General features: G+C 68.1%; 42 protein-coding genes and 8 pseudogenes. 28 read left to right on the forward strand and 22 right to left on the reverse strand.

Features of this window, described 5'->3' with window-relative positions; genetic code table 11:
* Nucleotides 1–332 precede the first annotated feature (332 nt).
* The gene (locus ACFWFI_RS10515; RefSeq protein WP_387387747.1) at nt 333–839 is read left to right on the forward strand and encodes a DinB family protein; all 507 of its coding nucleotides are present in this window, start codon (nt 333–335) and stop codon (nt 837–839) included.
* Between the two features lie 157 nt (nt 840–996).
* On the opposite strand, the gene ACFWFI_RS10520 is transcribed toward ACFWFI_RS10515, so the two are convergent.
* The 3 genes and pseudogenes from ACFWFI_RS10520 to ACFWFI_RS10530 all read right to left on the reverse strand — a co-directional run bounded on the left by ACFWFI_RS10520 (nt 997) and on the right by ACFWFI_RS10530 (nt 2,289).
* Nucleotides 997–1,368 carry a transposase gene (locus ACFWFI_RS10520; RefSeq protein WP_387387802.1) on the reverse strand — a complete coding sequence of 124 codons (372 nt, stop codon included), beginning with the start codon at nt 1,366–1,368 and terminating at the stop codon, nt 997–999.
* 6 nt (nt 1,369–1,374) lie between these two features.
* A pseudogene (locus ACFWFI_RS10525) lies at nt 1,375–1,478 on the reverse strand (IS5/IS1182 family transposase); the annotation flags it as partial.
* 205 nt (nt 1,479–1,683) lie between these two features.
* Nucleotides 1,684–2,289: a DinB family protein gene (locus ACFWFI_RS10530; RefSeq protein ID WP_387387748.1), complete on the reverse strand. Its 606-nt coding sequence runs from the start codon at nt 2,287–2,289 to the stop codon at nt 1,684–1,686.
* Nucleotides 2,290–2,294: 5 nt separating this feature from the next.
* Here ACFWFI_RS10530 and ACFWFI_RS10535 point away from each other — a divergent pair, with 5 nt between their 5' ends.
* Entirely contained in the window at nt 2,295–2,423 is a 129-nt protein-coding gene (locus ACFWFI_RS10535; RefSeq protein WP_387387749.1) for a hypothetical protein, read from the forward strand.
* Between the two features lie 672 nt (nt 2,424–3,095).
* On the forward strand, nt 3,096–3,689 hold the full coding sequence (locus ACFWFI_RS10540) for a hypothetical protein (RefSeq protein WP_387387751.1): 594 nt from the start codon (nt 3,096–3,098) through the stop codon (nt 3,687–3,689).
* 503 nt (nt 3,690–4,192) lie between these two features.
* Here the strand turns inward: ACFWFI_RS10540 and ACFWFI_RS10545 are convergent.
* From ACFWFI_RS10545 to ACFWFI_RS10565, 5 genes are all read right to left on the reverse strand, one after another.
* On the reverse strand, nt 4,193–4,405 hold the full coding sequence (locus tag ACFWFI_RS10545) for a helix-turn-helix domain-containing protein (RefSeq protein WP_387387803.1): 213 nt from the start codon (nt 4,403–4,405) through the stop codon (nt 4,193–4,195).
* A gap of 100 nt (nt 4,406–4,505) precedes the next feature.
* Nucleotides 4,506–4,664, reverse strand: a complete 159-nt coding sequence (locus ACFWFI_RS10550) for a hypothetical protein (RefSeq protein WP_387387752.1) — start codon at nt 4,662–4,664, stop codon at nt 4,506–4,508.
* A gap of 176 nt (nt 4,665–4,840) precedes the next feature.
* Nucleotides 4,841–5,875 carry a hypothetical protein gene (locus tag ACFWFI_RS10555; protein ID WP_387387753.1) on the reverse strand — a complete coding sequence of 345 codons (1,035 nt, stop codon included), beginning with the start codon at nt 5,873–5,875 and terminating at the stop codon, nt 4,841–4,843.
* A gap of 1,159 nt (nt 5,876–7,034) precedes the next feature.
* Nucleotides 7,035–7,433: a hypothetical protein gene (locus ACFWFI_RS10560; RefSeq protein ID WP_387387755.1), complete on the reverse strand. Its 399-nt coding sequence runs from the start codon at nt 7,431–7,433 to the stop codon at nt 7,035–7,037.
* Nucleotides 7,434–7,707: 274 nt separating this feature from the next.
* Nucleotides 7,708–8,178, reverse strand: coding sequence for a hypothetical protein (locus ACFWFI_RS10565; protein WP_387387756.1), 471 nt, complete (start codon nt 8,176–8,178; stop codon nt 7,708–7,710).
* A gap of 200 nt (nt 8,179–8,378) precedes the next feature.
* Here ACFWFI_RS10565 and ACFWFI_RS10570 point away from each other — a divergent pair, with 200 nt between their 5' ends.
* Together ACFWFI_RS10570 and ACFWFI_RS10575 are read left to right on the forward strand one after the other, a co-directional pair.
* The gene (locus ACFWFI_RS10570) at nt 8,379–8,969 is read left to right on the forward strand and encodes a hypothetical protein (protein ID WP_387387758.1); all 591 of its coding nucleotides are present in this window, start codon (nt 8,379–8,381) and stop codon (nt 8,967–8,969) included.
* Between the two features lie 78 nt (nt 8,970–9,047).
* Nucleotides 9,048–9,850 (forward strand): IS5 family transposase gene (locus ACFWFI_RS10575; RefSeq protein ID WP_387387759.1). Its coding sequence is split into 2 segments (ribosomal slippage): nt 9,048–9,405 and nt 9,405–9,850, totalling 804 coding nucleotides; the frame shifts between segments, so codons are not numbered across the junction.
* A gap of 13 nt (nt 9,851–9,863) precedes the next feature.
* Here the strand turns inward: ACFWFI_RS10575 and ACFWFI_RS10580 are convergent.
* On the reverse strand, nt 9,864–10,274 hold the full coding sequence (locus ACFWFI_RS10580; RefSeq protein WP_387387760.1) for an Imm10 family immunity protein: 411 nt from the start codon (nt 10,272–10,274) through the stop codon (nt 9,864–9,866).
* 385 nt (nt 10,275–10,659) lie between these two features.
* Nucleotides 10,660–10,884, reverse strand: coding sequence for a hypothetical protein (locus tag ACFWFI_RS10585; protein WP_387387761.1), 225 nt, complete (start codon nt 10,882–10,884; stop codon nt 10,660–10,662).
* A 260-nt stretch (nt 10,885–11,144) separates the two neighbouring features.
* Between ACFWFI_RS10585 and ACFWFI_RS10590 the strand changes: the two genes are divergently transcribed.
* Together ACFWFI_RS10590 and ACFWFI_RS10595 are read left to right on the forward strand one after the other, a co-directional pair.
* Nucleotides 11,145–12,212 (forward strand): hypothetical protein, encoded by a 1,068-nt coding sequence (locus tag ACFWFI_RS10590; RefSeq protein ID WP_387387762.1) that lies wholly within the window; start codon nt 11,145–11,147, stop codon nt 12,210–12,212.
* A 19-nt stretch (nt 12,213–12,231) separates the two neighbouring features.
* Nucleotides 12,232–12,372: pseudogene (locus ACFWFI_RS10595) on the forward strand (IS5/IS1182 family transposase); the annotation flags it as partial.
* Nucleotides 12,373–12,572: 200 nt separating this feature from the next.
* Here ACFWFI_RS10595 and ACFWFI_RS10600 read toward each other — a convergent pair.
* Both ACFWFI_RS10600 and ACFWFI_RS10605 read right to left on the reverse strand, forming a co-directional pair.
* Nucleotides 12,573–13,094, reverse strand: a complete 522-nt coding sequence (locus tag ACFWFI_RS10600) for a hypothetical protein (RefSeq protein ID WP_387387764.1) — start codon at nt 13,092–13,094, stop codon at nt 12,573–12,575.
* Between the two features lie 589 nt (nt 13,095–13,683).
* Nucleotides 13,684–15,054 (reverse strand): MFS transporter, encoded by a 1,371-nt coding sequence (locus ACFWFI_RS10605; RefSeq protein WP_387387765.1) that lies wholly within the window; start codon nt 15,052–15,054, stop codon nt 13,684–13,686.
* A 121-nt stretch (nt 15,055–15,175) separates the two neighbouring features.
* Between ACFWFI_RS10605 and ACFWFI_RS10610 the strand changes: the two are divergent.
* Nucleotides 15,176–15,407: pseudogene (locus ACFWFI_RS10610) on the forward strand (pyridoxamine 5'-phosphate oxidase family protein); the annotation flags it as partial.
* A 1,048-nt stretch (nt 15,408–16,455) separates the two neighbouring features.
* A complete protein-coding gene (locus tag ACFWFI_RS10615; protein WP_387387767.1) occupies nt 16,456–16,713 on the forward strand; it encodes a hypothetical protein in 258 nt (85 codons plus the stop codon).
* A gap of 16 nt (nt 16,714–16,729) precedes the next feature.
* On the opposite strand, the gene ACFWFI_RS10620 is transcribed toward ACFWFI_RS10615, so the two are convergent.
* Nucleotides 16,730–17,200, reverse strand: coding sequence for an ATP/GTP-binding protein (locus tag ACFWFI_RS10620; RefSeq protein WP_387387768.1), 471 nt, complete (start codon nt 17,198–17,200; stop codon nt 16,730–16,732).
* 480 nt (nt 17,201–17,680) lie between these two features.
* On the opposite strand from ACFWFI_RS10620, the gene ACFWFI_RS10625 reads away from it, so the two are divergent.
* The 3 genes and pseudogenes from ACFWFI_RS10625 to ACFWFI_RS10635 all read left to right on the forward strand — a co-directional run bounded on the left by ACFWFI_RS10625 (nt 17,681) and on the right by ACFWFI_RS10635 (nt 18,685).
* The gene (locus ACFWFI_RS10625) at nt 17,681–17,890 is read left to right on the forward strand and encodes a hypothetical protein (RefSeq protein ID WP_387387770.1); all 210 of its coding nucleotides are present in this window, start codon (nt 17,681–17,683) and stop codon (nt 17,888–17,890) included.
* 14 nt (nt 17,891–17,904) lie between these two features.
* Nucleotides 17,905–18,144 (forward strand): annotated as a pseudogene (locus ACFWFI_RS10630) (hypothetical protein); the annotation flags it as partial.
* Between the two features lie 94 nt (nt 18,145–18,238).
* Nucleotides 18,239–18,685 (forward strand): hypothetical protein, encoded by a 447-nt coding sequence (locus ACFWFI_RS10635; RefSeq protein WP_387387771.1) that lies wholly within the window; start codon nt 18,239–18,241, stop codon nt 18,683–18,685.
* Nucleotides 18,686–19,261: 576 nt separating this feature from the next.
* On the opposite strand, the gene ACFWFI_RS10640 is transcribed toward ACFWFI_RS10635, so the two are convergent.
* Complete coding sequence (locus tag ACFWFI_RS10640; protein ID WP_387387773.1) at nt 19,262–19,798, reverse strand: YcxB family protein; 537 nt, start codon at nt 19,796–19,798, stop codon at nt 19,262–19,264.
* Between the two features lie 220 nt (nt 19,799–20,018).
* Nucleotides 20,019–20,648 carry a TetR/AcrR family transcriptional regulator gene (locus ACFWFI_RS10645; RefSeq protein ID WP_387387774.1) on the reverse strand — a complete coding sequence of 210 codons (630 nt, stop codon included), beginning with the start codon at nt 20,646–20,648 and terminating at the stop codon, nt 20,019–20,021.
* Between the two features lie 194 nt (nt 20,649–20,842).
* Between ACFWFI_RS10645 and ACFWFI_RS10650 the strand changes: the two genes are divergently transcribed.
* Entirely contained in the window at nt 20,843–21,805 is a 963-nt protein-coding gene (locus ACFWFI_RS10650) for a zinc-dependent alcohol dehydrogenase family protein (protein ID WP_387387804.1), read from the forward strand.
* A 58-nt stretch (nt 21,806–21,863) separates the two neighbouring features.
* A pseudogene (locus ACFWFI_RS10655) lies at nt 21,864–22,067 on the forward strand (IS5/IS1182 family transposase); the annotation flags it as partial.
* Between the two features lie 20 nt (nt 22,068–22,087).
* Here ACFWFI_RS10655 and ACFWFI_RS10660 read toward each other — a convergent pair.
* Nucleotides 22,088–23,641: an alpha/beta hydrolase gene (locus ACFWFI_RS10660; protein ID WP_387387776.1), complete on the reverse strand. Its 1,554-nt coding sequence runs from the start codon at nt 23,639–23,641 to the stop codon at nt 22,088–22,090.
* Nucleotides 23,642–23,878: 237 nt separating this feature from the next.
* Here ACFWFI_RS10660 and ACFWFI_RS10665 point away from each other — a divergent pair, with 237 nt between their 5' ends.
* The 6 genes and pseudogenes from ACFWFI_RS10665 to ACFWFI_RS10690 all read left to right on the forward strand — a co-directional run.
* Complete coding sequence (locus tag ACFWFI_RS10665; protein ID WP_387387778.1) at nt 23,879–24,181, forward strand: helicase associated domain-containing protein; 303 nt, start codon at nt 23,879–23,881, stop codon at nt 24,179–24,181.
* Between the two features lie 139 nt (nt 24,182–24,320).
* The gene (locus tag ACFWFI_RS10670; RefSeq protein ID WP_387387779.1) at nt 24,321–24,800 is read left to right on the forward strand and encodes a hypothetical protein; all 480 of its coding nucleotides are present in this window, start codon (nt 24,321–24,323) and stop codon (nt 24,798–24,800) included.
* Nucleotides 24,801–25,184: 384 nt separating this feature from the next.
* On the forward strand, nt 25,185–25,346 hold the full coding sequence (locus ACFWFI_RS10675; RefSeq protein WP_387387781.1) for a hypothetical protein: 162 nt from the start codon (nt 25,185–25,187) through the stop codon (nt 25,344–25,346).
* A gap of 135 nt (nt 25,347–25,481) precedes the next feature.
* Nucleotides 25,482–25,781, forward strand: a complete 300-nt coding sequence (locus ACFWFI_RS10680) for a hypothetical protein (RefSeq protein ID WP_387387783.1) — start codon at nt 25,482–25,484, stop codon at nt 25,779–25,781.
* Nucleotides 25,782–25,975: 194 nt separating this feature from the next.
* Nucleotides 25,976–27,550, forward strand: a complete 1,575-nt coding sequence (locus ACFWFI_RS10685; RefSeq protein ID WP_387387785.1) for a hypothetical protein — start codon at nt 25,976–25,978, stop codon at nt 27,548–27,550.
* A gap of 150 nt (nt 27,551–27,700) precedes the next feature.
* Nucleotides 27,701–27,998 (forward strand): annotated as a pseudogene (locus ACFWFI_RS10690) (hypothetical protein); the annotation flags it as partial.
* Between the two features lie 152 nt (nt 27,999–28,150).
* On the opposite strand, the gene ACFWFI_RS10695 reads toward ACFWFI_RS10690, so the two are convergent.
* A complete protein-coding gene (locus tag ACFWFI_RS10695) occupies nt 28,151–29,707 on the reverse strand; it encodes an RICIN domain-containing protein (protein WP_387387787.1) in 1,557 nt (518 codons plus the stop codon).
* Between the two features lie 489 nt (nt 29,708–30,196).
* Here ACFWFI_RS10695 and ACFWFI_RS10700 point away from each other — a divergent pair, with 489 nt between their 5' ends.
* From ACFWFI_RS10700 to ACFWFI_RS10710, 3 genes and pseudogenes are all read left to right on the forward strand, one after another.
* Nucleotides 30,197–30,700 (forward strand): GNAT family N-acetyltransferase, encoded by a 504-nt coding sequence (locus ACFWFI_RS10700; protein ID WP_387387789.1) that lies wholly within the window; start codon nt 30,197–30,199, stop codon nt 30,698–30,700.
* A 270-nt stretch (nt 30,701–30,970) separates the two neighbouring features.
* A pseudogene (locus ACFWFI_RS10705) lies at nt 30,971–31,144 on the forward strand (transposase); the annotation flags it as partial.
* A 139-nt stretch (nt 31,145–31,283) separates the two neighbouring features.
* Complete coding sequence (locus tag ACFWFI_RS10710) at nt 31,284–31,520, forward strand: transposase (protein WP_387387790.1); 237 nt, start codon at nt 31,284–31,286, stop codon at nt 31,518–31,520.
* Between the two features lie 453 nt (nt 31,521–31,973).
* Here ACFWFI_RS10710 and ACFWFI_RS10715 read toward each other — a convergent pair whose 3' ends face one another.
* Entirely contained in the window at nt 31,974–33,092 is a 1,119-nt protein-coding gene (locus ACFWFI_RS10715) for a fatty acid desaturase family protein (protein ID WP_387387792.1), read from the reverse strand.
* Between the two features lie 7 nt (nt 33,093–33,099).
* On the reverse strand, nt 33,100–34,110 hold the full coding sequence (locus ACFWFI_RS10720) for a ferredoxin reductase (RefSeq protein ID WP_387387806.1): 1,011 nt from the start codon (nt 34,108–34,110) through the stop codon (nt 33,100–33,102).
* A 132-nt stretch (nt 34,111–34,242) separates the two neighbouring features.
* Between ACFWFI_RS10720 and ACFWFI_RS10725 the strand changes: the two genes are divergently transcribed.
* Together ACFWFI_RS10725 and ACFWFI_RS10730 are read left to right on the forward strand one after the other, a co-directional pair.
* Nucleotides 34,243–35,382 carry a helix-turn-helix domain-containing protein gene (locus tag ACFWFI_RS10725; protein ID WP_387387794.1) on the forward strand — a complete coding sequence of 380 codons (1,140 nt, stop codon included), beginning with the start codon at nt 34,243–34,245 and terminating at the stop codon, nt 35,380–35,382.
* A 273-nt stretch (nt 35,383–35,655) separates the two neighbouring features.
* Nucleotides 35,656–35,994 carry a thioredoxin family protein gene (locus ACFWFI_RS10730; RefSeq protein ID WP_387387796.1) on the forward strand — a complete coding sequence of 113 codons (339 nt, stop codon included), beginning with the start codon at nt 35,656–35,658 and terminating at the stop codon, nt 35,992–35,994.
* A gap of 727 nt (nt 35,995–36,721) precedes the next feature.
* Here the strand turns inward: ACFWFI_RS10730 and ACFWFI_RS10735 are convergent.
* Nucleotides 36,722–37,570, reverse strand: coding sequence for an SDR family oxidoreductase (locus ACFWFI_RS10735; protein WP_387387797.1), 849 nt, complete (start codon nt 37,568–37,570; stop codon nt 36,722–36,724).
* A 554-nt stretch (nt 37,571–38,124) separates the two neighbouring features.
* Nucleotides 38,125–38,505, reverse strand: coding sequence for a MerR family transcriptional regulator (locus tag ACFWFI_RS10740; RefSeq protein ID WP_387387798.1), 381 nt, complete (start codon nt 38,503–38,505; stop codon nt 38,125–38,127).
* Between the two features lie 192 nt (nt 38,506–38,697).
* Here ACFWFI_RS10740 and ACFWFI_RS10745 point away from each other — a divergent pair.
* Together ACFWFI_RS10745 and ACFWFI_RS10750 are read left to right on the forward strand one after the other, a co-directional pair.
* Nucleotides 38,698–39,584 (forward strand): annotated as a pseudogene (locus ACFWFI_RS10745) (amidohydrolase family protein).
* A gap of 15 nt (nt 39,585–39,599) precedes the next feature.
* Complete coding sequence (locus ACFWFI_RS10750; RefSeq protein WP_387387799.1) at nt 39,600–40,538, forward strand: alpha/beta hydrolase family protein; 939 nt, start codon at nt 39,600–39,602, stop codon at nt 40,536–40,538.
* 213 nt (nt 40,539–40,751) lie between these two features.
* Here ACFWFI_RS10750 and ACFWFI_RS10755 read toward each other — a convergent pair whose 3' ends face one another.
* Nucleotides 40,752–41,339: a TetR/AcrR family transcriptional regulator gene (locus ACFWFI_RS10755; RefSeq protein WP_387387800.1), complete on the reverse strand. Its 588-nt coding sequence runs from the start codon at nt 41,337–41,339 to the stop codon at nt 40,752–40,754.
* A gap of 111 nt (nt 41,340–41,450) precedes the next feature.
* On the opposite strand from ACFWFI_RS10755, the gene ACFWFI_RS10760 reads away from it, so the two are divergent.
* A complete protein-coding gene (locus ACFWFI_RS10760) occupies nt 41,451–42,461 on the forward strand; it encodes an NADP-dependent oxidoreductase (protein ID WP_387387807.1) in 1,011 nt (336 codons plus the stop codon).
* Nucleotides 42,462–42,856 lie beyond the last annotated feature (395 nt).

Here is a 42,856-nt window from a genome sequence, read left to right on the forward strand (position 1 = left end):
GCACGACGACAGTTACGGCACCTCGCCGCGTTGTCGGGTCGCCCGAATGCGCCCAGTATGAGGACGCCCCTCCGCCTTGCGATGCACCGCATCTGTCGCCGCGCGCTATTCCACCGGGCATTACGAGACAGCCCTTAAAGCGTGTTGCAGAAGAAGATTCAGGGGTCGATTCCGGCCATGATCTGCGCTCGCGAGCGATTCGCTATGCCCTGCTTTTCGCTGCCTATCGCCCCCAGTTCGTTCTTGCGGCTGGGCTCCTACGTGATCCTTGCGAGCGTTCTGCAACACGCTTTAGGATGCGTTTCGAAAGTGGATCAAGCTAGTGTGCCCCGATGACAGAGACGCAACGACGCCGCGACGTAGGCCCACCTGGCAGCGACTCCGACGAGAAGTCGACATTACTCACGTTCTTGAACTACGTCCGTGAAGCAGTGGTTGCGAAGGCGCAGGGCCTTGATGACAGGCAGGGGCGAACGCCCGGGGTGTCCTCTGGCACCAGCGTTTTCGGCCTGGTCAAACACCTGACGGCGGCGGAGCTTTACTGGTTTGCCTGGGCCTTCGAGGGTGCCGATGTCGAGCATCCGGATTTCAGCATGGATCTCTCCGAGGGTGACACCGTGGACAGCCTTCTCGCTGCCTACCTCGGTGCCATTGAACGGTCCGACGAAATCATCAAGCGTTGTGGCAACTTGAACCATCCGTGTGCTCGGGCGGCAGGCAAAGCGGGCACTGTGCGACCGATGCGGTGGGTGCTGGTGCACATGATCGAAGAGACGGCCCGCCATGCAGGCCACGCCGACATCCTTCGTGAGCAGGCTGACGGTTCCATCGGTAGGTAACGCACTTTTGCGCTCGATCCCAGGTGCTCCACGAATGGCAGGCGCATGCGGACTACAGCCACTCATTGATGGCCACGATGAGGACAGTTGCCTCACTGCGGACCGCGAGTCTGTCGAATCTCGTCGCGACGACACGGTGCCATATTGAGAGGGTGTCTCACGTGGCAAGTGTCGCGAGCTTCGTGTAGCAGGTCAGGGCGGCGGCCAGGCCGAGGAAGGCGAGGAAGTGCGAGCCCTTTCGTTCGTATAGGACGGTGAGGCGCCGGTAGCCGAAGAGCCAGGCGATCGACCGTTCGATCTTCCAGTGGTGCCTGACGAGGCGTTCGCCGGACTCGATGCCGGACTGCGCGATGCGCGCGACGAGCCCGCGCTCGCGTAGCCAGGCCAGGTGTTCGACGGATAAGTACGCCTTGTCCGCGCGGAGTTTGACGGGCTGCGCCGCCGTGGTCCCCGGCGGCACCGGACGGCGGGTATGCCGCGGATGAGCGGCTTGAGGGCGAGGCTGTCGTACATGTTCGCGCCCGGACACGGCGACGGCGAGCGGGATGCCCTGGGCATCGGACAGCACGTGCAGCTTGCTACCCTTTTTTGCCGCGATCGACCGGGTTCGGCCCGGTCAGCGATCCTCCCTTTGGCGCGAACGGAGGCCGCGTCGACGATCGCCGAGGTCCAGTCCACCTCGCCGCGGGCCCCGAGTTCGTCCAGCACCGCCCGGTGCAGCCGACGCCGCAGTCCGGACTCGGTCCATACCGTGAAGCGGCGATGCGCGGTGACGGGCGACGTGCCGAACGGCGGCGGCAGATGCCGCCAGGCACAGCCGCCGGTCAGCGCGTGCACCACTGCATCACGTCACGTGAGACGCCCTCTGAGCCTTGACTGGTGCAGCCGACCTAGCAGCCTGCTCGATCTTCGCGCAGTAGGCTGCACGGGCTTCCTCGTCGATCTGCTTCTCGTGTTCGGCGCGCAACCCGGTCCGGCCGTCGAGGCCCTCGCGCAGGATATCGGCGTGCCCGGCATGCCGGATGGACTCGCCGAGGACATGGACCAAGATGTCGAACAGGTTCGTGTCGGCATAAGGCTCCGGCCACCACGGCACGTGGCCGGGGGCGTCGAGGGAAAGCTCATTGATCGTCGCGTCCGAGTGTTCCCACGTGCGCCGGTAGAACCCGATGATCTGATCGCGGGTCTCGCCCTCGATCGCCCACAGATCGCTGCCGTTGGAGTCCTGCCACCGGGGCAGCGGTTCCGGGGAAGGGCGGTCGAAGACCTCGCCGAAGTACCTGGCCTCGACGGTGGCCACATGTTTGACCAGGCCGAGGAGGTTGGTCCCAGTCGCTGTCAAAGGTCGGCGGGCGTCGTATTCGGACAAGCCGTCGAGTTTCCAGAGCAGCGCCTTGCGGTCCCGCCGCAGTCTCCCGTACAGGTTGTCTTTCGCGAATTCATCGATCATGCGGCATGAGCCTGCCATGGGCTGCTCGTGGTCTCAAGATCCCGTACGTGGTCCGCAACGACTGGCAGGGCCGATGCGTGGCCAGTGCCGCCGCCCTGACCTGCTACAAGAAGCTCGCGAAACTTGCCACGTGAGACAACCTCCAAGTTTGCGTCATTTCCCTTACCTCTGCCGGGCGCCCGGCATCGAACACGAGAGCCCATTTCCTGGTGCGACAGCGTTCATCAGCCACGGCCGTCCAGACCATAGGGCCGGCGCTCACCCAGCGGCACGGCGCCACCCGCAATACCCCCGTCGGGGCGACGGACATGGTATGCGGGTTGAGGCCGGCTGCTGGTTGACCGCAACACGAAACGGCGAGGTCAGACCAGGACCAGGACGGGGGGACGTGGTTCAGGAGCGATCAAGCAGCCGTGTCATCCAGCACAGCTGGCCATACGCTGCGGCCGGCAGCAGGGCAACGGATCGCACTCCAATGCCCAATCGCGGATACCTTGCAGGCTTCTGCAGGCCACGAACCTTCTTATCTCCCCAGTCAACTTTTCCCTCAAGACGGCACGACCTGCCCCGCAGAAACGAATACCACGTCGGACAGCGAGTTTCAGGGCAAGGCCATCAAGTCGAAAGTGGTTCCCGCGAGGTTCCGGTCGCGTACGAGCCGTCCTGAGAAGCGGAGTTGTCCTCGCTCAGGGCCATCGCAAGGTGCCTTCGGCGGGTAGTGAGTCACCACTGGGAAGTTGCCCGCATGGATGTGTGAGTAGCATCGGGGGATCATCCCACTCATATTTCCGAAAGATGAGGGCCTCATGTCCGAAGTCACTGCAACCTCCACAGTCACCGCCGGTTACGCGCAGAGGGTTACCGAAGACCTCGCGGCCACCAGGACCGAGCAGGAGCGGGTGCGTGCCGAACTGGCCCGGCTGGAGGGCGAGCTCCGCCAGCTCCAGGAGGGCGAGCAGGTCCTGGTGAAGATGCAGGTCGTGCTGGGCGGCCCCGATAAGCCGGCCGCGGAAAGCGGCAAGGGCAAGAAGAAGGCTTCGGTCCCTGCGGCGCGCCGTGGGAAGAGCGCGACAGCGCAGCAGAAGGCGCCGGGCAAGGCCAAGTCTTCGAAGAAGGCCGATGCCAAGGCTCCTGCGGTGAAGGCCACGACGGCCAAGAGTGCGGTCGAAGAGACCTGGGCTGCGCTGGCCGGCAGTTACCTGGCCGGGCAGAGCGAGCCGAAGTCCGCCGCCGAGGTTTCCGCCGCACTGACCGAAGCCCACCCCCAGCGCAAGGTGCAGGCGACGGTCGTGCGCAACGCCCTGGAGCAGGGGGTTGCCCGCGGCCTCCTGGAGCGCTCCAAGCAGGGCCGCTCCGTGTACTACACTCCTGCCGCCACTGAGCCTGCTGCTGCTCAGTAGGGACGGCCGCGGAGCTCCAGCCTCAGGGGTGCTCGACGACGAAGTGGCGAATGCAGGCATGCTGACCTGGCCGGCGCTCCTTGCGCTCGGCCTGCATACAGCAGCGCAGGAGGCGCCCGCGCAGTCAGCGAAGCAAGTTCGGCTCAGGGTGGCGACTGCTGCTCGCGCCGCTCGGGCGGGCGGCCCACAGGGTCGTTCGCTTCCCATCAGCGGGTGGACAGTCGTTTGCGACACCCACGACTGCTGAGACCAGCTCCTGGTGATCAGCTCGGCCCAGCCGTAGCTGAGGGGCGATGCCGGTGAAAGGGCTGCCACGGACGAAAGCGGACGCGCGGCGGAGGGCGAGATCTCCGACTTCGTCGTATCGGGTCAGGCCCTGCGGGCGAAGCCGGCGCTTGACGGCCGACTGGGGATGGCGCCGAGACTCAGGAACCTCGCCAACCGTAGGGGTTGCTTCCTTGACCACGGCATTGCGCCCGCTCGTACTCCTCGGGCGTCACCGCTCACCCCTCGGGCGTCAGCCGGACCCGTGTGGGTCGGCGGGCGGCCCGGGTGATCGGCGCCTCTTCGCCGGCGGCGCGGCGGGCCGGGAGGTTCTGGGCCGATGTGGCGATCAGTTCGGTGGGCGTGCAGTCGAGGATGTCGCAGAGGGTGGCCAGCACGGCGCTCCGGGTGCCTGAGACCAGACGGTGGACCTGGGAGGAGGACAGTGTGATGTCGCTTCGGTCAGGTGCGCTATGAGCTCGGCGACGGTGAACATGCCGCGGGCGGCCATCAGCTCACGCAGGCGCCACCCGTAGCTGATCTGGCGTGGCATCAGGACGACCTTCCTGACCGCAGACAGGCCTCGATGGTGGCGTCCAGGACACGATGCAGGGAGCGTGTGCGGAAGTCGGACGGGACGCACCTGTAGATCGCGGTGGTGGAGGCGTGATCGTGGCCGACCTGCTGCTGGATCATCTTGAGTTTGACCATCCTCTGAGCCATTGAACTGGGCCATTGCGTGGAAGACGGTGTACTCGACGAGCGGAGCACGGTGATCGTCGGCGCCCAGCGCCCCACTTGATCGCTATCGTGATGAGACGGCTGCAACCGGTGGTGACACGGTGGTTCGCTTGGACGGTTGAACCTCACGGGCGCCGGCCAGCCCCTCATGATGGCTCCGCCGATCGAAGTGACGGCCGTTGCTCTTGCTGGTGTTGATCCCCGTCTCGCAGGACTTGGTATCGGCTGAGTTTGTCGTTGTCGTTGAGGTGCTCAGCTGCCGCTATCGCCGAGTCGAGTACCCCGCCCAGCCACTTCTGCGGAGCATCTCGTAGATGCCGGTCGCCCTCGTCCAGCAGCAACCGACCTTGGTGCTCGTCTGGCGCAACTGGAACGAGTTGGAAGTACTCCTTGACGAATGCCTGCCACATGCCCATCCACGGCCAGTCCGGGACTCCCGAGAGCACCTGCCCGGCTGCCTGCAGGGATCGCCATGCGCCTGTGAAGTCGCCGGCCTGCCGTTCCAATCTGACCAGACTCAGCAGCTTGCCGGCCTTGAGGCTCGACTCCGGTGGACTGTCGCAGAGCGCGATGGCCTCCTTCTGTACCGCCACTGCCTCGGTGAGGTAGCCGAGTTGGGCCAAGTGGAACTGCAGTGTGTTGAGCGAGTTGTCGGTTCGAGGCTCGCTGGCGGCCCACTCGGTCATGAACAGGCGGGATGCCTCGCGTTCGCCGAGGCGCGCTGCGTGGTGGGCCCATGTGTTCAGACTCTCGTCGGCCGGGTCGGCCGGGAACCGTTCGCGTTGCTGATCCAGCCACTCCTCAACGGCGACATCGGTGTGGCGGTCCGCGGTGATGTCGCCCAGGATGCGGTCACGGTCAGGGTGGGCGCTGGCTCGTACCAGCTCGGCGGTAGCTGCGGCACCTCCGGTGAGCAAGTGGTAGAGGTGGTAGCCGAGAGCCGCGTCGAAGCTGATGTTCTTCGCGGTCCAGTGCAGCCAAAGGTCCTCCGCCTGCCGGTGCTCGGCGACCAGGAAGCCGGCCAGCGTCAGGTCTGGGCCCAGTCCCCAGGGGACGGCCTCCTGGTAGAAGGTGGTCTGCTGTTGGAGGAGGAAGCGCAGGAGCGGTAGGTCCTGTGGGCGGCGGTCGTATTGCAATGCCCACAGAACCGCGAAGCGGGCGGCTCTGTTGCGGTCGGTCACGGGACCTGCGTCGGTGTCCTGAACGCCGCAGTAGGCGAGGTCCGCCCACGTCCCCGGGTTCCGCCGGGCTTGTTCGAGAGCGGTTCTGGGTCCCCGCAGTAGTCGGTCCTGCTCGTCGGCGGTCGTCATCGTCGTCCCCTCGCTTGATTGGTTGTGATTCTCTCGGCTCGTTGTTCGGCAAGTGCGCTGACCAGTTGGTCGCGAAAGCGGCGGTTCTCCTCCGTTCGTTGCCGGAGGCGGGTGTTCGCTGCCTCGCATCGCCGTAGCAGGGAGGCGTCGGAGGTCCGCTGGCGTGCCGGAATCGGGACGCGGGTGCTCGGCGGCGTGCTGCCCGCAGGCGCTCGGCTTCAGCTCGCAGGTCTGGCTGGGCGTAGAGCCAGGATCGGTAGGTCTATGGGGGGCTCGTGTCCTGGCCGTCGAAGAGGCCGCGCAGCGAGCCTTCGGTGTAGCGGGACAGCGCGATTGCGGCGCCCTCTCCCCAGTCGGTGAGCCTTGCGGCCGGCCACCTTGCCGTCCTCCGGGGAGGCCAGGGCGTCCATGAGCCCGTTGAGCGAGGTGGCCTTGGGGTGATTCAGCGCGTGCTGAAGAGCGTGCGTCGCCTGGGAGGTGAGCGCGCTGGGCTCTACCGCGACGATGAACGAGCGGACCAACTGCTCACTCACCTCCGGCGGGAAGAGCTCGCTGCACGGGTTGAGCGTGAACGAGCCGGCCTCGATAACCCGGCCTCCCAGGGACCGGACGAGCGGGGCCCACTCTCCAGCGCTGTCCTCCCCGGAGCTGTCGATGACCCGTACGAGGGAGCCAGCCTGGGGCACCACCACCCATCAGCCGGGCACTACGGCCTCCACCTGGCCGTGACGCCCGCCCCAACACACCGTGACATCGGCCGAGGCTCCACCGGTCGAACAGCTCCTTGGGTGGCGTGGCCGGAGTGGGGCACCGCCCCCTTGAACGATGGCGTTGAGGTGTTCGCTCTGCCGAAGCGGCTGACCCGAGCACTGGCCAACGCGAGCTCCGCCGAACTCGAAGAACTCGCAAGCCGCTGGACCACGCGCCTCCGATCCGAGGACGGAGACGACATGACCGACGATGACCTGCTGGCAGTCCTGCAAGGTGTTGCCCGGCCCGCGGCGTCTTCGGTGAACAACGGTGGCGGCCTCTACAGCTGGAGCTCCTGACCATCCTCCTGCGAGGGACGCTCGCGTTTGAGGCCGCTGCATGCCAAGAGCTCGGTCCCGGTGGAGTCGAAGTACAAGGTGAAGAACCAAGACCGGTCTGCTGCGATGATGTTGCCGGTACGCAATTGCTCGTCGCGGTGCCGAGCGCGGAGGATCTCAACGGTCTCGTCGAGGCCGAGGGTCGCCAGACCGATCTTCAACGACCGCTTCAGCCTCGTCGCAGCGATGCCGACGACCATCCACTGTGGCGGCTGTCCGTCGTAGAGCACGACCTCGCCTCCCGCGGCGATGGCGTCGCGTGCTGCCTTGCAGGCACTGGTTTGCTCTTTGAGCATCACGGCGATGTCGGGCGGACTTGGGCTCTCGTCCTCGGCGGCCATGTGGCGACTGTAGAGACCGAACGCAGGTGTTGCTACAGGATTCGGCGTGACCTACGCAGGGCTCTGGGACAGAGGCGGTCGTGACAGGTAGAGCTCCAGACCGGCAACATAGTGATCAATCGGTCAACCAAACCCTGGCTGCAACACAGCTTCGACGCCAGGGACGTCAGTCCACTCGCGCAGCCACTCCCCCGCGACCGCGGCGTCCGTGGTCGCGGGCACAGCGTCCACGATGGCGCCAGCCGCCGGTCGTCGAACAGCGTCTCCAGGACCCTCACGGCAGCGCGCGAACGGCTCGTCCAACAGCTCCTGGGCCGTCGCTCCGGAGGACGACGTGGGAGGGCGCTTCCATCGCTGTACAGCTCGACGACCCACTCCATGAGTTCCGCCAGCACGCGGTCGGGGAGGCGCAGGGCGTACGTGGCGCGGCCCCGCCCTTGACCGTCGCCGCGAACTCCTCGGCCGCCTCACGGTCAGTGAAGGTCTCGAGAACCTTGCCGGCATGGAGCACCTGGAGCTTGGTCAGCAGCTCCGCCGACTCCGAAAGCATCAGGCGGCGCATACACCTTCCGCAGCGCCTGCGGGTCGAGCTCCTCGAGGTTGTCGACGCCGATCGCTCGCTGTGCAGGCCGACATGGGCGTCCATGAAATCGTCGCCCATCACCCCCGCCAAAAACGACAATTCGGTGCTGTTGACGTCGGCGACATGCGGCTCGGTGTTGAGGGCGAAAGCCTTCGTTGCCATGCGGTGGCCCCTGATGATCCAGCAGACCCGCCCGGCCCAAACCCAGCGGCGTACCGCGAAGGGTAGACCAGCGCCCGCCGATGACCTCTCGACGAGCGTGCCAGCAACTTCACGAATCCTCGGCCATCCCCACACCGGACCCGGTATGCATAGACGGGCATCGACCGGTCGAGCATTCGGGGGGACAATTGGCCTGGGCCATGAGCCACGACTATGCGGCGATCATGACCAGCGTGAACGCTGGCGTGCTCCTGGTAGCCACCATCCAGTACGGGGCCGTGCTTCGAAAATACATCGACCAACTGATGGCCGACACCCAAGAGCGATATGGGCGCATCGGTCAGATGATCGAGGCGCGACGAAACGGAAGCGAGCCCTCGACGGCCGATCTAATCGCAGCCAAGCCCCCAGCGGAACCCCAGATCTTTCCGTGGCGACACCGGATGCTGCCGCGCCGATATTGGCCCTACACGCTGGCCACACTTGCATATTTCGTCCTGTGCTGGATGCTTCTGTCCTCGATGATGCGCATCTTCAGGTGGGCCGGGACGGCCGACGCAGGACCGGAACCGGGCCTAGCCAGGTGGTCGTTCTTCGTCACGGGCGGTTCCCTCGCGGCTCTGCTGTTCGAAGCCGTCTTTCTGGTCGCTGCATCAGGGTTCCGACGGGGCGGCATCGAGCATCGTCGTTTCGAAGCCTCGTACAGCACCCAGGAGATCAGCGAGATGGACGACTTGATCGAGGCCGCGGCACCCACGCCCTCGATCGACGCCCCCGCCGCGCAGCCATAGCCATCACTTCCCCTCACGAACGGGTTCGATCAGCTAAGACGTCGTTTCTTATGGCGGTTGTCGGTTGTTGAGCGGTGTATGACGGATCTGGTTGAGCGGCTGGTGCCGGATGAGTTGTGGGTGCTGTTTCGGCGGGTGGTGCCTGTGACGGAGGCGACTCGCCCGCAGGGCGGAGGCCGGCGTCGGGCGGGTGACCGTGAGGCCCTGGCCGCAATCGTGTTCGTGACGACGTCGGGCTGCACGTGGAGGCAGTTGCCTCCGGTGTTCGGTCCGTGCTGGCAGACGGTGTACCGGCGTTTCGCCCAGTGGAGCCGGGACCGGGTCTGGGCCCGGCTCCACCGTGTCGTTCTTGATGGACTCGGTGCCCGAGGCGAACTGGACTGGTCGCGCTGCGCGATCGATTCCGTCAGCCTCCGGGCCACAAAAGGGGGCCACTGACAGGACCGAATCCGACCGACCGTGGCAAGTTGGGATCGAAGATTCACTTGATCACGGACCGGAACGGACTGCCGCTGTCTCTGGGGATCTCCGGCGCGAACACCCACGACAGCCAAGGGCTGGAACCCCTCGTCCGCGGCATCCCCCCCATCCGTTCACGCCGCGGACCACGACGCAGACGACCGGCCAAGCTTCACGGTGACAAGGGTTACGACTACGACCACCCGCGGCGATGGCTACGCTCTCGCGGCATCACGCCTCGAATCGCCCGCAGAGGCATTGAGTCCTCACAGCGCCTCGGTCGACACCGCTGGGTGGTCGAGCGCACGGTGTCCTGGCTGGCCGGCTGCCGCCGCCTTCATCGCCCTTATGAGCGCAAGCCGGAGCACTTCCTTGCGTTCGTCGGTATCGCTGCCGTCCTCCTCGGCTACCGGCGACTTTGATGCAGACGCGAACCTACAGATCCACGCGCTGGGGCCGGGCTTCTTCTCGCCCGAACGCCAGCACTTGAACGAGCACGTCGCGCATCCGCTCGATGTCCTCGTCCGGCACATCGAGCTCTGCTTCGATCTTCGTGTCCTCCAGCCCCAGATCGTCCAGCGAAGCAGGGTCCAGCGACACTGTGAGCAGCCCGTTCGACAAGGTCACCTCCCGGACACAGCCGTAGGCCGTCCCTTGGTCCTGCGTCACGAGGCAGTGGCTGTCGAGCCCCAGAGTCACGTTCTGACGGGACGGCTCGCCGATATTGCTCATGAAGAGCAGGAAGAAGCCATCGCCAGCCTCATCTTCGGCGACGCCCGCTTGCATCACGTCGTTGTCGCGTTCGACCCCTGCTGCTACTACACGAGCGGTGAATCTGTATGTCATAGCTGGGTTCTAGCAGGTGCTCCAAGCCAGCCAGCAGGCAGGACCCACGCCATAAGAAACGACGTCTAAGGGCTGTCCCGTAATGCCCGGTGGATCAGCGCGCGGCGTCAGATGCGGTGCATCGCAAGGCGGAGGGGCGTCCTCATACTGGCGTATTCGGGCGAGCCGACAACGCGGCGAGGGTGCCGTAGCTGTCGTCGTGCGCCCGCCGGGGGATTACGGGACAGCCCTTAAAGCGTGTTGCAGAAGAAGATCAGGGGTCGATTCCGGCCATGATCTGCGCTCGCGAGCGATTCGCTATGCCCTGCTTTTTGCTGCCGCTCGCCCTGGTTCGTTCTTGCGGCTGGGCTCCTGCGTGATCTTTGCGAGCATTCTGCAACACGCTTTAGGCAGGAGGCAATACTGACGACATGGCACACGCCAACCGGCGAGACCGCCGCCCCGCCTCGAGCACAGCCCGGCCCATGCCGGCAGGGCCGGGGCCGAGCACCGACCCGGGCTCCCCCGCCTGGGAGACCTCGAGCGACTCGTCCTCGGCGACGAGCTGCGACACCTCGACCAGCTCGGGCTCGTCGAGCTGCTCCAGCGACCAGCCACGAGACGGGGCCAAGGGTGCAGTCGGCCGGGCCAACACTGTGATCGGCAACAACGGCCCCAGCAACGCCCACGGTCATCTCAAAGGTCCCCGACAGGCCTCTTCTGCAAACCGGGCCCTCAACAGACCCTGAGCGATACAGCATGGACGGCGACTTCCACCCACTGCTCTAGGTTTATGCCCTTCTCGTGCGCTCTGTACGATGCCATCACTCAACAGACGGCCTGAGTGACCTCGCGGAACCGTCAGCCCTGCTTCAGAAAAGAACACCGACCATGCAACACCCGCCCGCCCCTCCGGCCCTGCCGCCCGCTCACCCCCCGGTGCCGCGCGGCCCTCGGTGGTGGCTAACCACCCCGGCCCGCGTCGGCTTCGTACTCGCCGTGCCCCTGTTCGGGCTGATCAATGCGTTCCTCGGGTTCTTGGTGCTGGTCCTCGCGATCGTCCTGATCTGGAAGGGCACTCCCTGGCAGAAGAGCATGAAGGTGGCCGCGACTATTGCGGCCATGGCGCTGCTCGGCGCGGTTGTCCCGGACCCGGAGACCACTACGCAGGCGGACGGGAAGGCGACGGCGAAGGAACGTACCGCAGTCCTCCCGACCACGCCGACGCCCTCGCCCGCTGCGGACGAAGGGGAGTCAACGCCCAAGCCCCTGCCGAAGGCCGCTGACTACCGGAGTCTGCGGCTGGACGAGGCGCGGGACAATGCTGAGGCCGCCGGGTTCGGTGTGGGCGACCACAACGCGTCAGATGACGACAAGAGCATCTGGATGCGGTCCAACTGGACCGTCTGTTTCCAGGAAACGGGCTGGACCCGGTCCGACACCAAGACGATCGACTTCGGCGCGGTGCAGACCGGCGCGCCGTGCCCTGAGACGGACGGCGGAGCCATTCCGTGGCCGACGATGCCGGATCTGGTCTGGAAGACCTGGAAAACCGCACACGAGGAGGTCGTCAGCCTCAAGATCGTCAAGGACGACCACGTGCGGGCGGACACTGCGTACGTCAATGACACACTGCCCGACGAGGGCGAGTACGACGACTGGCGCGTCTGCGTGAGCGACCCGGCCGAGGGTGGGGAGATCACCCTCGGCATGTGGGTGACCCTGGAATTGACTGTCCCTGGGAACGGTTGCCCGAAGCTGAATAGGGAGGACGATGACCGTGCAGGACTTCCGGACCGGGACGACGACGGCGACCCTGACTACCGCGACCCGTTCCCCGGCGACCGAAATCGCAACAGCACCTTCCCGAACGGCATGCCGGACAGCTCGGACGGATCCGGAGGTTCCTCCGGTGGCAGCGGAGGAAACTGGAACTGCCCACGCACCCGTTGGTGCTGACGGAGAAGCCGCAGTCGTCCTGGAAGCTCCACTCACCGGGCTGACACCCGGCGTCTTCGGCAAGTTGGTGACCGCACTGCGACGCGAGGAGGCCGACGCGCCGCCCTGGCAGCTCTCGCTGGAGGATCGGGGGCGGCTCGCCGTGGCCTGCTGGCCGACGGTGGTCAGCTTCTGAGTGCTGCGCACCGGGCGCGGCCTTCACCGTCGCGGGGTAGCAGGCCTGGCGCACGGAGTCTGCGGGTCCTGTCCGGCGTCGCGAGGCCTGACTCGAGGTCTCCCGCCCTGCGCACGCGCTGGACCGCCGGTGACGGCCGTGGGCACGCGGCGAAGCGAGGAAGTGAAAATGCACAGGGGCGGCGGCTACCGTCCTGGGGGCAGCGGAACGGGCTGCTTGGCGTGTTCGTGCACGGCGATGATGAGCGCGGTCTGAGCAGCGGCGGAGCGGTTGTGGTCGCCGTCGTCCAGGGCGGCCAAGGCGTCGGCTGCTGCCTCACGTACCCGGTGCGGCACTTCTTCCTCGGCGGCGATCTTGTAGGCGTCGGTGCGGCGCGCGGCGCGTTCCTCGGGGGTGACGCCGTGGGGGCCGGTCCGGGGGAAGACGGCGGCTTCGTAGTTGGAGACGATCAGCAGGACGTATTGGGCGATGCCCTCGGCGTAGCCGTGCGCCATCACTGCTGTCCTGGCACGCGCGTGGGCGGCCATTGCGCGCCGCCGTACGAGGAAGGCTCCGATGGTGCTTCCGGCCCCCATGCTGACCCCCAGGATCAGGGCAGCGAGCGGGCCTTCGATGATGAGGCCCACCAGCGCGCTTGCCGCGGTGGCCAGGCAGGCTATGCCGCTGGTGACCAATAGGAGGGCGCGGGCGGGCGTCATTGGGCTCATGCGACGCAGTCTGCCAGGGCCCGGCGGTCAGCCGATGGCCTCCTCCCGCTGCTGGCGTTCGCGAGCGGCACTCATCACTTCGAGCGGTTTCGCAGCGGACAGCGTCCTGCGAAGTGCGTCGAGGGGCCTACCCGACTCACCAAGAGCACCTGGGCACTACTGAAGGGTGCTGCGCAGACGTGATCGAGGGGGGGCTGGAGTGGTGATGCTGATGCCGCTTTCGCGCGTGGTGGCGCCCTGCGGTTGCAGGTGGGTACGAGTGGCGGGCGGTTGGACGCTCTGCTCTGCCCGGCCGGCGGGTGAGGGCCATTCAGAACAGCAGGGCGAGCCGGGCTCCGTGGTGAGTTTCCCGGACCGGCAAAGCTCCGGAACCCGGACCCAGCGTTGCCGCGGGTACCGGCCCACAGCAACAGACATCCACTCGCATTGATACTGGTTCACCACGCCTTGCGCCGGTTCCGACTGAGGAGCCTGGTCGGGCGGGCGCACGATGCTCTCGTCAACGTCACTCGCGCCTGCCCGTGTGACGGCCTCGCTCCACGACACTTTCGTGACCCTCCCGCGACTCTCACCTGTCGTCGGCGGTACTTCAGCCAGTGGTGTGGTGGGTCTCCTTCGGCGGGATGCAGGAGAGCGCGAGGGCGGCGGCTGCCAGATAGGCGAGCGCGCCGATGACCATGCTGGTTCGCAGCCCCGCTGCGAAGTCACCGGTCGCTGCGAGCAGTGAGCCGCCCAGTGCGACGCCTGCGGCGCTGCCTACTTGGCGGTTGGTGTTGAACAGGGCGGAGGCGGTGCCGGAGAAGCCCTCGGGTGCGGCTGTCATGACGGTGGTGGTCGAGCCGGTGAGGGCGAAGGAAGTGCCGAATCCGGCTGCCATCATCGGTGCGACGAGCAGCGGGTAGCCCGTGTCCGTCCCGGCGGCTGCCCAGCCGGCCAGGCCCGCAGCTGCCAGCAGTATGCCGGAGACCACCAGCGGGCGGTGTCCGGTGCGTCGTGCGAGGCGCCCGGACAGGACCGAGGCGAACATCGTCATGGCGACTGCGGGGAAGAGGGCGAGCCCGGTGTGCAGTGCGCTCAGGCCGCGGTGCTGCTGGAAGTACAGGCTGGCGGTGAAGATCATGCCGTAGAAGGCGAAGTTGAACAGCAGGCCGATCACCGCCGAGCCGCTCAGCGTACGCGAGCGCAGCAGTCGCAGCGGCAGTACGGGAGTGCGGGCCAGGTGCTCGCGCAGGACGAATAGGGCGGCGGCCAGCACGCACAGGCCGGCCCCGGCGAGGATCAGCGGGTCTGTCCAGCCGCGTCGTCCGGCCTCGTTCAGGACGGCGGTCAGCAGAGCCACCGTGGCGAAGATCGTGCCTTGGGCCGGCCAGTCCAGGGAGCGGCCGGTGTCCCGGGGCGAGGGGGCTACGTTGCGCAGGGTCAGCAGCAGGCAGGCGCATCCGATGGGCAGGTTGATGAAGAACACCCATCGCCAGCCGACGGTGGTGACGAGGAGTCCGCCGAGGAGGGGGCCGGCGGAGGCGGCGATGCCGGCCATCGAGCCCCAGAGTCCGAAGGCGCGGGAGCGCTCGGCGGGCGAGGGGTAGGCCTGCTGGAGGAGGGCGAGTGAGCCGGGCACGATCAGTGCTGCGCCGGCTCCCTCCAGCAGCCGCGCGGCGACCAGGGTCCCGGTGTGCTGGGCCAGCCCGCAGCCGGCCGAGGCCGCAGTGAACACCACGACCCCGGTGCAGAAGATCCGGCGGTTGCCCAGCCGGTCCCCGAGCGCGCCGCCGGTGAGCAGCAGGCCGGCGAAGGCCAGCGTGTAGCCGTCGGTGATCCACTGGATTCCGGTGAGCGAGGCCGACAACTCCCGGCCCACGACGGGAACGGCGACGTTGATGATGGTCACGTCCAGGATGACCATGAAGTAGCCCGCGCAGACCGCGAGCAGCGGCACCACGGACCGGGGCTTTGCCACCACCAATCCCACCTTCGCAAGAGAGAGTCACGACACCCCGTTCCGGGGAGCCCCGGCGCCCGTAGTCCTGGTTGCAGCAGGACGGTCGGCGACGCTGTGACTCACGGGAAAGGCCTACGAGAGGATCGGCGGCAGGCTGCGGACGTTCATCGAGAGCCGGCCGGTCTTGTTCACCGCCACGGCCCCGCTCGCCGCCGACGGGTGCGTGAACCTGTCGCCCAAGGGCCGGGCGGACACTCCGGGGGTACTGGACGAGTCAACCCTGGCCTATCCGGACTTCGGCGGCAGCCACGCCGAGACCATCGCCCACCTGCGCGAGAACGGCCGGATCACGCTGATGTGGTGCGCGTTTGGCGCGCGCTCGAGTGCGATGTGGACGTCCGCGTGGGTCCGTCCTGTCGCCCTCCGTCGAGCCGAGGAGTGGCCCACTTTCACCGGGTCGACACGGGGACGAGCGGCGGCGGTTGCCGTCTGGCTCCGTGGGGTGCGGGAGTGGTCACCGTGGTGGCAGGGGAAGGGGTGCCGGGGATCCCTGGACACGAGTGCTTCGCCCGGAGTTCTGGTTTATCGCATTTCGTCTTTTCGGGTGCAGGAAAATCGAATCACTTCATTCGACCTTGCGAGATCAGGCATCAATTGGAGCTTGCACCATGCTCTGGGTTCCGTCGGGGTCGACGTGGTGCTCTCAGGCTGTAGTGGCCGAGGCCGGTCGGATGGGTGGGCGAGAGGTGCTCGCTGATGGTCATACCTGCAGGTTGTTAGGCCTGTCGGCGACGGCCCGCCGAGCTGCACGGTGACAGGGGCTACGACTACGACCACCTGCGCAGGTGGCTGCGCGCCCGGAAGCCTGGCCTTCGCCGGGATCGCCGCCGCCCTGATCTGTTACCGCCGACTGGACCGGCCGACCCGTTCACAGGGCGCCGAGAAAGCCCGGATCAACCCCATCGAACTGTCGGCATGAGTCCCGGGCGACGCCGAGCAGCTCCCTCATGGGCACGGCGCGACGACTGGTCGCTGAGAGATCTTGGCGTGCCTCGGCAGACCACAACGGCGGAAAAAGGGAAAACAACAAGAGTTTCCAGTAGCCGAGGAGCGCCGCGGATTCGTCGTGGTGCGTATCCGCATCCACCGCTGACCTGCCGTGGTGAGTGACCGACCTGAAGTCTCACCATGACCGACGGTCTCCACTCACCATGGCAGGTCCGGGGGTGGCGGATCAGTTGCTGTTGACGACCTGGACCTCGCGGACATCGATGCTGAACAGCGTTCGCAGGGTCCCGGTGGACTTCCTGTCGCCGTCGAGGGCGGGGCAGTTCTGGTGGAGGCAGGACACTTGAGCACCCCGGGAGATGACACACGGGACGCCCTCGGGTTGGATGGTCCCACCACATCGCAGGGGGCGTCATGGTGCTGGGTATCTTCGTCGGCTTGGCACTTCTTGCCATGCTCGCTGTTGGCATTACGTGGGCGGTGATCGGCATCCACGCCCTGCTCCTGGGCAGGATGCCTGGTCGGCGGCTTCCGCGGTACGTCCGTCAGCCCCGGCTCTGGGGGGCTGGTGCCCTGCTCATGCTGGCCAGTTGGTACGCCCGCTCGCCCTCGCTCCTGGTCATCGGTATCGGCCTCATCGCGCTGGGGCACGTCGCGAAGCCCACCCGGTAGTCCGCCGAAGCCCCGGTCAGTCGTTGACGACCTGGACCTCGCGGACGTCGGCGGTGAACTCCGTGGCGCGGGTCTCGATGAACGTCCCGCCGTCGTTGAGGGCGGGCGCGGTCCAGGCGACGGTCCAGTGCGCGATCGCGGTGCCCCTGTACCGGCCGGCTGCTCGTAAGAGGGGCCGCTCGTAGAGGTGCCCGCAGTCCGGGGAGGGGGTGCCGCCCCGCGACTTGGTGAACGGCGTGCCGGGGCCGTGGCAGGTGACCGTGATGCCGTCGCCCATCGCCCACCGCACCTGGGTGACCTCGGCCGTAGCGGTCACAATGACGGCCCAAGCCGTGGCCGACGCCGACATCGGACCGAAGGTCGTCGGGGACGAGGTCGCCCACATCCACATCCACATCGGCGTGCCGACCACGTACGTGCCGGCCATCCGGGGACTGGCGACCTCCGGACCGTCCAGGCGCATCGAGGCCACCGCCCGCCGCGTCACGGCCTCCGGGTCAATGGCCGGCGCGGTCGGGCCATCCTGCCCGGCCGGGACGAAAACGACGCCGCCACGGTCGCTGCCGCACTGACCCTTGTCAGACCCCGCCGTCGTCCGGGTCGTGGCCCCTTCCACGCCTGATGCCCAGCCTGGGGCGGCGGATCGACCAAGTCGTACGAGCACGTGTCGATCGACTTGCTGCTACCGGTCGAGGCCGGATCCGCTCGGGCCGGCTCCCCGCCCGAGAAACCCGACGAGCCGGAGGACTCCGGCGGATCACGGAGCCGTACGTAGCCGCAAAGTTATGCACCGAACTCTGCCCGAGCACGCCCGGTGTCTCCTCGGAGATGAGTACCGCTCCACGCCGGACTGCCAGCTCGAGCACCGTGAGCATTACTTCGTCGAGGAACTGAGAGTGCCGGCCACTTTGCTTTCGGGGCCCGTCCTCCAGGTGCCGGAGCCTGCTGGGCGTCGCACGCTGGAGAGATGAGCGCGCCGATAGTCATTCACCGCCCCTCCTCCACGGGCGGGCGCCGGGTCACCATCCGTGGGCAGATCGCCGGACTCGCCTACGAGGACCAGGACGTCATCGAGTTCCTGCGGCGGGCCGGGCTCCCGGATGCGGATCAGCTGCTGGACCGGCCGGAGTGGGTGGAGTGGCGGGGCGGGCGGGCGCACCGGTACGCGGCTGCATGAGTGTGGCGGGGGGGCGCCCCAAGGACTCGACCGGATTCGGCGTACCGCCCCGCAGGTGGGTCGTCGAGCGGAGTCTGGCCTGGATCATGCACGCCCGCCGTCACGCGGGTGACTACGAACGACTCGTCCAGCACTCCGAGACGCTCATCACCTGGGCCATCATCACACTCATGACCAGGCGGCTTACCCGCAAGTCAGCCCGTCTCACCGAGCCGCCGACGACCCGACCGGGCCAGCTGGCGCGAGCCGCCTGATCTGCAGGAACAGGAAACGACCCTTGGAGGTCAGCAGCAGGTGATCGTCGTTTCCGGCTTGTGGCGCAGTGCCATTCATTGGGACCATCTCCGCATGTTCGAGTTGCTCCCCGAAGTCGGTCTCCGGCTCCCTGGCTGTGCCGGCACCCTCCGCTTCGGCATGGACGAGCGCACCGCCCAGTGGGCCGTCGCCACCGTCGCGGACGTTCGCGACGGTTGGGTCTGTGGCGCCCGCTGGGCCTTCAGCGCGCAGTACCGGGGCCTGACGCTCGACGCATACGGCGACACCACGGACCGCCGCGGCTGGCACCAGGACACCCCTGGCCTGGCCGGCATCAGCCTCACCCGCGACCCCTTCACGCTCACTGGGCCGTCCGCCTGCCCAGTCGACCTCCGCGGCATCAACCTCTTCGGCTACCCGGCCGCCGAGGTTTCGGATGCCCTCGGTGACAGCCTGCCCCCGATGCTCCGGCTCAGCGGCGACGGTCTCTACCTCACCGCCGTGTCGGTCCACACGGAACCCGTACCTGTCGAGAGCTGATCACGACGGCGAGCCGGATCGACGAGACCGCCGGCGGTCGCGCGGCGTTGCGCCCCCACCAGCGAAAATGCAAGCGGTCGGACTTCAGGGGTGCAACACCCTGCGCAGCATCGGATGCAGCCCCGAGCGCGACGTCCCTTGCCACGGAACTTCCGGGCTCTCTTCCAGGTCTGAGGCAGCGTCGCTTCTGCCCGGTCGCGGCGCCGGCGCCGCATGGAGCGTTCCGCCGTCGACCGCGCCGCGCTCCACGCGGCGGGCGATCGAGGACCAGGCGTGGCCGCAACTCGGCCCCTCCCCAGCGCCGCCGACCGCCCGTGCGCCAGGTGTCTGAGCCCGGGGCGAGAGGCTGGTGTCCGGCACCGGCGACGAAACTCCCGCCCCAGGCGCCTGGCAGTCGCGAGGACACCTCGCGGATTCCGTAGTGAGTGGCCGTACTCCCTGCCGAACGGCCTGAGGGCTGGGTAGCGTCCCCGGCCGCGGGAGCTTCACCATCGCTGCCGGACCTCGCTGTCCGCCTTGCTCACCACTGCCGTGGCCTCCGAAAGAAGTCTGCAACCCGGATCCGGCCGGGAGAGGTCAACGGCCCTGTGTCCGTCGGTTCTTTGAGCGGCGGAGCATGGCCTGCGGCAGAAGGTGCATCAGGTCCGTCTCGCTGGTCGTGGTGAGCAGCCGCTTGGGCACGATGAGCAGGCCGGGCTTCCAGCCGAGACGGCCGGTCAAGACGTAGACCCGCTCCGTCTCGTAGTAGCGGGACATGCTTCGCCACGGCACCCGCATGAGTTCCTCGGAGCCGCGGGAGAGGACGAAGCCGGCCTCGTTGACAGTGGCCTGCTTCTCCCCCGTGGCCTGGTCGGCACGGAACATGCGGCCGGCGAGCAGCAAAGGCAGCGACAGGCCGAGCGCTCCGTAGACAAAGGCGAGAATCAGCAGACCGGCGTTGACCGAGCCGCTGTGAGCAACGGGCTTCAGGCTCAGTGCCGCCATCAAAACGGCCGCCACGACGATGAGCCACCGCAGGTATCGGAACAACCCGGTCGCTGCGAGGGCCTCGTCGAACTCCTCCCGCGTCAGGATTCCCCTGTAGGTGATGGTTGTCTGCCGTATGTCGTCCACGGGCGCGGAGCCTACAGGCCGCGACCACGCCCGCACGGGCCCGGTGGCGACCACACCCGGCACCTCGCACCGGGACGGGTAAGCAGAAAGCCAGCACAGTGTTGCCCGCGTTCCCCGCGACCGCACCCATACACTCACCACAACCACCACCACCCCTGGATGATCTATTCCAAGGGATTCAGTGGTCCGCGCGTCGAGCGTGGACACCGCTCGCCCACGGTCAGACGCTGTCCGGTGCTGCGGATGCCAGGCGTGCCGCTGGTGGTAGTGGTGCGTGCTGAGGGCAGGCTGCGAACGCCTGGATCGCCAACCCTGCGAAGCGTCGGGAGGCCATGACCTGGGTGTCGGTCGATCTCGTGTGGATCCCCTTGTTGGCCATGAGGATGAGAACGAGGTCGTCCAGGACGAAATCGGACCGCAGGCGCCCTGCGTCCTTGGCCCGCTGGGCCAGTCCGGCGACCGTTTTCACCGTGTACTCACGGCCCGCGACATCCGGCGCCCCCGGGAAGGTCGACATGAAGGCTTCGCTGAAACCCCGATCCCGCGCGTGCAGCTCACAGATCTGCTCGATCACGAGGCAGAGGCCACGCCATGGATCGGGATCGGCGCACCCGTCGTCGACGATGGTGCGACACGCACGCAACTGGTCCGCGAAGGCTTCGGTGGCCAGCACCTGCTTGGTCGGGAAGTGACGGTACAAGGTGGCAGGTCCGACCCCCGCACGCCGCGCGATCTCCCGCATCGGCACGTCCAGGCCATCGGCGGAGAACAGTGCTCGGGCCGCGTCGAGGATGCGCTCGCGGTTGTCCAGCGCGTCGGAACGCAGGGTGTGAGGCAAACGGTCGATCATGCTCTCACTTTACCTAAACGGACGAGGGCGTCCGTTAGCGTTCAAGACGTAGCAGCTCACCGAGATCATCGGGGCGCACAGCACCGGGACCGAACCCCTGCCGCGCCGTGAACCCCCTCCCGTCGCCGGCGGCGATCGGCGGCGGGTACTGAACACGACCGCACTTGATCGGTCCAAGAACATGGGAGACGACACTGAAGGCAATCGCGATCCAGACGTACGGAGGTCCTGAAGGTCTGGCTGTTGTCGACCTGCCGGTGCCAGTACCTGCTGCCGGACAGGTGGTGATCGCCACCGAGGCCGTGGGCGTCGGCGGAGTCGACACCGTGATCCGAAGCGGGGCCCTGGCCGCGTACGGCTTCAAGGAGGGCCACATCCCGGGCAGCGAGGTGGCGGGCACCGTGACCGCGGTCGGTGACGGCGTCGACGCCTCGTGGATCGGCGGGCGGGTGTGGGCCTTCACCGGCACCGGCGGAGGCTACGTCGAACAGGCCCTCGCGCCGGTCGAGGAGATCGTTCCCCTGCCCGTGAACCTGTCAGCAGTCGATGCGGTGACACTCGGCAGTTCCGGCGTGGTGGCCCACTTCGGGCTCCGCCACGCCCACTTCGCGCCCGAGGAGACGGTCCTTGTGCGTGGTGCGGCCGGCAGCATCGGGATCATGGCCGTGCAACTCGCCGCTCGCGGCGGCGCCGTTGCGGTGGGGGTCACCACCTCTTCGGCCGAGCGAGGCGAGCAGCTGCGGCGTCTCGGCGCGACCCACGTGCTGGACCGCTCCGGCGAAGGAGGGGAACAAGCTCCTGCAGGCTATGACGTCATCATCGACGTGGTGGCCGGCAAGGACATGCCGTCGTTCTTCGACCGGCTCAACCCGAACGGCCGCATGGTGGCCGTGGGCGCTGTCGCAGGCCAGCCACCGGCGGACTTCGGCACGAAGATCATGGCGGCGTTCCAGAAGTCGATGTCCTTCGCCGCTTTCAGCGCAGCCACCGTCGCCGGAGCCGACCGGCGTGCCGTGCGGAGCGAGCAGTTCGCCGCAGCGAGCCGGGGCGAGATCGAAACAGTGGTGCACGAGGTGCTGCCACTGGACGCAGCCGTGCTGGCGCACCAGAAAATGGACGCGGGCGAGGTCTTCGGCAGGATCGTGCTGACACCGTAGTCGAAGGTATCCACGCCGGGATTGCCACGATCCCCTGCGCAGTCGAGGCGAGGGATACCAGGTCGGGCCCCCGCCGGATGACGTGAACGTCAACCTCGACCGGGGCTACGACAGCAACAAGTCCCGCGTTCTGCCACGGGAGTTGGACCTCACCGGTGAGATCGCCCACAAGGGCGTACGCGCCCCGATGCAAGCCGGCAAGCGGTGGGTCGTGGAACGAACGCACTCGCCCCTGCGAGCGAATCGGTGTGCTGACGGCCGCCCGGCGGATCCGTACGGGCATCAGGACATGCTGCCCCGGCACACCGTCCCCGGGGCGGGGGTGCGGCCCGTGCGGAGGTATTGGTCGACCGCCTTCGTGACGCAGCGGTTCTGCGGGTATGTGCCGTGGCCCTCCTCCTCGGCCGTCAGGAGCACGCCGACGCTGTCGCCCAGGGCGCGGGCCATGTGGCGGGCGCCGGGGTATGGGGTAGTCGGGTCACCGGTGCCACCGACCACTAGGACGGGGGCCGCGCCGTCGGCGTTCACCTGGGGCGTGGCGCGCTCGCCGTCGAACGGCCAGTCGTAACAGAGGTATACGCCGGTGGACCAGGCCGCGCCGAAGACAGGTGAGGCGGCTTTGATGCGGGCCGCGTCTCTGTCGAGGCGTTCGAAGCCGGGGCGCAGGCTGGAGTCCGCACAGGTGATCGCAATCCGGGCGGCGCGGCTGCTGTCGCGCGGGGTCGCCGCGCGGTCGGCGGAGCCGATGTCGTCCGCGCCCTTGCTCAGCGGACGGCCGTCGTTATGGTCGATCAGCGCGGTGAGGGCCTTGGCGAGCGGCGACCAGCCGTCTGTGCCGAGGTCGAGATGGTCGCTGACGGCGTACGCGAGGTCGTCGGCGTCGAGGCTCCTTCCGCCGCCGGCCGAGGCGGGCTTCTTCTCCAGGCGGTCGGCCAGGCGCGCCATGCGTCGCGCCGCCTCCTCGGGCCCGTCGCCGGTCGGGCAGTGGCGGATACGGGCCGCGCAGTGCGCAGCGAACCGGTCGAACGCTGCCTGGACCGCCTTGACCTGTGACACCTGCTCCTCGTCGAGGTCCTCGGTCGGATCGACGGACGCTTCGAGGACGAGCCGTCCGACGTGCGACGGGTACAGGTGGGCGTAGACCGCGCCGAGCGCCGTTCCGTACGAGACGCCGAAGTAGTACAGCTGCTCGTCGCCGAGGAGGTAGCGCATCAGGTTGAGGTCGCGCGCGGTGTGCGAGGTGCCGATGTACGGGAGGAGCGCCCCGGAGTGCTCGGCGCAGGCGTCTGCCCGGTCGTAGCCGGTGTCGTCCGCGGTCTTTCCGCAACGCACGGGGATGGTCGCGCCAACACCACGCGGGTCGAAGGAGACCAGGTCGTAGCGGTCGAGGAGCGGCTTGTACTGGTTGAGGCGTGCGGGCAATCCGCTCACGCCGGACACGCCGGGGCCGCCGAAGTTGAGGACGAGCGAGCCGATGCGCCGGGCGTTCGGGCCGGTGGCCTTGCGGCGGATCAGGGCGACGTCGATCGTCCTGCCGTCTGGTTTCCGGTAGTCGAGGGGGGCCTTCATGGCGGCGCAGTCGTAGCCTGTGCGCGCGGTGGGCGGCGAGGTGCAGCGGGACCAGTGGAGGTGCTGGCCGGTGGTGAGCGCGGTGGGCAGATCTGCGGGCGGGTTGTTCGCGGTGAACTCCGTACGCGGCTCCGCACTCCGGCCGGGAGCGTCGTGCTGGAGCCAGGCGCCGACGGCCCCGATCGCGGCGAGGACAAACCCGGCGATGATGCGCGCACCGACCGAGAGGCCCGGTCTGCGGCTTCGTATCGGATGTGCGTCACTCATCGAAATCCCCGCGCTCCCGCCCCTGGACGCCCACCTGTGCCCGCATGCCCGTACCCGTGATCGTCCGATCGTTGAATGAGTGCAGGGTACAAGCCGCCTCCGGCAGCACGGCTCGCGAGAGTGCCCAGAAGGTTGGACCGCCCTGCGCTCCCGCCCTGGTGCAGGGCGAGGACCTGGGCCGCTGGGTTCAGACGGTCCGCACGGGGTGGACAAGCTCACCGGTGCCCAGCAGTGGATGTGCACCCACGTCCTCGGCATCGAGCCTGCCGACGTAGCCGAGAAGCCGAAGCCCTCGATGAGCCAGCCCAGAAGTGGGCGATCCATCTCGCCGCCGCCGGGCAGTTCTACGAGCGGGAACGCCACCTCAAGGTCCCCCGCAAGCACATCGAGGCAATCAGCGTCCCCGGGACGGGCGATGGCCAGGAAGAGGAGCGTCCACTCAAGCTCGGTGCATGGGTCGCCAACCAACGAACCCGTGCCTCGACACTGACGCCGGAACGCGCCGAGCAGCTGTCCGCCGTCGGGATGCGATGGACCTGATGGGCATTCCTCGAGCCCGGCGAGAGCGGGCGTGGTCGCGGTGGCGGTCGCGGTGGCAGACACTCTGGACACGTTTCCGGGCGACTGCGAAGATCCACGACTGGACCGGCAACCCTCTTGTGAACAAGGAGAGTTCAGCATGCACCCGTTAGCTCTGCGACACCGCGTCTCCGTCGTCGCCGTCACCGCGTTCCTGGCCGGGGCGGGCACCCTGGCCGCCGCTCCCCCGGCCCTGGCCGGGGATGACTCGACCATCTTCGGCAAGGACAACACCGTTGCTGTGGGCGAGGTTACGTACGCCCCTGCGACGGCGCAGGACGAGGACGGCATCACAGTCGACGTGACGTACTCCTGCGACCCGACCCCAACCCTCTCCCTGGGCATCGCCTGGCGGCTGGCCGACGAGCGGGACTCGCAGATCAACAGCCCCCGCGGAGTCGCGACCTTGCAGCCCTCCCAGCTGACCTGTGATGGGCAGAAGCGCACCGTGGCGATCACCGCCCGCGCGTGGGGGGACCATCTCCCGTTCGGGGAGGGCGACCCGGTGCAGGTCACGGCGATCGTGGACAACTTCGAGGGCGCGCCGTACGCCCGGCGCGTGGTGGTCACGACGATCTGAGGCCGCGGGCGACGTTCGGGCGCCGGGCCGCTTGGGCCCGCCGGGTCTCCGGCGGGCCCACAGACACAGGGGACACGGTCACGTCAGGAGACCGTGCGGAAGGCACCGTCGGCGGCGGTGGCTGGTCGAGCATGAGGGCATGAGGGCTCCCGTGCTGGCGGTGACTGGCCGGACGGTGCGCAGAACGGATACGACTTTGCCGAGGACGGTCGGAGCGACCCCGACAGCACCGTTCCGTGGATTGCCGACCAGGACGCGCGCCTGCGCCGACTTTTCGGTGCCGACGACAGCCCTCACGACCCCACGGCCCGGTTCCGCGGACTGCCGCCCGAGCTCGGCTTCGTCCACCGGCACGTGCCGTGGACCCTCAGCGTTCCTCTCGACATGCACCTCGCCAACCTCGCCAGCTACTCCGACTTGCTCGTCCTCGGCAAGGAAGCGACGAACACCTTTATCGCCAAGGAACGCGACCTCCTGGCCGAGGTCTTCCCGAACCGGATGGTCGAGGAGCACTACGTAGTCAGCTTGGCTGTCGCCACCTGTTGACACAGCGCTACGACACGTTGGCGACCGCCAGCGGACAGAGTTGCCGTCAATTCTCGGGTTCGGGCTCACTTTCCTTGTAGGGCTGACTGAGTGTGATGTCAGTGGTGTGTGGTGGGATGGCCGGACTCTGCTGCCGTGACCTGCTGGGAGACCGCCTTCATGCCCGTGTACTCGTCTCTGACTCACGCCCTGGCCGCGGCCTTGGTCGATGTCCTGTGGTTCATCGAGGGCAGTGAAGACGAGCAGATGGATCCGGACGACGCCGTCAAGGTCCTGGAGGGTGTCGCCCACCTGGTCAGCAAGTTGTCGAGTGACCAGCGGAGCGAACTGATCGACCTGCTCGAGACGATGGCTGAAGCCGAGTCCGACCCCGCTCGGCGGGAGTTCCTGGAAGGGTTCCCGGAAGGCTTCGGGCTCCTTGATGACGTGGTCTGACCTGTGCTTCACAAGTAAAGCAGGACGCGCTTGCGGAGGAGATGAAAGCCGGCCCGACCGAACATCTGGCGTTTGACTGGATGCACCACAACGCGTCCCGCCGCGTCCGTGAGGAATTTCCCCGCTGCTCCCCTTCTGTTAGCCAGGCCTGGCTACCTTCGCCTCGCCGGGTCCGGCACAGGAGAGGTACATCCATGAGCACCCCGATCCACCGCACCTCGACACGACGGTCCGCAGCTGTCCTGGCCTCGGCCCGGCAGCGTCGGGAAGGGAGTCGGACCGGGAGTACGTCCGTACGCTCGACGGAGCACGCCTTCCTCGAGATGCAGTCCCGCGTCGGCAACCGGGCCGCGACCGCGGCGGTGCAGCGCGCCCGCGAAACTGCGAGAGGGAAGGCGGCGGAGAACGGCGACGCGTCCGCCGGAACGAAGAAGAACTATCGCGACCGGATCGCCGGGCTTCTCGACAGGTTCAAGAAGAATCTCGATCCTATCGACACCTTCATCAAGGGCTTCCAAACCCCCACCAACGCGGCCTTCACCCAGCAAGCCGCCGCTGCGGCCAACGAGGGCCTCAAGCACTCTGCCGCTGCCTCGGGTACCTCCGCAGCGTCGGGGAACGTCCTCACGGAGGCCACCGGCACCGTGGTCAGTGGCATGGACGCGTACAAGAACATGAAGGTCGCCGAGAAGCATCAGACCGGGGCCGGCCACCACACGGCGAAGAAGAAGGCCAAGACCAAGGGGGCCGACGCGGTCGTCGGCGCCGCCAGTTCGGGAAGCTACAGCGCTGCCATCGCCAAGGAGGTGACCAAGATTCAGAAGGCGGCGGACGCCGCGGTGGCGTCCGAGGCAAGCGGTATTGCCAGCGCGTCCATCGGCGCGATCAAGAGCATGCGGTCCGTCGTCCGCGTCGGGGGAGCGGCCCGCAAGTACAAGCAGGTCAAGAAGCTGGGTGATCCCCACCTCGTCCACGCGGGGTCACTGGCCCGACTGAACGAGTCGCGGGAGCAGGCCAGCTGGGCCGCCGCGGAGGCTTACGTCGCACTGGACGCCTACTGGAAGCATGAGGGCCAGGGACGGCTGGAGCTCGTTTCCGAGGCCATCGACGCCGCCTGGGAGGCGATGGGTGAAGCCCGTGACGCCGCCGAGAGCCTCCAGCGCGCCGAAAAGGACGTGGAAAAGCTGAGCATGGTGCAGGGGTACGCGAAGAAGAAGCAGCTCACCAAGATCGGCAAGGAGACGATCGGGGCCGGGGGCGAGTCCACCAAGGCCGCGGCCGGCGTCGTGACGGCGGTCGCGGCGGGAACAGCGGGGCTGGCGAGCAACCCGGTCGGATGGGGCCTCGCCGGGGCCGGGGCCGGACTCGTCCTCGGCGTCACCATGTACAAGGCGCTCCGCGCCGCCACGAAGCGCTATGAAGAGGTCCACCACCCCGAGCGCTGGGCGCCGGAGGGCGAGACCCCGGCGGAGGCCGCGTCCCGCAAGGAGTCGCTGAAGCACGCTCTGAAGTTCTGGAAGAAGGTGTCGAAGGGCGAACGCCAGGCCATGGCGCGCGAGATCTACGCCTTGGCGGCGGGTTCCGACATCTCCGGGAGCGGCAACACGACGGCCGAGATGCGGGAGTCCGCCAGGGCCCTGCTCATCGCTCTCAAATCCGGCCCCGCCAAGCACAAGCTGGAGCCGGAAGCGTGGGTTGAGACCCTCAATGACCCGGCTAAGACAGCTGATTGGATTAAGGAGATAGCGGAGCAGCTGGCCTCGGGGTGACCCGGAGGCACTACCGCTGTGGCGAGGCCCAGCGGGCGCTGGGGCGGCGTCGGGCGCCCTACGCGCCCATCCTGCGAGAGACCGGCGGCAGGGGCCGTGACCCTTCCGGGGATTTCGCGGACAGCAGCCCGCGCTGCTCGGCAAGCTGACAACCACAACGGAGCCGTCGGACCGCTCGGCTCCTGCCAAGGCAATGCCACGGCCGGCGGCCACAACTGGAACGTCTACGTGGGCACCACCGGGTCGAACGAGGTGTTCTCGTTCCCTCCGGACCACCGACTCCACCTCCGGCACCGTGGGCGTGAACGCGGTCCTCCACTGGATCGCCCACACCAAGGGCTGGATGTCCGGCAGCGAGACCATCGGCGACGTCCAGTTCGGCTACGAGATCAGCTCCTCGCCCGGCGGCCGGACCCGACAGCGGGGCCGGGGACCGCTGCCGCGGTGAGCCTGTCCCACAGCGGACCCCGGTAGCCGTCGCCCGTGCTGCTGCCCTCGCCCCAGGTGATCGAGTCGCCCAGCAGCAGGACACGCAGGGGGTACCGGAGCCGACGGCGGGCGGCAGCAGTCCCTGGCCCGGTTCACGGGTGGTCATGTCCCTCACCATCCCGTCGGCAGGCTGCTGAGGAACGGGGCAAGCCGGTCGGCGATCACTCGGTCGTCGTGAGCCGAGGTGTGCCGGTCACATCCGAGGAAGTCCAGGCCCGACTGATCGAGGAACCAGTAGTGGACCCCGCTGTCACCGGCGTCGTTGCGCGCCTCGACCACCTGCCGCACGTGCTCGGCGTTTCCGTCGAAGCCGACGGCCACGAGGGTGGTGCCGGCACCGTAGCGCGTCCGCAGTTTCCGGAGGAACTCGCCGTAGGCGGTGCGGTAGGCGGCCGCGAGCCTGTCGGGCGTCCACGGTTCACCGGGGGTGAGGTCGGAGAAGTCGTTGGCGCCGAGGTTGACCACCACGATCTGGGGGCGCCACGTCCCCGGGTTCTGCCAGACGTCGCCGTCCACGTTCAGCAGGGCGCGGTCGTAGTAGGTCCGGTACGTGACGTCCGGAACGATGCCGGCGACGTTGCGCACCATGCCGAGGCCGGAGAAGCCGTTGATCTGGTAATCGGCGTCCAGCTGCTGGGCGGTGAGGGCGCTGTAGCTCACGTCGGTGTTGGTGTTCCGCTTGACCTGCTCCGGATTGCAGTCGCGGGTTCCCGAGACATTGCCGTAGCCCACCGTGAGGGAGTCCCCGATGAACTCGATCTGGCGGTCCCGGGGCGCCGGCCTGCTCAGTACGGCGCCCCCGGGCGCGGCGACGAAGCCTCCGAACGTGCTGGTGTCCCCCGGGGTCTCGTTGCGTTTGACGACCCGGACCGTGTGCTCGCCGTCCCGCAGGCCGTTGATCCAGTGCGTGGTGTCGCCGGGTGTGACCAGGGTGGCGACGGTGGCCCCGTCGACCTGGACGTCGTAGTCGGCGGCCGCGCAGTCGAGTACCACCCCGAGGCCGGTCCCGCGGAAGCGACCCTCGAAGTACACCCCGGGCCAGCTGAACTGCATCGTCTCCCCCAGGTCCTTGACCCGCCCTGCCGTGTGCACCTGCTCCGAGACACTCTTCACGGGGACCAGTTGCCACTGCTGGTTGGCGCCGCCCCAGTCGGTGAACTGCACAACCTTGGCACCGTCCGTGGTGGCAGCGTTCCGGACCTCGACGGCCTTGCCGCTGCTTCGGTTGATCAGACGGACATAACCGTCCGCCGAGTCCTCCAGCCGGAACTGCTGGTTCGAGCCGTTGGTGTCGCCCCACTGCACGATGTCCGCGTTGTCGGCGCCGGACCAACCGTGGACGTCGAGCACCTTGCCCGAGTGCTGGGCCTTCAGTCGGTAGTAGCCGTCGCCCGAGTCGACGAACTGGAACCGCTGATGGGCACCGCCGTTGCGGGTCCACTGCTGAACATCGGTTCCTTCAGCAGTACTTGCGCCGGATATGTCCAGCACCTTGCCACTGCCCTGGTTGATCAGCTCGTACCACGAGCCCGCGTCCACCGTGGCCGCTTGCGCGGTCCCGGTCGCGCCCAGCCCTGTCGGCGGCTCCGCCGACAGGGTCGTCACCGCGGCCAGCGCCGCCGGGCGCCTCCCGCGCCCCGGCTTCGGGCTCCTGTCTATGAACGTCATCTGCGTGCCATCTCTCCGGCCCCTGTGGCGCATCGGTGGGTCACGGCTGAACGTCCGACATTCCACCCCTGAATGTCAACCAATTTGATGCGGGCGAATACTGCAACCGTCGAATACCAACACTTCGCCAGTGGACGTCCCTGGCCCCGGCCGGCCGGTGGCGGCACCCCGTACGACTCCTCCACGCCCGCCCCGACCTCCCACCCGCCGAGGCCCCGCTGCATGGCTACGACATCTGAGCGCGCAGTTCCACCGACCTGACCGACTTCCAAGCCACACGAGAGACCCGAATCTGACCGAACCCGGCGGTGCCGCCGGTACGGCCGAAAGATCTGAGAAGCCGTTGCCATACCGATCATGGAGTCTGCCGATCGAACGGGAGTCTCGATCGGGTGATCGCGGGCCCTGCCCGGCATGAGAGCAGGGCCTGGCGGTATACGGGGAAAATCCAGGGGAGCGGACGGCCGCGCGCTGCTACGGTCGGGCGCCATGAGCTGGCTTCCCGATGACTTCGTCCACCCCGTCCTGGTACCGCTGCCGGGCGGTGGCCATCACCTGCGGCCGATCCGGGAGACGGACACCCCGCTCGATTATCCGGCTGTGATGGGTTCGCGCGAGCGGCTGTGGACCATCTTCGGCCCGGCCTGGGGCTGGCCCGCGGCCAGCATGACCTACGAGGCCGACCGGGCCGACCTGTTGCGGCACGAGAAGGAGATCGCCGCACACCAGTCCTTCAACTACGCGCTGTTCGACGCGGCGGAGACAGCTCTGCTCGGCTGTGTCTACATCGACCCACCGGAGAGGGCCGGCGCGGACGGCGAGATCTCCTGGTGGGTGGTGGACGAGCTGGTGGGCAGCAACGTCGAGCAGGACCTCGACGCGCTGGTGCCGCAGTGGATCGCCGCCGACTGGCCGTTCGAGCAGCCGCGCTTCCTCGGCCGCGAGATCTCCTGGTCGGACTGGCTCGCCCTGCCGGAGCATCCCGACACGTAAGTGGTTGTTGCCCGTACCGATCTCGAAGGCTGTCGATCGAACGGGAGTCTCGATCGGGTGACTGCGGCGGTTTCCGCGCGTGAAAGCAGGGCCTCCAGGTAGCTCGGGGGTGCGATCCCATTCCGAGTGGTTCCCGGAGGCCCTGTTGTCCTTGTTGTACGTTCCCGGGGCATGTTGACTTCAACTCGCCCGCCATGTCGCGCGATTGCCTCGCGCACGTGTACGGCCACGCGGCCGACCATCGACCGGGTGCGCCGGTATCCGTCGGAAATGACGGACGCGGAGTGGGCGGCCGTCCGGCCGTTGCTGCCGGTGCCGGCCTGGTTCCAGGGGCGGGGTGGACGGCCCGAGGGCTACTGCCACCGGCAGCTGTTGGACGCGATCCGCTACCTGGTCGCGGGCGGGATCTCGTGGCGGGCCATGCCCTCGGACTTCCCCGCATGGGCCCGGTTCTACGCATTCTTCCGCCGCTGGCGCGAGCACGGGCTGATCGCCGAGTTCCACGACCGGCTGCGCGGGACGGTCCGTGAGCGCGAGGGCCGTGAGGCCGAGCCCACAGCGGGGATCATCGACGCGACAGTCGGTGCGGGCCGCCACGACGGTGCCGGCCGCCTCATGCGGCTACGACGGCGGAAAGAAGGCGCCGGGCCGCAAGCGGCACATCGTGACCGACACCCTCGGCCTGCGCCTGGCCGTCGCGGTCACGGCTGCGAACATCGGCGACCGGGACGCCGCGGCGGGCCTGCTGATGCGGCTGCGCCGTCTGTTCGCGTCAAGGCCCAGCTCCACCGCGATCTCCTTGGCCCGAAGCGGTACGTGACCCGTGGATCGCTGCCGTTCCAGCACGCCCAGAATGCGCTGACAGTCCGGCGCCAGAACCGTCACCGACAGCCCTTCCCGCCAGGGCGGCACCGTCGAGCCCGGCACCGGCGCGAGCGACAGCACCGCCCGGCGGTGGTCTCGGCAGCCGAGGCTGCCAGGGCCTCGACCAGCTCTTCCCGCGCGATCACCCGCCGGTCCAGCTCGATCTAGGCGCCCCCCAACACCTCAGCCAACCGGGCGACTTCCTCCCTTAGCCCTTCCACCCGCGCACACGGGCCGCTGTCTCCTGCTCCTCCAGCATTCCCAGCACCGACGCCATCGCGCACCCCTCGCTCACGGAGCGGAAACAAGACGCCGGATGTCTCTCTCATTCCGAGCCACACCATGCCTGACCAGCAGAATCAACGGATCACGTTCGGTTGAGATACGGCTTGTGAACCAATACCGGGAATCAGGCCGCGACGAGCTCCTGCTCGCGGTCCGGCGTCTTGACCTTGGGCTTCCTGTTCGGCAGCGAGAGCCGGAAGACCTTGTGCCACGCGGAGAACACCTGCTTGGGCAGCGGCCCGGTGACGTACTCCAGCTCGTACTTCTCGAAGAGCGCGCGCACCTTCACCGCGACCTCGGCGTACCGGTTGCTCGGCAGGTCCGGGAACAGGTGGTGCTCGATCTGGTGCGACAGGTTGCCGGTCATGAAGTGCATGGCCCTGCTGCCGCTGATGTTCGCCGAGCCCATCATCTGGCGCAGGTACCACTGGCCGCGCGTCTCGCCCTTGATCGACCGGCGCTCGAAGACCTGCACGCCCTCGGGGAAGTGCCCGCACATGATCACCGAGTGGGTCCAGAGGTTGCGGACCAGGTTCGCGGTGAACGTGGCGGCGAGCGTGGTGAGGAACGACGGGCCCGACAGCAGCGGGTGGATCACGTAGTCCTTGAGCACCTGCTTGCGGATCTTGCGACCCACGGCCTTGACCCGCGCGCGGAACTCCGGGGCCTTGCGGCGGCGCTTGTGCAGGTTCTTGCCGAGCTCCAGGTCGTACGCCGCGATGCCGTACTCGAAGAAGCAGGCGTTGAGGAAGTTCCACAGCGGCTGGCCGAGGTGGAACGGGTGCCACCTCTGGTCCTCGTCGACGCGCATGATGCCGTAGCCGAGGTCGTTGTCCTTGCCGATCACGTTGGTGTACGTGTGGTGCAGCTCGTTGTGCGAGTGCTTCCACTGCTCGGACGGCGAGACGTGATCCCACTCCCAGGTGGTGGAGTGGATCTTCGGGTCCCGCATCCAGTCCCACTGGCCGTGCAGGATGTTGTGGCCGATCTCCATGTTGTCCATGATCTTCGCCACGGACAGGCCGGCGGTGCCGATCAGCCACGCGGGCGGGAAGATCGAGAACAGCAGCACGCCCCTGCTGACCAGCTCGAGCTTGCGCTGCACCGAGATGACCTTCCGGATGTAGGCGGCGTCCTTCTCGCCACGGTCGGCGATCACCTCGTCGCGGATCGCGTCCAGCTCGCGGCCGAGCTCCTCGATCTGCTCCGCGGTCAGGTGGGCGGTGGGGTCGATGGCGGTCAAGGTGCTCCTACCGTTCGATGTCGCAGGGGCCCGCCGCGGCGGACACACAGGTCTGGATGAGGACGCCCGGCTCGGCCTCGGTGATCTCGCCGGTACGCAGGTCGCGGACGGCGCCCGTCTTGAGCGGCGTGACGCAGCCGAAGCAGATGCCCATGCGGCACCCGGAGGGCATGAGCACGCCGGCCTCCTCGCCGATGTCCAGCAGCGGCGTGGCGCCGTCCGCGTCGACGGTCTTGCCGGTGGCGCTGAACGTGACCTCGCCGCCGTCGCCGGTGACGACGATGCCGGGGCGGAAGCGTTCGGTGTGCAGGCGCTCCTGTACGCCGTGCTCGGTCCAGTGCTCTTCGGCGGCGTCGAGCAGGCCCGCGGGGCCGCAGGCCCAGGTCTCGCGCTCGGCCCAGTCGGGCACGAGTTCGTCGAGACGGGCGATGTCGAGCGTGCCATCCGCGTCGGTGTGCACCTCGGTGAGCCGCAGTTTCCTGTCCGCGACCAGGTCGTGCAGTTCGTTGCGGAAGATCACGTCCTGCGGCTGTGGCGCGCAGTGGACCATGACGACGTCGTCGAACTCGGTGTCGCGCAGCATGCCCATCACGGGCGTGATGCCGCTGCCGGCCGTCAGGTAGAGCACCTTGGCGGGCTTGGCCCGCGGCAGCACGAAGTCGCCGGTGGGCTGGTCCAGCTGGATCAGCGTGCCCGGTTTGGCCCTGCGGACCAGGTGGTTGCTGACCTTGCCGTCCGGGATCGCTTTCACGGTGATCGTGACGCGGCCGTCCTGGCGGCTTGTCGGCGAGGTGATGGAGTAGGCACGCCACAGGCGCACCCCGTCGACGTCGACCCCGATCCGCAGGTACTGACCGGCTGTGTGGCCGCGCCAGCCCCGTCCCGGTCTGATCACGATGGTCGCGGCGTCACCCGTCTCGGGGCGCACGGCCTCGATGCGCCCACGCAGGTCGGCGCCCGCACGCAGCGGGCTGACCAGGTCGAGATAGTCCGACGGCAGCAGCGGCGTCGTGACCATCTCCAGCAGTTTCCACGCCCTGCTGCGAAGGGCTGTACTCGTCATGACTCCAGCTTGCTGCGCCTCAGGGCGTAAAGTCCTGACCGTAGGACGTAAATCTGTTCGGCTGAATTGTTCGCAGGGAACAAAAACGTGAGCCATGCAATTCAGAGGGCCAGCGAACTGGCTCTGGATGAGACGACGGTCACCGCACTTCGGGCCGCGCTGAGGAGCACCGCCGACGAGGTCGTCCAGGCGATCATCGACGAGGTCCCTCCCTACGCCAACGCCCTTTCGGGCCGCATGGGCGGCACCATCCGCCGAGCCGTCCGCACCGCCCTGGGGCACTACCTGGACCTCGCGAGCGGGAACGCCACAGGCGGCGACGCCGGTGACGCGGCCTACGAGCTGGGCCGCGGCGAGGCGCGCGACGGCCGTTCGATGGACGCCCTGCTCAGCGCCTACCGCGTCGGCGCCCGCGTGGCCTGGCGATGCCTGGCAGCGGGTGCCGTACCCGCGGGTCTGCCCGCCGCCGAGGTCGCCAAGTTCGCCGAGCTGACCTTCGCCTACATCGACGAGCTCTCCGCCGCGAGCGCCGCGGGCCACGCCGACGAACTGGCCGCCCATGGCAGGGCCCACGAGCGCCACCTGGAACACCTGGCCCGCGACCTCCTCGCCGACGCGAGCCCGGACGTGCTGCTGGCCTCTGTTCAACGAGCCGGGTGGCAGCCTCCGGTTGCACTGACCGCGGTCCTGCTGCCCGCCGACCAGACCCGGCCCGCCTACCGCGCGCTCGACCCGAGCACCCTGGTCCTCGACGATCTGCCGGACGCCACCGGTGTGCTGCTCGTCCCCGATGCCGACCGATCACGTCTCTTGCGGCAGCTGACCGACCGTACCGCCGTGGTCGGCCCGGCCCGGCCATGGGCTCGTGCGTCCGCCTCGTACGCACGAGCCGTACGCGCGCGCTCCCTCTCCTCCGATATTCGCGACACCGAGGACCACCTGCCCGAGCTGGTGCTGAGCGCCGACGCGGAAGCGTTCGCAGACCTGCGTGCCCGAGCCCTCGCACCGTTGCGGACCTTGCCTGTCGCGACCGCCCGGCGGCTGGAGGAGACGTTGCGGGCGTGGCTGCTGCACCAGGGCAGGCGGGACGAGGTGGCGGCGGCGTTGTTCGTCCATCCCCAGACAGTCCGGTACCGGATGTCGCAGCTGCGGGAGCTGTTCCCGGATCTCGCATCGCCACAACGGGTCCTTGAACTGACGCTGGCGGTCGGTCCTCGGGTCAGCTGACGCGTACTTCGACCGTCCAAGGGCGCTGTCCTGGCACGAGCTGGCCTACGGGCACGCGGCGGGCCGCAGCTGGGTGACCGGCGGGGCGACCAGGCCGGGGCACCAGGGGCTAGGGGCGGGGGCCGGGCCGCTCGCACCGGGGACCACCGTGGTTCTGCGACGGCTCCGTGCCTCCCTTCCGACAGGTCAACCGGACGACCACCCGGGCCGGCCCGGCACACCGCCCGAGGGATGATGGGGATGGAATGACGGAACGAGAGGGTCAGGAGACTCATGGCGAAGCGGGTTCACCGACCCCGTGAGGACGCGGAGTTCAATTTCATCCTCGGGATGAGCGGAGTTCCGGTCCTCGCATACTTCACCGGGACATGGCCCAAGGCAATCGAGCCCTGCCGGGTGATGGACCTCGTCGTGGGTGGCATCGCCGACGACTACGCGGGCCGCCTGACGGCCGTCCGCGCCGACATCACGCGTTGTCCGGCCGCAACCGAGCGATACGGGATCACCGGAGCCCCGTCCTACGTCCTGCTGAAGGAGGGAGAGGCGGTGGCGCACGGCACGGGGCCCTTGACCATCACCGAGCTACGGACGTTCCTGGACGGCCACCTCTGAGCGGCCGCTGCGGCACGTGGCCGCGACGCCCGTCACGTCTCGTCCACGGAAGCTGCGCCGCCTGTGCCCCCTTGGGGCTGAGACACCCCCACAGTTCACATCACGCAGTCGATCGCGGTCGCGTCCGGCAGCCGCCCGGCTGCGGCCACGATCTCGGGGAGGGCCGGCCCCATCGTGGTGCCCCGGCTGAGCGCAGCACCACGGTGCCGGCCTCGACGGACAACGCCCCCTGGCAGTCCAACACTGCCCCGTGCAGGCGCCTTGGCCGGGGCAGAGAGGCCGAGCTCGCGATGGACAACGGACAACACAAAACCCTGTCGACAAATTGGGCTCAATGGTCATGCCGCCCGGCACTGCTCCGGGGTGTGGGAGGTCTCGCGGGCTTGCGCGAGCATCGGCTCGACCGGCGGGCGCAGGACCACCGGTCAGGCTTCCGGATGGGCCTTGGTCCGCAACGACTACGCCGCACCGGTGCAGTCGGAGAGGAAGGGCGGGAAGCGGTGCCCTTGCAAGTCCGTGCTCCAGTGATGCCCTCCCCCGCAGTCACACTCATAGATCCCGCTGTCCGGGACGATCTCGCCCGGATGCCACGTGGTTCTGTCCTCGCTCGCGTTCCCTGTGTACGACGATCCTCAGCCGTGCACGACCTTGGTCCGCAGTGTCTGGCGAGCCTCCTATCGCGCGCGCCCTTCAGCCGCATGGATGCCATGGCCTGCGGAGCGGGGCCTCACAGTCGGCCGTCCTGCCGGACGGCGGGGTGCTCCAGGAACTGCCGGACGCCGCGCAGTGTGGTGCGTAGAGCCCGCTGAGTGGCCCGGCTGTCGAGGCGAACGTCGAGTGCGCCGGGCAGCGCACTGTCTGCTCGCAGGCCGGTGGGCAGACGGGAGGCATCAAGCCCGTCCCGCTGGGCGATGAGGAGGCCGAGCTCGTGACGGCTCACAGCGTCACGACCTGCGAGATGGTGGAGGCCGGTCACATCGGCGGCCCCCAGCTCCAGGAGGGCGGCGGCCAGGTCCGTGACGTGCACGGGACAGCGCATGTCATCGGTGAACAGGGCGCCGTCGCGAGTGCCGGCGGCGAGGTCGTGCACGAGCTTTTCGTGTAGCGAACGACCGTGACCGATGATCAGTGATGTCCGGGCGACAACAGCCCTCGGATGCACGGCGAGGACCCCGGTCTCTGCTGCGGCCTTGGCCGCCCCGTACGGGGTGACGGGGTCGGGGAGGCTGGACTCGTCGTAGTGGACTCGCGCGCCGGAGAACACCGCGTCGCTGGACACGTGGACCATGCGGGTGCCGTACCTCGCCGCCACCATCGCAAGCCGGATGGGGCCTTCCGCCGTCGTAGCCCAGTCGGCCGAGCCGCTCGATGCGTTGACGACGAGCTGCGGGCGCACCACGGCCATGACGGTGTCCAGGCTTCCCAGGTCCCGCAGATCAAGCGGATACCACGCAGTTGGGGAGGCGTCACCGGGCTTTGTCGCGTAGGTCGCGAAGGTGGTGTGCCCTGCTGTTCTCGCCTGACGGACCAGCTCGGTCCCGAGGAACCCGCTGCCGCCGACGATCAGAACTTTCATTGCGCCACGGTAGACCGGCTACGCGGGCGAAGGCGGTTCACTCCGGAATTCGGCTGACCGCCTTCGTCGTCAGCGTGCCGGGCGAGACTGCCAGACGTAGCGGATGTCCGGTTCGCGCTCATCGTTGCGTCGACCGTCCGTTTCAGCTCCCCGCCATTGAGCACCATGAGGCAGCTCGGCGACCGCTACCAAGATGCGGATGGTCTCGGGCCAGCCCGGCTCGCCTGCCGGGGCGAGGACGAGCCGATGCTTCGGATCGGGCAGCGGCAGCACTCCGCCGAGGCAGCCCCGCAACGTCAGGAGCCGGCCCGTCGAGTTCGATGCCCCAGGAGCGGTAGCGGTGCAGACGCACGCTCCGGACCAGCGACTTCAGCTCGCTCAGCTCCGCCTCGCTCGCCCGGTGGCCGCGCGCCAGGTGGTCGGAGAGGACGCCCACGGCCAGCGTGAGCCAGGGCAGCTGCTGGATCATGGCTCTCCCGTCGTCGCGGGGTCCACCCGTGCGCCGTCCACGCTCACCGTGAACATCAGGTTGTCCGGCAGGGGCCGATGCAGCTCTATGCTTGCCCGTTCCGCTGGCACGGGGTACCGGTGTGCATGTTGGACGAGGCTCCGTCGATGACGGAGCTGAGTCGGTCGCGGGCTTGGGCGAGGTCTGCGATGCGCTGGTCGAGGTGCTTGCGTTCCGCGGCCAGGCGCTGAAGGAGCTCGGGGGTGGCCTTGCCGTCGATGACGCAGGACGTCAGCTCGGCGATGGCCTTGCTGCTCAGTCCGGCGGCGTACAGCTGGCGGATGAGGCGGATCCGGTCGACGGCGCTGTCCGCGTACTGGCGCTGGCCGCCGCTGCTGCGCTCCGAGGTGAGCAGGTTCTGTTCTTCGTAGTAGCGCAGAGCCCGGGTGGTGACGCCTGTACGACGGGCGAGCTCACCGATCCGCATCCCTGCCCCCTTCCCTCGCTCATGTGGCGTGCGTCACACACGCTTGCCTTTCACGTCAACGTCAAGTTTTACCGTAGCTCATGTGCCCGATAGCGCAGAAATAGGTAACTGAAGCGACTTATCAGCCGATTTGATTCCGTTAGGGAGCTTTCCATGAATGAGAGCGCTGCAACGGTCCGGCGTGGCGTCGACATGGAGGTCCTGCCGATCACGACGCCGGGAACCCAGCCCCTGCCGCCGCAACTCGCCGTGCCCCTCGCCCGGGAGGCCAACGATGTGCTTGCTGACGCGGTGCGCCGCCACCCTGACCGCTTCGCGGCCTTCGCCACGCTACTGGTGTCCGATCCGCAGGCCGCCGCTGGAGTACTGGAGCGAGCCGTCACCGGCCTGGGGCACGTCGGCGCCATGTTCTTCCCCCGGACCGGCGAGACGTTCCTGGATCACGTCGGTTTGCGCCCCGTGTTCGAGGCAGCCGCTCACCTCAACGTGCCGCTGTACATCCACCCGGCCATGCCGTCCAAGAAGCTCGTGGACGCCGCCCACAGCGGTTTCGACGAGACGACGGGCCGGCTGCTGTCCACCCGAGGGTGGAGATGGCACTCGGAGGCCGGTCCGGCGACTCTGCGGCTGATCCTCGCTGGAACTCTGGATCGCACCCGGACCTACAGATCATCCTCGGGCACTGGGGCGAGATGCTGGTGCCCTTCGCCGACCGCGCCGATCTGCCCAGCACCGCAGCCCCGCACCTGCAGCGCCGCGCCCTGGACTACATCACCGGCAACCTGGCCGTCACCGCCGGCGGCCTCTACAACCACCGCATGCTCAGCGCAGCCGTGGACGTACTGGGCCCCGACCGGGTCATGTTCGGTGCGGATTCCCCCTACGGCGCCGCCACCGCCGCCGGTGGCCAGGACGACCGCGGCCTCGGTGGCGTCGACTCCCGCGGCACGTACGGCAGTGCGGGTGGCGCCCGCACCTTTGCCAACGACGCCCCTCTCACCGAACCGGACCGGGACAAGCTCGGCCACCTCGACGCCGGGCGCATTCTCGGCCTCACCCGACGAACCACGTCCCACTGAAAGGCAGACTCACGCATGACCACGCATCCCACGACCGGCCTCACCGGTCCCGCCCTCACCACCACCGTGTCCGTCAAGCCGCTCGTGCTGAGCGCTCCGCAGCGCGGTGAGGACCTTCACGTCCGCATCACCGCCCCCACCACCGGCACCAGCTTGCCCGTCGTGCTCTTCGCCCACGGCTTCGGCTCCAGCCTGGACAGCTACGCGCCCCTGGTCGACCACTGGGCATCCGGCGGCTTCGTCGTCATCCAGGCCACCCACCTGGACTCCAAGCGGCTCGCCCTGGCCGCCGATGACCCCCGCCGGCCCCAGATGTGGCGCTACCGCGTACAGGACATGCGGCGCATCCTCGACGAGCTCCCCACCCTGGAGGCCGCCGTGCCGGGCTTGTCCGGCCGCATGGACCACGGCCCCATCGTCGCGGCCGGGCACTCCTTCGGCGGCCAGACCGCCGGCATCCTGGTGGGCCTGCGCGTCACCGACCCACATACCGGCATCGCCGAGGACCTCTCCGACGACCGGGTCATGGCCAGCATCCAGCTGGCCACCGCAGGCAAGGGCGGAGACGAACTGACCCCCTTCGCCCACGACAACCTCCCCTGGCTACGCGACCAGGACTTCTCCCGCATCACCGCCCCCGGCCTCGTCGTCGCCGGAGACAAGGACGACCTCCCGCTCTCCACCCGGGGCCCGGCGTGGACGACCGACCCCTACACCCTCAGCCACGCCGACAAGAGCCTGCTGACCGTCCATGGCGGCGAGCACTTCCTTGGCGGCATCTCCGGCTACCAGGCAGCGGAGACCACCGATGAGGACCCCGACCGCGTCGCCCTCGTCCAGCACGTCACCCTCGCGTACCTGCGCCATATCACCGGGATCGACCACGCCGACTGGAAGAACGTCCAGATGGTCCTCACGGACGGTCATCCGCTGGGACACCTCGAATCCAAGTGACCCTGACGCCCACAGGCGGGCGTTCGGGGACCCTGATGCTGACCGGAATACGTCTCCATCCGGTGTACCAGCCGGCCATGATCATTCCCGGCGCCAATCGCTGTACCGATGTTCCGGTATCGAGGCCCGACAAGTAGGAACACGAGAGGCCCCGCCCGGCCTATCGTCCGACCAGGGGGCAGGACGGAGTCCCGCGTGACGCGACACTCACAGCTACGAACCCAGCGACGACGCTCCCCCATCAAGAGCACCAGCCGGCCTCTTCAAGATCGCACTCGCGACAACATCGAAGAGGTGACCGGCACGCGGGGCCAGCGAAGGCTGATCACCGAGCCACGCGAGCGCCGCCACCAGCGCGAACAGATCGGTGCCATCGATATCGGCCCGCGCCACGCCCGCGGCCTGGGCGCGGCTCAGGAGCCGCGCACCGGCTGCGCGCAGAGTGACACATGAAGCGTGGAGGGCGGACTCGGTGTCCTCGATAGCAGCCGCCATCAGCACTGTCACGCCCCGGTACTCGGTTGTCCACGCGACGCAGTCACGCAGCCACGAAACGAGAGCATCCTCGGGCGAGCCCGACGTCTCAAGCTCACCCGCCCGACCCGCCAGCACATCGAAGCTCGTGCGGAGCAGGGCATCCAGCAGTGCCTCACGCGTCGGGTAGTGACGCAGCAGCGTCGCGAGCCCGACGTCGGCCCTGCGCGCGATGTCGCGCAGTGACACATCGACGCCTTGCTCGGCGATGGCGGCGCCCGCTACTGCGAGCAGGTGGTCGCGGTTCTTCCTGGCGTCGGCCCGCATCTGCCCCTCTTGACTATCTGGATCAGTGGTCCATATATTCGGATCAGTGATCCGTTTATGTGGATCGCTGATCCAGATAAGTCTATCCCGCAGCGCGGGCAGGAGAAAACGATGCCGACACACACGATGAGGGCAGTCCGGCTCCATGAGCACGGCGGCCCTGACGTTCTGCGCTACGACGAGGTGCCGATTCCCGACCCGGGGCCGGGCGAGGTACTCGTTCGCGTTCACGCGGTCGGTATCAACCCCCCGGACTGGTACCTGCGCGACGGGATGTCCAACCTGCCGCCGAAGACGAGGCCGAAGTTCAGCCTGCCCGTGATTCCAGGGACGGATCTGTCGGGCGTCGTCGAGGCAGTCGCTGCGGATGTGGACGGTTTCGCCGTCGGTGATGAGGTCTTCGGCCTCCTTCGCTTCCCCAGCTTCGACGGCAGCACATACGCCGAGTACGTGGCCGCGCCGGCGTCGGACCTCGCGCGCAAGCCGGTCGGCATCGACCACGTGCACGCCGCCGGGGCGCCCATGGCCGGGCTCACCGCGTGGCAGTTCCTGATCGAGGTCGGACATGATCACCCCTCGCCCTTCCAGGAGGCGCGGCATCGCCCGACGGCTCTCAACGCCAACGTGACGGTGCTTATCAACGGCGCAGCGGGCGGCGTGGGGCACTTCGCGCTACAGCTGGCGAAATGGAAGGGTGCACGTGCCATCGCGGTGGCATCGGGCGCGCATGAATCGTTCCTGCGCGAACTCGGCGCCGACGAGTTCATCGACTACACCAAGAGTCGTCCCGAGGAACTCGTGCACGACGTCGACCTCGTTCTCGACACCGTCGGCGGCCCCGACAGCAAACGCTTCCTGCGCACGCTCAAGCGGGGCGGCGCCCTGTTCCCGGTGTTCTTCGGCGAGTACGACGAGGAAGAGACAGCGAGGCTCGGCGTCACGGTCTCGGGCGCCCAGGTCCGCTCGAACGGAGCGCAGCTCGCTGAACTGGGACGCCTGCTCGACACGGGCACGGTCCGCGTCGCGATAGACAGCACGTTTCCGCTCGCGGATGCCCGAGCAGCGCACGAACGCGCCGCCCGAGGACACATCCAGGGCAAGATCGTGCTCACGGTCGCTTAGAAACGAGCCGCCCCTACGCTTCCGGCGCCCGTACGCGGGCCACCGGCGGCCGTCGAGACGCCGATGCCGAGAACTTGGGGCACGTCTGGGCGGCCGGGGCGCCGCAATGCTCGCTGCGGCGAACCGAGCGGATCCGTGGCGTCGGCTCGCTTCGCCGCAGAAGATCTCGCTCAACCGTGGGGCGCCGTGTCCGGTGGTAGGTCCGCAGCTGCGGAGAGGACCGTCCGCCCGCTGAACCCGCCCCGGGCGGGCGGCGACCACCTGCGGGTGCTGGCGGTGCTGAGATTCCCCGGAAGGAAACGGCTGACCCCGGGCGCTCGCCGAAGGCCCGGTCGACGCCTGGGCGGCGAAAAGGTTGGTGTGCAGGGCCGACGGAACCTGGTAACGTCATATTC

Source organism: Streptomyces sp. NPDC060209 (assembly GCF_042728155.1).
Taxonomy (GTDB): domain Bacteria; phylum Actinomycetota; class Actinomycetes; order Streptomycetales; family Streptomycetaceae; genus Streptomyces.

What these genes read in the sequence shown, in the direction of transcription:
- ACFWFI_RS10515 (WP_387387747.1), top strand. Translation starts at nt 333, where the DNA reads ATGACAGAGACGCAACGACGCCGCGACGTAGGCCCACCTGGCAGCGAC.
- ACFWFI_RS10530 (WP_387387748.1), bottom strand. Translation starts at nt 2,289, where the DNA reads ATGATCGATGAATTCGCGAAAGACAACCTGTACGGGAGACTGCGGCGG.
- ACFWFI_RS10535 (WP_387387749.1), top strand. Translation starts at nt 2,295, where the DNA reads ATGAGCCTGCCATGGGCTGCTCGTGGTCTCAAGATCCCGTACGTGGTC.
- ACFWFI_RS10540 (WP_387387751.1), top strand. Translation starts at nt 3,096, where the DNA reads ATGTCCGAAGTCACTGCAACCTCCACAGTCACCGCCGGTTACGCGCAG.
- ACFWFI_RS10550 (WP_387387752.1), bottom strand. Translation starts at nt 4,664, where the DNA reads ATGGTCAAACTCAAGATGATCCAGCAGCAGGTCGGCCACGATCACGCC.
- ACFWFI_RS10560 (WP_387387755.1), bottom strand. Translation starts at nt 7,433, where the DNA reads ATGGCCGCCGAGGACGAGAGCCCAAGTCCGCCCGACATCGCCGTGATG.
- ACFWFI_RS10565 (WP_387387756.1), bottom strand. Translation starts at nt 8,178, where the DNA reads ATGGCAACGAAGGCTTTCGCCCTCAACACCGAGCCGCATGTCGCCGAC.
- ACFWFI_RS10570 (WP_387387758.1), top strand. Translation starts at nt 8,379, where the DNA reads ATGAGCCACGACTATGCGGCGATCATGACCAGCGTGAACGCTGGCGTG.
- ACFWFI_RS10580 (WP_387387760.1), bottom strand. Translation starts at nt 10,274, where the DNA reads ATGACATACAGATTCACCGCTCGTGTAGTAGCAGCAGGGGTCGAACGC.
- ACFWFI_RS10590 (WP_387387762.1), top strand. Translation starts at nt 11,145, where the DNA reads ATGCAACACCCGCCCGCCCCTCCGGCCCTGCCGCCCGCTCACCCCCCG.
- ACFWFI_RS10600 (WP_387387764.1), bottom strand. Translation starts at nt 13,094, where the DNA reads ATGAGCCCAATGACGCCCGCCCGCGCCCTCCTATTGGTCACCAGCGGC.
- ACFWFI_RS10615 (WP_387387767.1), top strand. Translation starts at nt 16,456, where the DNA reads ATGGTGCTGGGTATCTTCGTCGGCTTGGCACTTCTTGCCATGCTCGCT.
- ACFWFI_RS10625 (WP_387387770.1), top strand. Translation starts at nt 17,681, where the DNA reads ATGAGCGCGCCGATAGTCATTCACCGCCCCTCCTCCACGGGCGGGCGC.
- ACFWFI_RS10635 (WP_387387771.1), top strand. Translation starts at nt 18,239, where the DNA reads ATGTTCGAGTTGCTCCCCGAAGTCGGTCTCCGGCTCCCTGGCTGTGCC.
- ACFWFI_RS10645 (WP_387387774.1), bottom strand. Translation starts at nt 20,648, where the DNA reads ATGATCGACCGTTTGCCTCACACCCTGCGTTCCGACGCGCTGGACAAC.
- ACFWFI_RS10660 (WP_387387776.1), bottom strand. Translation starts at nt 23,641, where the DNA reads ATGAGTGACGCACATCCGATACGAAGCCGCAGACCGGGCCTCTCGGTC.
- ACFWFI_RS10670 (WP_387387779.1), top strand. Translation starts at nt 24,321, where the DNA reads ATGCACCCGTTAGCTCTGCGACACCGCGTCTCCGTCGTCGCCGTCACC.
- ACFWFI_RS10675 (WP_387387781.1), top strand. Translation starts at nt 25,185, where the DNA reads ATGCACCTCGCCAACCTCGCCAGCTACTCCGACTTGCTCGTCCTCGGC.
- ACFWFI_RS10685 (WP_387387785.1), top strand. Translation starts at nt 25,976, where the DNA reads ATGAGCACCCCGATCCACCGCACCTCGACACGACGGTCCGCAGCTGTC.
- ACFWFI_RS10695 (WP_387387787.1), bottom strand. Translation starts at nt 29,707, where the DNA reads ATGACGTTCATAGACAGGAGCCCGAAGCCGGGGCGCGGGAGGCGCCCG.
- ACFWFI_RS10700 (WP_387387789.1), top strand. Translation starts at nt 30,197, where the DNA reads ATGAGCTGGCTTCCCGATGACTTCGTCCACCCCGTCCTGGTACCGCTG.
- ACFWFI_RS10720 (WP_387387806.1), bottom strand. Translation starts at nt 34,110, where the DNA reads ATGGTCACGACGCCGCTGCTGCCGTCGGACTATCTCGACCTGGTCAGC.
- ACFWFI_RS10730 (WP_387387796.1), top strand. Translation starts at nt 35,656, where the DNA reads ATGGCGAAGCGGGTTCACCGACCCCGTGAGGACGCGGAGTTCAATTTC.
- ACFWFI_RS10735 (WP_387387797.1), bottom strand. Translation starts at nt 37,570, where the DNA reads ATGAAAGTTCTGATCGTCGGCGGCAGCGGGTTCCTCGGGACCGAGCTG.
- ACFWFI_RS10740 (WP_387387798.1), bottom strand. Translation starts at nt 38,505, where the DNA reads ATGCGGATCGGTGAGCTCGCCCGTCGTACAGGCGTCACCACCCGGGCT.
- ACFWFI_RS10750 (WP_387387799.1), top strand. Translation starts at nt 39,600, where the DNA reads ATGACCACGCATCCCACGACCGGCCTCACCGGTCCCGCCCTCACCACC.
- ACFWFI_RS10755 (WP_387387800.1), bottom strand. Translation starts at nt 41,339, where the DNA reads ATGCGGGCCGACGCCAGGAAGAACCGCGACCACCTGCTCGCAGTAGCG.
- ACFWFI_RS10760 (WP_387387807.1), top strand. Translation starts at nt 41,451, where the DNA reads ATGCCGACACACACGATGAGGGCAGTCCGGCTCCATGAGCACGGCGGC.